Source organism: Bradyrhizobium sp. AC87j1, assembly GCF_002936975.1.
GTDB lineage: Bacteria > Pseudomonadota > Alphaproteobacteria > Rhizobiales > Xanthobacteraceae > Bradyrhizobium > Bradyrhizobium shewense.
Genome location: NZ_PTFE01000039.1, coordinates 1 through 57,671, shown reverse-complemented (window position 1 = coordinate 57,671; position 57,671 = coordinate 1). Strand labels below are relative to the sequence as shown.

The window sequence follows — 57,671 nt, the reverse complement described above, 5'->3', positions numbered from 1 at the left end:
GCCAAATTCATCGGCAGTTCGCCGGTGCGCCAGCGATAGAGGATGTCGACCAGGCAGTGGTCCGACTTCGAGACCAGCAGCATCACCTTGCGATGCGCAGCCCGGTCGCGCATCTGCCAGTCCATGCCGAAACGCTCGGCGATCGCGGCAAAGCCGGTCTGGAGTGCCGACAGTTCCACGGCTAGATCGGCCGCGGTGAACACCACGCGCATGAAGAACTTCTTGGTCTCGATGTCGTCGAACTGCTGAGCATCGAGAATGTTTTGTCCGTTGTGGGCGAGAAACGTCGACACGGCCGAGACGATGCCGGGACGATCCGGACAGGACAGGGTCAGGACATATTGATGATCGGGCATGTTGATGAACAGGCTTGGCTCTTGATGAAGGTTTGGGCAAATGATGCGGAACGACCCGCGATTTGCGCCCTGCTCTATCACCGACTTCCCCTTGCGCCAATCCCAAGACTTGCTTCGACAAAGACTTGCTTCGACAAAGACTTGCTTCGACCTGAAGCGCGGAGTCAGGATGAACGGACGATTGCTTTAACTGACCGGAGTACGCCCATGGCCGAGCGCTTGAACGGCTACCGCATCCTGATCCTGGAAACGCGCGAGGAGGCGCAGTTCTCGAAGCTTCTGGCCGAGCAAGGCGCCGAGGTCGTGCAATGCCCGATGTTTACCATCCAGGATGCACCGGACCCTGCTCCGGTCGAGGCCTGGATCCGCCGCGCCATCGACAAGCCCCTTGACGACCTTGTGCTGATGACCGGCGAAGGCCTTCGGCGGATCATGAAGCTCGCGCGGGCGCGTGGGCTCGACGGCGCGTTTGTCGCGGCTCTCGCCGGATCGCGAAAATTCACCCGCGGACCGAAGCCCGGCAAGGCGCTGCGTGAGATCGGCCTCGAGGCGCAGCAGACCACGGAGAAGCCGACCACCGAGGGCGTGATCGAGATGCTGGGCAGGCTGGACCTGAAAGGCCGGCGCCTTGGCCTTCAACTCTATCCCGACAAGGACCATAGCGCGCTGATCGGCGCCCTTGCCGCGCAAGGCGCCGAGGTCGATGCCGTGTTGCCCTATGCCTACGATTCCAAGGCAGCGGATGCCAACATCGTCACCGCCATCGACGACATGGCCGCGGGGCGGATCGATGCCGTCGCGCTCACCAATCTCGGCCAGGTCCGCCGCCTAATCGAGGCCGCGAAGGCGCATGGCAGCGAGGCGAAGCTGCGCGCCGGCTTCGACCGGATGCTGATTGCGTCGGTGGGCCCGGCGGTCTCGGGCGAGCTTACTGCCCATGGACTGCGGACGGACGTCTCGCCGGCCGATGAAGCCTATTTCATGCGGCCGCTGATCTCGGCGATGGCAGCCGCGCTCGCGGAGAAGCTGCCCCGGCAAGAGACGTAAGGGTCCTACCCGGGCACGACACGATACACGCTGGCATTTCCTTCAACGCCGCGAAGAGGAGCTTCAAACACTGCGATTGCATGCCCGGAAAGGAGATCGCTCACTCCCGGCGCCGAATACAGCGCCTCCGAGATACAAATCTCGCCCGCGTCCGCCAGCGACTGCACACGCGCGGCAACATTTACGGTCTGGCCGAAATAATCCAGATTGTCGTTCAGGGTCACGGCGATGGAGGGGCCGCAATGGGCTCCAATCTTCAGGATGATGCTCGGCTCGCCGTGGTCGGAATTGTAGCGTTCGATTTCCCCCAGTATGTGGAGCGCCGCCGAAACCGCGTCCGTCGGGCGAGAGAAGACCGCCATGACTGCATCGCCGATCGTCTTGACGATGGCCCCGGAATGTTCCTGAACGGTCGCACCGAGCAAGGCAAAATGTTCGCGGACCAGCGCATAGGCATTGAGATCGCCGAGCCGTTCGTACATGGCGGTCGAACCTTTGAGATCCGTGAACAGCAGGGTCACCTGCCGGATTCCCAGGCCCTCCCTTTCGTCCACGCGTTCTGACCGGAACAGGCGGCGAAACGTCTGTCTCGCGAGCAACATCCCGCCGGACATGTAGGGCTCGAAATCAAGCGGCGGCTTGATCGCTTGAGCCAGAACGTCAGGCGGCCAGTTGATCAGGAGCAGGGAGCCTCGCGTGGATCCGCGGTTCTCCGCCTCGACAATGACGGGGCCGGGCGGCACGGCGGCCAGCGAGGGGGAAAAGCGCTGCCCATCGTATCCAACTCGCAAGATTGTCGGCGAGGTTGTCGGCTCGCCGGCCACCGCAACGACGAACGCAGCCTGGGTTTGAATATTGACCCCCGCCAGAGCGCCGGGACCGAGTTCGCAACGAATGGTCGTGGCGGAGCCTGGCGGCAAGAACGAAAGGCCGCGAACGAACGCATGCAAATAGTCGAGAAATCGGATTTGTTGGCCAGGTATCCGCGCGTCATTCAGAAATCGAAGCTTCCAATGGAAATCCTCGACCGAGAGGGAGGCAGGATCGTGAAACGGAAGCCGCCGAAGCTGGGGCGACACCGTAAACGTGACCTCTATGAAGTCGTCGAGATCGGTTTCACCAGTGACGTCGCACAAACCACAAACATAGTGGGTCTTGAGCGTGCGCAAGGCGCCGAAGCTATCGAGCACCATGCCGGATTGGGGACAAACAACATCCCAGCTCATCTCGAATAGCCCGCTTCTCGTCGCATAGAGAAACAGGTCAATGCTTTCCGGCTCTGCAATGGCGTGGTCGCGCGCGAATGCCAGCGGATTGACGCGGTAGAGCGATAGATCGTCACCGCTCCTGATGAGCGTTTCGAATTTGGAGATCACGCGGGGGCTCCAGGATCGGGCCCGCTCGATCTCGGTCATCTTGCTTTCGAGGAGCCTTTCCTGAATGTCGGTCATCGTGCGCTCGGATTAAGTGCGCTCGGATCAATCGTTCGTCACGCGCGAAGCGTGGCCGGGAAAACGGCGGCACCACCTCGAGCGCACCGGCTCGTGCCTGCTGCGGTCAAGGGCACCACGCCAACCGCGCGACGATGTTTAGCCCGCCACCTGCGAGGCCGCCGACATCAGCTCACCCGGGCTCGGCATCCCGAACATGCGCTGGCCGCCTTCCGGAACTTCTGTAAAGGCCCAGCGCACGACCCCTTCCCGATCGAGCAGGAACTGGCCGAATAGCTGGCCCTGGCCGGTTGCAGCCATGCGCTGATCGGCCTCCATCATCTCGTAGCCATCCTTGTTGTTGAGCTGCTCGGCGGCTGCCAAACGATTCATCGGCCCGGGCAATTCTCCGGGAATGTCAACTTGCATGCTCATGACCACATCCATGCCCACCTTGCGCGGCCACTCGGTTTCCTTCTCGGTGAACTCGAGATTGGGCAGGCCGAACGCGCGGTGCGAGACCCGCTCGGGATCGGAGGCGGCAAGCAGATTGGGCAACGGGTGATAACGGAAGTAGAGCCGAGCGCGCTCGATCGGCGTATTGACGACCGTCAGACTTTCGACGCCCTTGTCGCGCAGGGCCGCGTCAAGCTGCGCCTGGGCCGCGATATGGCGGCGGCAGAACGGGCAGTGCAGGCCTCGAAACAGGCCGACCAATATCGGACTTTGCCCGCGAAAATCCTCGAGCGCGATCTTCCCTTCGCGGGTGATGGCATCCAGCACGATGTTCGGTGCGCGATCGCCCGGTTGCAGCGGTCCATCGACATGACGTTCTGACATGGTTGAACTCCTTCACATGACCTAGTCAAGAAATGGCAGTACAATCAGTCCGGCGGGATCAAGCCCGTGCCTGGTGCAGACGTCATCGGCCAGCGCGAAATACCGCTCGGCCTCGGGCATGTCGCCGCGATCAAGGTTCAGCGTCGCGAGACCATCATAGCACGGAAAAAGCTGCTGCGGCTCGCCGGTTTCGCTGGCGACCTTGATGGCCTCATTGTAGCAGCGGGCGGCCTGATCGGGCCGGAAATGGCATTGGTGGATTTGCCCGAGCACGATCAGGGGCACGGGGAGATGCTCGCGCTGATCGAGCGCACGGTCGATCTCGATTGCCTTTTCGGCAGCCGGCACACCTTCGTCGGTGCATCTGTCCGTGAAGGTGCAACAGGCAACGGCAAAATTGGCAAGAAGACGCGCCTGGAACCCGAGATCGCCAATACGATGCGCGACATCCAGTCCGCGCCGACAGACCTCCATGGCTTGCGCCGGGTCGACGATCGTGTAGAGCACGCTGAGATTGGTGTAGCCGCGGCAGGCCACATTGAGAAGGCCGGCGGCTTCGGCTGCCGCGACACTTTGCTCCACTTCGCGCACCGCATCCTGGTGTCGTCCAAGCCGTGCCAGTGCAACCGCCTTGGTATTGAGAGCCTCGGCAATGGCGCGGGCCGCATCGAGTCCGGCCTGCTCGTCCGCGTCCGCCGGGACGGATCGGGCGTAGCCAATCGCCTCGTCCGCCCATGTCGCGGCGGCCACGTGATCGCCCATGCGAAACGCGAGACGGCCGCGCTCCTGCAAGAGGTGCGCCCGTTCGATCGGCGCATCGGTCTCTCCAAGCAGGTCAGCCGCCTCGGCATAATGCCTCTCTGCGTTGATCCGCTTGCCGGTGTCCCACAACAACCTGCCAAGCTTGCGAAGGATTCGCGCTTCGCCAATGCGGTCCTCTGCGGCGCGGTGCCCCTCCAGCGCGCTCTGGTAGTGCTCCTCGGCCGTGTTGCGGCGGCCCGCCGCGGCGCAGAGGTCCGCGATCCGCTCGTACAGAACCAGGCGCTCCGGCTCGCGCTCGGCGCCGGTCAACAACATGGCGAGGGCCTGCTGGTAGAGACGGATGGCATCGTCATTGGCATAGGTCGCGCGAGCGCGATCGCCGGCCGCGCGCAGATGGCGCGCGCCTTTCGACTTGCGCGCGCTCAGGCTGAAATGATGGCCGAGCAGGATGAGGTCCTCGAGCCGTTCGGGCTCGCTGCCATAAAGCCGCTCCAGCGCGGCACCAATCCGTCCATGGAGCTCGATCCGCCGCTGCAACAGCAGGTTTTGATAGATCACATCCTGCAGCATGGTCTGCGTGAAACGGTAGGATCGCAGCGAGATCGAGTTTGCGCCCGCAACCTCCTCGACAATCTCGGCGTCGCACAGAAGTTCGAGGCCCACTTCGACCGGCCCGGTTGCTGTCGCCCCGAGCAGAGCCGCGTCGAAGCGCGGGCCGATCACCGCGGCCTCCTGGGCCAGCCGGCGCACCTCATGCGGCAGCCGGTCCAGCCGCGCCAGCAACAGCGCCTGAATGCTTGCCGGGATGTCGGCGGCGGCCTCATCCGACTTTATCCGCCACTGCGAGCCGTCACGCTCCAAGGCGCCGGCCTCGATGAGACCGCGGATGATTTCCTCGAGGAAAAGCGGATTGCCGCTCGCGCGCTCCAGGATTCGACTGAACAGATTTCCCGGCGGCTCGCGCCAACCGTGACTGAAATAAGCCGCGAGCAGGTTTTGTCCGTCGGCGTCACCGAGCGGAAGCAATCGAAGGGTCGTGTGGCTGATCCGGCCCGAACCGAACTGATCCAGCTCCAGCATTGGCCGATGCGTGAACAACAGCATCAACCGCGTGCGCTCCAGCCGGTCCATCAGGAACCGCAGCGCCTCAAGGGAGACGGCATCGGCCCAGTGCAGATCCTCGACGATGATCAGAAGCGGTGACAAGGCCAGGCGCCGTTCGAAGACGGTCCGGATCGCAAAGAATATCTGCCGCCGGAGCTGTTCGGGCTCGACGTGCTGCAATGCGGCGTCCGGGCCGCCGAGGCCAAGGACATGGACATAGAGCGGCATCAGCCGCTCTGCCTCTTCGGCCGGAAGGCCAAGCTCCGACAGAGCCTCAGCCAGCCTGGCCTCAGCCGCCGCCGCGCTGGCCTTCTGCGCGATGCCATAGGCGCTGCGCAGCACCGCGGCGAGCGTGCCGTAGGATTGTTCGCCGAGGGGCGAGCAGGCGGCCTGCCGGATCGCCACACCTGCGAAGCGCTCCTCATCGCGGATGCGGGCAACGAATTCGTTCACCAGGCGCGTTTTGCCGATGCCCGCCTCGCCGACCAGCCGCACCAGTTGCGCCGCACCGCCGCACGCGCGATCGAGGCTGCCGATCATGCGGGCAAGTTCGACGTCGCGGCCGATCAGCGGCGCACTGAGGCCCAGCGTGTCGAGGCCTCGCGCCGCACGCGGCGTGTCGAGCGGTCCCTTGAGACGATGGACCAGGACACTGCCCATCTTGCCCTTGAGCGAGACCTCTCCGAGCGATTCATACGAGAACGCATGCCGGGTCAGGCGGTAGGTCAAGGGCCCGACCAGCACTTCGTCCGGCGGCGCCATCGACTGCAATCGCTGCGCGGTATTCACCGTGTCGCCGGTTACCGAATAGGACTTGGCAACGCCCACACCCAGTCCGCCCGCAACCACGTGCCCGGTATTGATGCCGATGTGGAGCAGCAGCGGTGCACCGGCATAGACCTTCGCACGCTCGCTGAGCTGCTCCGTCCGCTTGATCATGTCGAGTGCAGCGCGGACCGCCCGCTCCGGATCGTCCTCGTGCGCTGCTGGCGCGCCGAACAGCGCCAGCAGCGCATCGCCGATGAATTTGTCCACGAAGCCGCCAAAGCTTTGCACCGCTTCCGTCAGCTCCTCGAACAATTCGTTCTGAAGGGCCTGCATGACCTCGGGGTCGAGGCGCTCGCTCATCGCGGTGAAGCCGCTGAGATCGGCAAACAGCACGGTAATGGTGCGGCGGTTGGCTTCGCTGTCCATCCTGTCCGGCTGCGGTCGAAAAGCCTGGTGAGGGTCGACCGCCGGCGCCAGCGGCGATGACGACGCTCTGACCGGTGCTGGCGGCCGGCTCGGCTGCGCCTGTCCCCCGGCTTTGGGGACCTCACTGACGAGGGCGCCGCATTTCGGGCAATACGTGAAATCCGGTGCGCACGCATAGCCGCAGCCAGGGCACGCGTTCGGTTGCTTCGTGCCGCACTTCGGGCAGAAAGCAAAGCCGCTCTGAACCTCGGAACCGCAGCAAGAGCAGTTCATGGGTCAAGCCCCCGCGGAAGCCGCGATGACGCGGTCTACTGGGACTGTCGGATGGGCCCAGCGACCTGGCAAGCATGGGCTCCTCGTGCAGGAAGAGCAAGCGGTGGTTGGTTAACGGCCGCGAGCGCGGCTTCACTCATCCCCGCAACCAGCCGGTTCAGCGCGCGGCGGCGCGCTGAACCGCTAGATGGCGCCGGCCCCCACCAGCACGAAGGGCGCCCAAGTTGCGGGCTGCGCGCTCTCGCCGCCCTTGGTGATCAGTGCCGAGATCGAGCGACGCAGCGCCTCTGCTCGGCCGATATCGGGATGCGTCTTCATCGCGTCGATCGTGCCGGTGGTGATGGCGACCGCGGCGTCGGAGTTCACCGCCCAGTGCGACACCAGCAGCGCGCGCGTGCCGGCATAGAAGAAGGCCCGCGCAAGACCGGAGAAGGCCTCCGAATTGGCGGCCTGCCCGCCAGCGGTGTTGCAGGCCGACAGGATCACCCAATCGGCATCGAGCTTGAGGCCGGAAATCTCCGACGACGAGAGATAGCCGTCATCGGTGGACGTCGGCGCCGCCGGCGGGCTGAGGATCAGTCCGGGCTCGATCGATCCACGCACCTGCCCCGCAAGCGCGCCATGGGTCGCAAAATGCAGGATGCGGTATTTCGCGAGATCGCCGCTCTGGCCGAGCGCCTTCATCCTGGTCTCGGAGGCGTCGCCGGCGAGGACGACGTCGCCCTTGATGGGCGCGAAGGTGCTGGCCACCGCGCACAGTTCGAGCGCAGTTTCCGGCAGCGGCATCTGCCGCCTGAGCTGCACGATGTCCGCAGTGCCGCCCGACAGCGCGTCCACGGCGCGCAAGCTCCGTTGTGCGACCTGGGTCGCCTGCGTCGGAATAGCGGCGCAGGTCCGAATCTGGCGCGCCAGCTTGGCACGCGCCACCGCGACATCGCTGCGGCCATCGCCGTCGAGCATGGGATTGCCGACGCCGAGAAACGGTTTCGACGCCGCGCTCTTGCGTGCGACCTGCCGCAATGCCTTGAGGCTGGAGACTGAAGGCAGCACTGTGGTGGCAAATCGCTTGACCAGCCAGGGTGCCTTCGTGAGGTCCCCACCTGCCGGGGGCCTGTCGGTCAGCAAGACCTGAAAGGGCAGCGTCGCCAGCGGGCCTGACGGCACCAGGATCAGCTCCTTGCCGTCGATGTCGCGCGCGACAGGCCCGAGCAGCGCCTGGTAGAGCGCAAAGGCGCGCTCCTGGTCGAACGGCAATGGCTCGTCCGCCCCAAGCGGGGTCTTGCGGCCGAGCTTCTGCGGACATGTGGTCGCCTTGTCCAGCCATGCATCCGTATCCAGACCGCAGCGCAAGGCGCCGACGGCCTCAGCGAGTTGCTTTTCGCCGAGATCCGCCGAATGCCAGCGCACGTCCGAGCGCGTCACGGTCCAGACGAAGGTGGCGCGTGACGTCGTCGTGAACAGCAACATCGCCTCGTTGGGACGAAGCTGCTTCTGGGCATCCTCGATTGCAATCGGCGCCTTAGTGACGAGCGCTGCGTAGTCCGGAAACTGCGCAGCGATCGTGCGATCCAATTCCCGGATTTGACCTGAGATGGCCGAGGCTCGGGCACGAAGCGCCTGCTCCGCCGCCGGGTTGCGCGCAGCATCCGCCTGCGAGATCGCCGCCACGAGCATCTTGTCGGTCGCGACGGCTTGCGCGCCGAGATCCTGCCGCTCACGGACGCGCGCGGCGAGATCCCCGCTACCATCGGCGATGCGGGCCGACATACCGGCAATCGCCCGCGCAGCCTGCTCGTCACCGATCCATTGCGCCGCCTCGAACGCCTGCGATCGCAAGGCGCCGGCCTGCCCCGCATTGGCGCTCGCGAGGTTATAGGCGGCTACGATCAGTCCGGGATGGGGATTGGTCTCTTCATGGACCTTCACATCGCCGCGGCTCTCCTGCTCGGCGGCGCGGCGGCCGTTCTGGATCGCGACCGCGCGCGCGAACGCGTCGCGGGCCTGCTGCCAATCCTTCAAATCGATATAATGGGCGCCGAGATTGGCGAAGCTGTTGGCAACATCCGGATGCTGCTCGCCGAGAGCGCGCAGGCGGATATCCAGCGCGCGCTTCAGCAGCGGCTCGGCCTCCTGCGGCCGGCCGGTGCTGTCCAGAATGACGGCCAGATTGTTGAGACTGTTGGCGACCAGCGGGTGAGAATTCCCGAGCGCGGCCTCGCGTATCGCAAGCGACCGGCGCGCGAACGGTTCGGCCTCGGCGTAACGATCGGCCTCGCTCATCAGCGTCACCAGATTGTCGAGCGCGATCGCGACATCCAGATGCGCCGGACCGAGCGCCTTCTCACGGATCGCCAGCGACTTGCGGAACAGCTGCTCCGCCTCCTGCTTGCGATTGAGATGGGCCCAGGCCTCCGCAAGGTTGTTCAATGCCGTCGCCACGTTCGGATGCGCTATCCCGACGCCCTTCTCCTGAATCGCGAGTGCGCGGGTCAGCAGCCCCTCGGCCTCGGCGTCCCGGCCCTCGCGCCAGAACACCAGGGCCAGATTGTTGAGGCTCGCGGCGACATCGGGATGATCAGGTCCGAGCGCCTTCTCCCTGATGGCCAAAGTCCGCCGGGCCAATTGCTCGGCCTCCGGAAGCCGTCCCTGCGCGCGCCGGAGCTCGCCGAGATTATTGAGGGTCGCCGTCAGATAGATGCTGTCCGGGCCATGCTGCTTCTCCTGCAGCACAAGCGCTTCGGCAAAATTCGCCTCGGCCTGCTGCAACCGGCCTTGCGCGCGATTGACCTCCGCGATGTTGTTCAAGGTCACCGGGATCATGATGTCCGCCTGACCCGACGACTTCCGGAACACCGCGAGCGCTTTATTGAACAGGTCGAGCGCCTCGGTCTCCTTTAACTGGCGGTGACGGAGATTGCCGAGCTGCATCCGCGCCAGCGCCGTGGTGAGATGGTCAGGGCCCAGCACGCTCTCGTCGATGGCGATCGCGCGCGACATGTCGCGTTCGGCATCGCCGAGCCGGTTCTGGCCGAGCTCGATCTGGCCCAGCGTGGCGAGCACGGCTGCGACATCGGGATGATTGGGACCAAGGCTCTTCTCGCGAATGACGAGGGCCCGCCTCAACACGCTTTCGGCCTCAGCGGTCTCGCCTTTCGTCTGGAGCGCCTGACCCAGCACGACCAGCGTGGTCGCGGTCAGGGGCGATTGTCGCCCCGTGCTTTTCTCGGCCTCAACGACGAGCTTCCTGGCAAAGCCGACCGCCTCGCCATAGCGGCCCTCCTTCGCCAGCGCCGTAATGCGCTGCATCAGCGCCAACAAGTCTTGCGACCCCGCCTGCCCCGGCGAGACCATGACGCTTACGAGAAGTACAAAACAAAAAGACTGCGCGGCAAACCTCGGCCACCGTACCCACATGCTGCGATCGCTCCGATTCCCCGCGCCCGCGACCTGTTGGGCCACAGCAAGATGAAGACACTATGACCGCCTCCTGCGTCCATGGACGAACCGATCGCAGAAACCAGGGGAAGACATTCGCACGGACCGGTCACGCGCCTGCAGCGGACGTGCTGATGCAGCCATGCATGGCAGCATGCGGCCGGTCCGATTGACACGAGCGTCGCCAACGCTACGTTGCTGATCGGAAAGAAGAAACAACAAGGCAAGGGATTCGCCGTGACACGCGTCATCGCGTCTTGAGCGCAGCCGCGCGGCCGTCGGCGCTCGCGCCATTCCGCATCCGCAACTATCGCTTCCAGTGGCCGTCCGACCTGCTCACATCCTGGGCGTTCGAGGTCGAGACGCTGGTGCTGGGCTGGTACATCCTGGTCGAGACCGGCTCGGTGCTGCTGCTCACCGTGCTTGCCTCGCTCCAATTCGTCGGGACCTTGGTCGCGCCGGTGTTCGGCATGATCGGCGACCGCATGGGTCATCGCGATCTGCTGGTCGCGATGCGTCTTGCCTATACGGTACTCTCTTCGACCATCATGGTTCTGGCGCTGACCGGTCATCTGTCGCCGCTGAGCGTCATGATCATCGTCGCGGTCATGGGCCTGATTCGCCCCTCGGATCTCGGCGTCCGCGGCGCGCTGCTCGCCGAGATCATGCCGGCCGAGCAGCTGGTCGGTGCCATCAGCGTTGCGCGCACGACCCAGGACAGCGCCCGCATCACCGGAGCGTTGACAGGCGCTGGGCTGTTCGCCGTCCTCGGCATTGGCCTCGTTTACGTGGCGATTGCCTGTCTCTACTTCGTGGCCGCGCTTCTCATGCTGTGTCTGATCCGGCCCAAGAGGACCGTCATCACGAGCGATCTTCCGGCAAACAGTCATGCGGTGTCGCGGCTGCTGGGAGACCTCAAGGAAGGGATCGTCTACGCCTGGAGTGGCCCGGGAATGCGTGCGGCGCTGTGTGTCGCCTTCCTGGCCAATCTCACCGCATTTCCCTTCACTGGCGGATTGCTGCCCTACATCGCCCGGGAGATCTTTCATACCGACCAGACCGGCCTCGGTTACCTCTCGGCGAGCTTCGCGGTCGGCTCGCTGATCGGCTCCATCACGCTGAGCCTCGTCAGCGGCGTGCGCATTGCCCGGCTTCTGATCGGCGCGACGCTGGCCTGGTACGCCATGCTGCTGATATTCGTCGAGATCAGGACCATGCCGGTGGCGATGGCCTGCCTCATGCTCGCCGGCATCGCCCAGAGCATGTCGATGATCTCGGCGGCCGTGATCCTGATGCGCACCGCAAGCGCACACCTTCGCGGCCGCGTGATGGGCGTGCGCATGATGGTGATCTACGGCCTGCCGATCGGATTGCTCGCGGCCGGCAGCCTGATCGACATCATTGGTTATTCCGCGACAGGCTCGCTCTATGCCGCCGCCGGCTTCATCGCGATGCTGGCGATCGCGATCCGCTGGCGCGCCGACCTCTGGCCGGTCCATGCACCCGCGAATGCGCGATGACCGCGCCTAATCGCCATACCCGCGCAGCCGCTCGATATCGAGGATGGTGACGCCGCCATATTCGAGCCGCAGTAGTCCCTCCTTCTCCAGCCGGTTCAGCGCGCGGTTGGCGTTCTGGCGGGACATGCCGGAGAGCGCACCGATCTCCTCCTGGGTGATCTCCAGATGAGCGGTCGATTCCGGATAGAGGATCGGATTGAACAGTGAGGCGATGCTGCGGGCGAGGCGCGCGGTGGCATCCAGGGTGCGGTTGACCTCGAGCATGCCGATGAACTGGCCGAGCCGTTCGTTGAGCTGACGCACCAGAAAGCGGTTGAAGCCGACGCTGTTCTCGAACAGCCACATGAAGGCGCTGCGTTCCATCAGCGCGACGCGGCTGTCGCGCAGCGCGACCACGTCATAGCGGCGCGGCTCGTTCTTGAGCACACTGCCCTCGCCGAACCAAGCGCCCGCCGTCAGCCCGGCGAGGCTGGTCTCCTTGCCGTCCCTGGAGACCCCGCCCATGCGGGCAAGGCCGCCCACCATGCCGGCCCAATAGGCAAAAATATCACCGCGCATGAACACGGTCTCGCCGGTGCCGTAGGACCGCTCCGTGATTCCGGCGCGCGCGACCTCGATCTCCGCTTGCGTGAGCTCGCGCGACCAGGCGGCGACGCGCTTCAGTTGATCTTCTGAAATCATGATCTCGCGGCCAGCCGCACCGTTTCGTCACTCCGTCTTCTGCTGCATTGCAGCATGATGATTCCAACCGCCATCCGACGAAAGATGAAGGCCGCCGCCGCCCGACAAACTTTGTCGCAGAATTGTCAGCCGCGAGACATTTCAAAATAGCGCTTTCCCCTATTGAGGACCACCTCGGACGATGCGGCTTTTGATCCCTGACGGGAACGAGAGTGGCGCGGGTCCGGTCGAGACCATCTGCTGCATGGCCTCACCGGCACCACCGTACTAGGATCGCTGGGCAGGAACGGACGAAGAGCGCCACTAAAAAGCGCCATCACCGGGAGGGTTTCGTTTGGTGGCTACCAGTCTTGAAGTACGCGACGTGTCCCTGCGATTCGGCGGCGTCCGGGCGCTGACCGACGTCGGCTTCTCCATCAGGGAGGGCGAGCTGTTCTCGATCATCGGCCCTAACGGCGCCGGCAAGACCTCGATCGTGAACTGTATTTCCGGCCGCTACAAGCCGACCGAAGGCCAGCTGTTCTACCAGGGCCGCGACATCACCGCCCTGACGCCGAACGCCCGGGCCTCGCTCGGCATCGGCCGCACCTTCCAGAACCTGGCGCTGTTCCACCACATGAGCGTGCTCGACAACATCATGGTCGGGCGCCATCACCTCCTGAAGAACAATTTCCTCACAGGCTCGCTGTACTGGCTCACCGGCGCGCGCAAGGAGGAGCTCGAGCACCGCCGCAAGGTCGAGGAGATCATCGACTTCCTCGACCTCCAGTCGGTGCGAAAGGCCACCGCCGGCACCCTCTCCTACGGCTTGCGCAAGCGCGTGGAGCTCGCCCGTGCCATGGCGCTGGAGCCGCGTCTGATTCTCCTCGACGAGCCGATGGCCGGCATGAACTTCGAGGAGAAGGAGGACATGGCCCGCTACATCGTCGATCTCAACGAGGAATTCGGGATGACGGTGGTGATGATCGAGCACGACATGGGCGTGGTGATGGACATCTCCCACCGCGTCATGGTGCTGGATTTCGGCAAGAAGATCGCCGAAGGCGATCCGGCGACGGTGCTCGCCGATCCCCACGTCAGGCGGGCCTATCTTGGCGAAGAAGACGAGGTGCTGGTCGATCCTGATGATGCTGCACCCGCCCAGGAGAGCGCGGCATGATGGATTACGCAGGCCGCGTCGCGCAGGCCGACACCTATCCGAAGATGCTCCGGCTCAACGCGAAGGAGCACGGCAACGAGATCGCATTGCGCGAGAAGGATCTCGGGCTCTGGCGGCTGTTCACCTGGAGCGACTACCAGACCCGCGTGCGCGACTTTGCGCTCGGTCTTCTCGAAATGGGCCTCGGCCGCGGCGACGTCATCGGCATCATCGGCGACAACCGGCCGGACTGGGTGGCGGCGGAAGTGGCGACGCACGCCATCGGCGGCCTCAGCCTCGGACTTTATCGCGACGTGCTGGACGAGGAGGCCTCCTATCTCCTCAACTATGGCGAGGCGCAGCTCGTCTTCGCCGAGGACGAGGAGCAGGTCGACAAGCTGCTCACCCTCGCCGACCGCGCGCCGAAGCTGAAGCACATCATCTATTCCGATCCGCGCGGGATGCGGAAATACGACGACCCTAGGCTGATGTCGGCGGAGAGATTTGCCGAGCTCGGCCGGGCTCGTGCCGCGCGGGAGCCGGAGCTCTACGACAGGCTGGTCGATGCCACCAAGGGCGAGGACGTCGCGATCCTTTGCACGACGTCTGGCACCACGTCCCATCCCAAGCTCGCGATGCTCGCCGCCGGACGCGTGCTCGGCCACTGCGCGACCTATCTTGCCTTCGACCCCAAGGGCCCAGACGACGAATACGTCTCGGTGCTGCCGCTGCCGTGGATCATGGAGCAGGTCTACGTGCTCGGCAAAGGCCTGCTCTGCCGGATGAAGATCAACTTCGTCGAAGAGCCCGACACGATGATGAACGATCTGCGCGAGATCGCGCCGACATTCGTGCTCTTTGCCCCCCGCGTCTGGGAATCCATCGCCGCCGATGTCCGCGCCAAGGTGATGGACGCGACGCCTCTCAAGCAGCGCCTGTTCGACGTCGGCATGAAGAGCGGCCTCGCCGCGCTCGAACACGGCAAGCGCTCGGGCCTTGCCGACGCCATCCTGTTCCGCGCGCTGCGCGACCGCCTCGGTTTCACCCGGCTGCGCTCGGCCGCGACCGGCGGCGCGGCGCTCGGGCCCGAGACCTTCAAGTTCTTCCAGGCCATGGGCGTGCCGCTGCGCACGCTGTACGGCCAGACCGAGCTGCTGGGGGCCTATACGCTGCATCCCGAGGGCAAGGTCGATCCCGACACCACGGGCGTGCCTATGTCCGACGAAGTCGAGATCCGCATCGACAATGCCGACGTCCACGGCGTCGGCGAGATCGTGGTGCGGCATCCCAACATGTTCCTCGGCTACTACAAGAATCCCGAGGCCAGCATCGCCGACATCAAGGACGGCTGGATGTTGTCGGGCGACGCCGGCTATTTCAACGCGAACCAGCAGCTCGTCGTCATCGACCGTATCAAGGATCTCGCCGAGACCTCGCGCGGCGAGCGCTTCTCGCCGCAGTTCATCGAGAACAAGCTGAAGTTCTCGCCCTATATCGCCGAAGCCGTGGTGCTCGGGGCCGGCCGCGATGCGCTCGCGGCGATGATCTGCATCCGCTACTCCATCATCTCGAAATGGGCGGAGAAAAATCGCCTCTCCTTCACGACCTACAGCGATCTCGCCTCGCGGCCGGAGGTCTATACGCTGCTTCAGAAGGAGGTCGAGACCGTCAACGCCACGCTGCCGCCGGCCCAGCGCATCTCGCGCTTCCTGCTGCTCTACAAGGAGCTCGACGCCGACGACGGCGAGCTCACCCGCACAAGAAAGGTGCGCCGCAGCGTCATCAACGAGAAATACGAGGGCATCATCGATGCCATCTACCGCGGCGATGCCGACATCCCCGTCGACACCGTGATCCGCTTCCAGGACGGCACCACCCAGCGCGTGCGGACGACACTGCGCGTGGTGGAACTCGGCGGACATGGGCACATGGCGGAGGCTGCGGAGTGAAACAAATGGTCGTCATGCTCGGGCTTGACCCGCGCATCCATCCTCTTCCGAACAATCTTCCTTCCGCATCGATGGATTGCCGGGTCAAGCCCGGCAATGACGAGCTGGGTCAACCGACATGAACACCGCCTTCCTTATCCAGCTCCTGGTCAACGGTCTCGTGGTCGGCACGCTCTACGGCGTGGTCGCGATGTCGTTCGTGCTGATCTACAAGGCGACGCAGGTCGTCAACTTCGCGCAAGGTGAATTGCTGCTGGTCGGCGCCTGGGTGTGCTGGGCTCTGCTCGCCAAATATCAGGTGCCGTTCTGGATCGGCATGCCGATGACGCTCGTGTTCATGTTCGTGTTCGGCATCGCGGTCCAGGTGCTAATCCTGCGGCCGATGATCGGCGAGCCCATCATTTCCGTGATCATGGTGACGATCGGCCTCTCCACCGTGCTCCAGGCAACGCTGAAATGGATGTTCGGCGTCAATCCGCAGCCGTTCCCGCGCGTGTTCGAGAGCCAGTCGGTCAGCTTGCTAGGCTTACAGATCCAGACCGTCTATGTCATGAGCCTGGTGGTCTCCGTCGCCATGATGATCGGCATGGCCTGGTTCTTCCGCGCCTCCAAATACGGCCTTGCGATGCGCGCCACCGCGTTCAACCAGCAGGTCGCGCAATCGCTCGGCATTTCCGTGAAAAGCGTGTTCGCGATGGCCTGGGCGATCTCGGCGACGGTGTCGGCGGTCGCGGGTGTCGTCGTTGCGGTCGTGAACGGCGTGTCCTCGGGCCTTGCCGCCTACGGCATCAAGGTGTTTCCGGCGGCGATCCTCGGCGGACTCGACTCCGTCGGCGGCGCCGTGCTCGGCGGCATCATCATCGGCCTGCTCGAGAACGTCGCACAATATATCGACAGCGAGTACCTGCACTGGGGCAATCTCTACGAGATCGCACCGTTCTACGTCCTCATCATCGTGCTGATGATCAAGCCCTACGGGCTGTTCGGCACCCACGACATCGAGCGGATCTGACCCATGGCCGGCCCTGCCCTCATTCCTGCTGGTGATTTCCGCACCTCTTATGCGGCCGACACCACGATCTTCCCGACCACGACCAGCCGCAACTTCACCATCGCAGGCGTGCTGTTGCTATGCCTCGCGCCGCAATTCTTCAGCGGATACTGGCTCAGCATCCTGATCCAGATCGGCATCTTCTCGATCGCGGCACTCGGGCTCAACATCCTGGTCGGCTTCACCGGCCAGATCTCGATCGGCCATGCCGCCTTCTTCCTGCTCGGCGCTTTCACCTCGGCTTACATCTCCAACAATGCGCCGATCCCGGTGTTCTTCGCGATCCCGCTCGCCGGAATCGTCACCGCGCTGGTCGGCCTGATCTTCGGCATCCCAGCGGCGCGGCTGAAGGGGCTCTATCTCGTCATCGCGACGCTGGCCGCGCAGTATATCCTGCTCGACTTCTTCTCCCGCGCCGAATGGTTCACCGGCGGCTCGGTGCCGGCGAGCGCCAACCCGTTCTCGATCTTCGGCTACACGCTGCGCGGCGACAAACAGTATTTCTACGTCGTGCTGGCCTATGTGCTGCTCAGCTACATCCTCGTCACCAATTTGATGCGCACCCGCGACGGCCGTGCGCTGGTGGCGATCCGCGACCATTATCTCTCGGCCGAGATCATGGGCATCAACCTCACCAAATATCGTACGCTGTCGTTCGGGCTCGCCGCCTTCTTCGCCGGCATCGCCGGCGCGCTCTACGCGCACTACCAGCTCGTGGTGTCGCAGGAAGGCTTCGGCATCGAGCGCTCGATCCTGTTCCTGGCCATGATCATCATCGGCGGTACCGGCTCGATCATGGGCACGTTGATGGGCACCGCCTTCGTGGTGCTGCTGCCCGAAGGGATGGAGTTCATCAGCCATTATTTGAAGGGCGGCGCGATCGACAAGGCGCTGTCGCTCAACACCAACATCACCTTCCTGCGCGAAATCGCGATCGGGGTGATCATCATCGCCTTCCTGATGTTCGAACCCGACGGGCTCGCGCATCGCTGGCGGCAGATCAAGGCGTATTGGAAACTCTACCCGTTCTCGCATTGAGCGCGGGCAACTTCACTTAAACAATAAACAGGAGGAACCGACCCATGACGATGAAATCGCTTTTGAGCACCGCATCGCTCGCCGTCGCGATCGCCGCATTCTCGGCCGGCGCACAGGCGCAGATCGCGATCGGGCACCTCGCCGACTATTCCGGCGGCACCTCCGACGTCGGCACGCCCTATGGCCAGGCCGTCGCCGACACCTTCGCCTGGGTCAACAAGAACGGCGGCGTCGGCGGCAAGCAGCTCAACGTCGACACCAACGACTATGGCTACCAGGTGCCGCGCGCGATCGCGCTCTACAAGAAGTGGTCGGCGCCGGACAGCAAGGTCGCCGCGATCATGGGTTGGGGCACCGCCGACACCGAGGCGCTGACCGGCTTCCTCGCCCAGGACAAGATCCCCGACATGTCCGGCTCGTATGCTGCCGCCCTCACCGATCCCGAAGGCGTCAGCGGCAAGGCCAAGCCCGCTCCTTACAATTTCTTCTACGGCCCGAGCTATTCGGACTCGCTGCGTGCGATGCTGATGTGGGCGGCCGAGGACTGGAAGGCCAAAGGCAAGTCCGGCAAGCCGAAATTCGTGCACATGGGCGCCAACCATCCCTATCCGAACGCGCCGAAGGCCGCCGGTGAAGCGATGGCGCAGGAGCTCGGCTTCGAGGTGCTGCCGCCGCTGGTGTTCGCGCTCGCGCCGGGCGACTACAGCGCTCAGTGCCTGAGCCTGAAATCCTCGGGCGCCAACTACGCCTATCTCGGCAACACCGCCGCCTCCAACATCTCGGTGATGAAGGCCTGCAAGACCGCCGGCGTCGAGATCCAGTTCATGGGCAATGTCTGGGGCATGGACGAGAACGCCGCCAAGACGGCCGGAGATGCCGCCAACGGCGTGATCTTCCCCTTGCGCACCGCGGTGAGCTGGGGCGGCGACGCGCCCGGCATGAAGACGCTGATGGAGATCTCGAAGATGTCCGACGCCAGCGGCAAGGTCTACCGTCCCGTGCACTACGTCGCGGCGGTCTGCTCGGCGCTGTACATGAAGGAGGCGATCGACTGGGCTGCCAAGAACGGCGGCGCCACCGGAGACAACGTCGCCAAGGGCTTCTACCAGAAGAAGGATTGGGTGCCGGCCGGCATGGAAGGCGTCTGCAATCCCTCGACCTGGACCGACAAGGACCATCGCGGCACGCTGAAGGTCGATCTCTATCGCACCAAGGTCTCGGGTGCGACCGACGGCGACCTCAACGATCTCATGGCCAAGGGCACGATCAAGCTCGAGAAGGTCAAGACCGTCGAGCTGCCGCGCAAGCCGGAATTGCTGGGCTGGTGAGCCCGGCGCTCACCCCACGACAACTGTCATCCCCCGCGAAGGCGGGGGATCCAGTACGCCGCGGCTTCTCGATGAATCGCCAGCGCCTCTGGAATACTGGGTCACCGCCTTCGCGGGTGACGACAGCGGAGAATGAAGACGCATGTCCCAAACCATTGAAGCAACCCGCTCAACTCCCACCGCCGTGGCTCCCGCCGCCCTCCTCGCCGTGCGGAACATCGAAGTGGTCTATGACGACGTCATCCTGGTGCTGCGCGGCCTCAGCCTCGACGTACCCAAGGGCGCCATCGTGGCGCTGCTGGGCGCCAACGGCGCCGGCAAATCGACGACGCTGAAGGCGATCTCGGGGCTGCTCAAGACCGAGGACGGCGAGGTCACACGCGGCGAAATCGTGTTCGAGAATGAGCGGATCAACGGCATTGACCCCGACAAGATCGTCCGCCGCGGCATCTTCCAGGTGATGGAGGGCCGGCGCATCGTCGCCGACATGACCTCGCTGGAGAACCTCAAGCTCGGCGCCTTCACCCGCAGGGACCGCGAGGTCGATGCCGATCTCGACATGGTGTTCAACTATTTCCCGCGCCTGAAGGAACGCACCGGCCTTGCCGGCTATCTCTCCGGCGGCGAGCAGCAGATGCTCGCGATCGGCCGCGCGCTGATGGCGCGCCCGAAGATGATCCTGATGGACGAGCCGTCGATGGGCCTGTCGCCGCTGCTGGTGAAAGAGGTGTTCTCCATCATCCAGAAGATCAACCGCGACCTCGGCGTCACCATCCTCCTGGTCGAGCAGAACGCCCGCGCCGCGCTGTCGGTGGCGAGCCACGGCTACATCATGGAGCAGGGCAAGGTCGTGCTCGACGGCACCGCCGACGAATTGCGCGACAACGAGGACGTCAAGGAATTCTACCTCGGCGGCGCTGGCGACCAGCGCAAGAGCTTCAAGAACCTCAAGAGCTTCAAGCGGCGCAAGCGCTGGCTCTGAACTTTTAGGGTTCGAGCACCTGCTCCGCTTCCGTGACCGCGCAGAGAACATGATAGAACGACGACGCAGGAATGGTGTCGATGAGCGACTTGCCGTCGCGATCGAACTGGTCGTACCAGCCGCCCCTCACGGGATGGCTGAGATAATGCCGTTCGAGCCGCACCAGCGCCGCACGCGCTTCGTCCGCCGCGCCCGCTTCGCCGGATTCGGCCTGCGCGATCCACGCCTTCGCGATCTCGGTCTGCGGCCACAGCCGGCGCGTGCTGCGGCGGATATTGCCGATGTCGTCGCCCTCGTCGACCAGGCAGCCCGTGGCCTCGTCACGATAGCGCATCGAGGTCGCAAGCAACTCGGCACGGCGCTGACCGGTCGGGCATCCCGTGATGCGCTCGAACCCCTTCAGCAGCCAGACCCATTCCGCCTGGTGGCCCGGCTCGACGCTGACCGGCTCGATCTTCGACCAGTCCTCTTCGAAATACTCGCCGAGCGCACACTTCCGCTTGTCGTAGAGATTGGCCAGGAACAGCGCGAAGAACTCGCCCGCACGGTTCTGGAACGACAGGTCGTGGGTCGCGTCGAAACACGCGATCATCGCCTCGAACAGGTGCATGTGCGGGTTCTGCCGGCGCGGCAGCGAAACCGGAAGGCCTTCGTGCACGCCTCCATGCGGCGAGCGGAGATGGCCGTCGAGGAAAGCCAGCAGCGCGTCGATCTCGGCACGAACCTGCGCATCCTGGTCGAGCGCGTAGACGGTCGCGAGCGCAAACAGGATGAAAGCGTGATCGTAGGCATCGCGCCGGCCGTCCAGCACCGCGCCGTCCGGCGTCAGCCAGTGCACGTAGCCGGGCTTGCCGTCGGGCGCTTTGGCTTTGCCGAGCAGATGCTCCAGCCCCTTCAGCGCGATGGCGCGGCCCTCAGGGTACCAGCCCATTTGCGCGGCCTTGGCGTAGCAGTAGATCTGGCGGGCCTGCACGAACACGCGCCGTGGCGCGGCCGCATCCGCAGCTCCGTCGCGGTGCAGCCGGTCGATGAATCCGCCTGCGGCAGGATCCCAGCCGACGGTCGACCACAGCGGCAGCGTCTCCTCGATCATGCGGCGCTTCAGGCGCGCGACGACGTCCGTCGCCTCCTCTGCCGCAATGATTCCTTCGTCCGCCATCGCGTCCTCTCCAGGCCTCACCAATGGCCGTCTGATACCCACGCCAGCGGCGGCGCGCAACGGATGCCAACACGGAAAGAACAGCCATGACCGCGCACTACGATGCCCGCGAGACGCGCGAACAAGCCGCCCGCGAGGCCGATCTGTTCTCCCACCTGCCGGAGGTGCTGCGAGCCGCGATGGCCGCCCCGGCCTATGCCGAGCGGCTGAGAGGTCTCGATCCCGCCGCCGTGACCTCCCGGGAGGCGCTGGCGGGCCTGCCGGTATTGCGCAAGTCGGAACTGCCCGCCCTGCACAAGGCCTCGGCGCCCTTCGGAGGCTTCGTGGCGGCGGCGCCGGGGTCGTTTGCCCGCCTCTTCACCTCCCCAGGGCCCATTTTCGAACCGGAGGGGCGGCAGGCCGATCCCTGGCGCGGCGCAAGGGCGCTGTTCGCGGCCGGGTTCCGACCCGATGACATCGTCCTCAACACCTTCAGCTACCATCTCACCCCCGGCGGCTTCATTTTCGATGCCTCAGCGCGGGCGCTCGGCTGCGCCGTGATCCCGGCAGGGCCCGGCAACACCGAACAGCAATTCGAGCTGATCGAGGCCTACCGCCCGGTCGGCTACAGCGGCACGCCGGACTTCCTGAAGATATTGCTCGATGCCGCAGCGAGTTCGGGACGGGACGTCTCCTCGATCAAGCGCGCACTGGTTTCTGGCGCGGCGTTCCCGCCCTCGCTGCAGGCTGAGATCAAGGCGCGCGGCATCGATGCCTACCAGGCCTTCGGCACCGCCGATCTCGGCCTGATCGCGTTCGAGACCGAGGCGCGCGAGGGCATGGTCGTGAACGAGGATCTGATCATGGAGATCGTCAAGCCCGGCACCGGCGATCCCGTTGCGCCGGGCGACGTCGGCGAGATCGTGGTGACGTCGCTCGATCCGCACCATCCCTGGATCCGGCTCGCCCTGGGCGACCTCACCGCAGCGCTGCCGGGCCTGAGCAAGTGCGGCCGCACCAACATGCGCATCAAGGGCTGGATGGGCCGCGCCGACCAGACCACCAAGGTCAAGGGCATGTTCATCCGTCCCGAACAGATCGCCGAGATCGGCAAGCGTCATTCTGCGCTCGGAAGACTGCGCCTCGTCGTCACACGGCAGGGCGAGACCGACGCAATGACGCTGAAAGCGGAAACGGCGGCCACGAGTGACGCCCTGCGCGAGGAGATTGCGACCAGCTTGCGCGCCGTGACGAAACTCGGCGGAAGCGTCGAGTTCGTCAGTCCCGGCGTGCTGCCGAACGACGGCAAAGTGATCGCGGACGAACGCTAGTCTCAACTCGACTTCGAGAGCCGATAGTTACCGAGGTACAAGACGTCCAGCCCCGAGCAGAAATAGGTATGCAGCGCCTCCAGCGGTGCGTTCACCGTCGGCTGCTCGTTGATGTTGAGGCTGGTGTTGATCAGGACCGGCAACGCGGTCGCTTTCGCGAACTCGCCGATGAGGCGGCTGTAGAGCGGGTTGCTGTCCGCATGGACGCTCTGGATGCGCGCGGTGTTGTCGACGTGGACCACCGCCGGCATGGTCTCGGCGACTTTCTCGTTGACGGGGAACGTCACCACCATGAAGGGCGCATCGAACGTGTCCTCGAAATACTCGGCCTGGCGTTCGTACAGCACGGACGGACAGAACGGGCGGAATTCCTCGCGATATTTGATGGTGAGGTTGATGCGGTCCTTCATTCCCGCATGCCTGGGATCGGCGAGGATCGACCGGTTGCCGAGCGCCCGCGGACCGTACTCCATCCGCCCCTGGAACCAGCCCACCGTCTTCTGCTCGGTCAAATCGGTGACGCAGCGCGACACGGGATCGTCGAGCAGCTCGAACCGCGCGCCGATCTTGTCCAGCATCTCCCGGATCGTGTCGTTGGAATATTCCGGTCCCCAGTAAGCGTGGGTCAGCGGTGCGATGGCGTGGCCCGCCTCCGCGCATTTCATCATCGCGGCGCCGAGCGCCACGCCGGCGTCATGCGGCACCGGCGGAACGTAGAGACGCTTGACGGACGGCTCGGCCGCGATCTCCATGTTCATCTTGCAATTCAGCCCGACGCCGCCGGCGATGCAGACATCACCGCAGCCGGTCTCGGCAATCGCTGTGCGGATCACCTCGGTGGTGACGATCTCGAGCTGCTTCTGGCCGCTTGCGGCGATGTTGGTCAACCGCTGATCGAGCGGCTGACCGCGCAGCCGTCGCGGTCCCAGAATCTCCTCCATCTTCTCGGTGAAGATGCGCTCCTGCCGTGTCGAGAAATCGCTGGTGAAGATCTCGGCGTCGCGCCTGCGCTTGTCGAGCTCGGGATCGAGCTCGTAATTGATGCCGTTCGGATGCAACAGCTTGGCGAACTTGTCGAGATAGTCCGGGCTGCCGTAGGACGACAGACCCATGACCTTGTACTCGTCATTGGTCATCTGATAACCGAGATACTGCGTCAGCATCCCGTAATAGAGCCCGAGACTGTTGTTGCGGCCGAACCGCGTCAGCACGCGGAAGTCGTTGCCGCGCGCATGGGCGACGAGGCCGGAGCTGGAATCGCCCGAGAAGTCGAAGCAGGCCACGGTCGCCTCCGAGAAACCGGAGCCGTAGAACGAGCTCGCGGCATGACAGAGGTGATGGTCGTAGAGTTCGATCTTCGGGCTGTGGCCGAACTGATACTTGAAATACTCGGTGAGACGCTGCGTATAGTTGGTGTAGGTCTTCAGCGGCGAGCAGATCCAGTCGACGTCGCGCATGGTGATGCCGGCCTGCTTCAGGCAGAAGCCGATCGCCCCGCGCGGCAGCTCGCCGCGCGCATGTTTGGCCAGCGTGAAGCGCTCCTCCTCGGCAGCAGCGATCAGCTCCCCGTCGCGCAGCAAAACCGCTGCACCGTCGTGATGCCCGTGCTTGATCCCCGAGCTGATTCCGATCACATACATGTCGCGTGGACCCCTCGGGAGCCTTCTATAGAAACCGCGGCCAATGTAAATCGGCCCCGGCCCGACCGAAGCGCTTGACGCCGGCCATTTTGGCCCGATGCCGCCGGGCGCAGGAACCTTGCATCGCCCCTGCCGCTCCCGTATTACCAACCCTGCTGCGATATGGCCTGGAATTGGCCCTTCCTGGACCCCGAAACGTGCTTGAACGAACTCTCGTCACCATCGCCGAGACCGAGACCATTGAGGAAGCCTTCCGGCGCCTGAATGCGAACATGCTCGGCATCCTGTTTGCACAGGACGCGAGCGGACGAATCGTCGGCGCCGTGACCGACGGCGACATCCGCAGGCGCATGCTGACCGGCACCACGATCCAGGACCGGGTTGCGACCTGCATCAATCGCAACTTCGTCTCGGCGAGGGCCGGCGGTCCGCGCGAGCAGATCCTCAAATTGCTCGATCAGCGCGTGCACGTGGTGCCGATCCTCGATGGCGAAGGCCGGCTCGTCGACGTGTTCAGCCGAGAGCTGTTCAACCTGTCCGAAGAGAGCGAGGTGTTCGCTCGCGCCCGCTCGCCGGTGCGGATCAGCTTCTCCGGCGGCGGCACCGACTTGACGCACTATTTTGTAGAAAATGACGGCGGCGCGGTCATCAACGCCACGATCAAGATGTATGCTCATGCGACGCTGCGGCGCCGGAGCGATTCCAGCATCCGGATCTATTCGCATGATTTCCGCAGCACGATCGAGGCCGACAATCTCGCAGAGCTCGGAACCGACGGGAATCTTGCACTGGTCAAGTCCGTCGTGCGCCTGATCAAGCCGACTTACGGATTCGAGCTCGAAGTCTCCGCCGACTTCCCGGTCGGCTCAGGCCTCGGCGGCTCGGCGGTGGTCACATCCGCCATCATCGGCTGCTTCAACGAATTCCGCGGCGACCAGTGGGACCGCCACGAGATCGCGGAGATGGCGTTCCAGGCCGAGCGGCTGATGCTCAACATCCCCGGCGGCTGGCAGGACCAGTACGCCACCGTGTTCGGCGGCTTCAATCACATGGAGTTCTTCTCCGACCAAAACACCATCGTGCCGCTTCGTCTCGACCCCAACATCATCGCCGAGCTCGAGGAGAGCCTGGTGCTCTGCTACACCGGCTCGGGCCGCGATTCCGGCGCCATCCACCGCGACCAGAAGGCACAGCACGAGACCAGTGACGCTGTCGCTGCGGCCGCCAAGCAGAAGGAAGTGACGCGCGACATCCGGCGGCATCTCCTGCGTGGCCAGCTCCTGGAATGCGGCCGGCTGATCGACGAGGCCTGGCACGCCAAGCGGAAGTTCAGCTCGAAGATCTCGTCGGACGCGATCGATTCGATCTACGATTTCGCCAAGCAGCACGGCGCGGTCGGCGGCAAGCTGCTGGGCGCCGGCGGCGGCGGTTACTTCATGTTCTTCGTACGTCCGTTCGAGCGCTACCAGCTCATCGCCGCGCTGGAACAACAGGGGCATAGCTGTTCGCGCATCATGTTCGAAGAGAACGGGCTGCGAACGTGGAAGTCGCGTTTTCCCGCGCGATTTGCCTGACGGATATGAGACGAGAATGTTGATGACATCGCCCAAACAGCCTGCTCCGGTCCGCATCGGCAACCGTCTTCTGGCCGATGGCGAGCCCTGCTACGTCATTGCCGAGATCGGCAACAACCACAATGGCGACTTCGACCGCGCCATTGCGCTGGTCGATGCCGCGGTCGCGGCCGGTGCCGATTGCGCCAAATTCCAGATGCGCAAGCTCGACGAGGTCTATCGTGCGTCGAGCCTGTCCGGAAAGGACGACGACCTCGCGGTCGAGTACACGCTCGATCTGTTGCGCCGCTTCGAGCTTCCGACGGCGCAGCAGAAGAGGATCGCCGAATATTGCGCGGCCAAGGGCATCCAGTATCTCTGCACGCCCTGGGACGCGAGTAGTGTCGCCGTGCTCGAAGGTTTCGGCGTGCAGGCCTACAAGGTCGCCTCGGCCGACCTCACCAACCTGCCGCTGCTCGCGCGCCTCGCCGCCACCGGCAAGGCGCTGATCGTCTCGACCGGCATGAGCACCTCGGACGAGATCAAGGCCGCGGCGAAATTCCTCGACGAGCGCAACGCCGGCTACGTGCTCCTGCATTGCCAGAGCACCTATCCGGCCGCGCTCCACAACATCCATCTGCGTTTCATGGAAACGCTGCGCGAGATTCATCCGGTCGTCGGCTATTCCGGCCACGAGCGCGGCGTTGCCGTCTCGACGGCGGCTGTCGCGCTCGGCGCAGTCGTCATCGAACGTCACATTACGCTCGACCGCGAGATGGAAGGTCCGGACCATGCCGCGAGCCTGGAGCCGGAGGAATTCAAGTCGCTGGTCTCGGGCATCCGCGAGGTGGAGGCGGCGCGCGGCGAAAAGCGGGCCGAGCGCGCGCTGAGCCAGGGTGAATTGATCAACCGCGAAAACCTCGCCAAGAGCCTGGTGGCCGCGCGCGACCTTTCGGCCGGCACCGTGATCTCCGAAGCCGACATCGCGGTGAAGAGCCCGGGACAGGGCCTGTCGCCGCTGAAGATGCCGGCGCTGCTCGGCCGCAAGCTGACGCGGACGATGGCGGCCGACGACTATTTCTTCCAGAGTGACCTCGACGAAGGCGCCGCAAAAGCACGACGCTACCGCTTCGACCGCCCCTGGGGCGTGCCGGTGCGCTATCATGACACCGAGCGCTTCCTGGAGATCTGCCAGCCCGACATCATCGAATTCCATCTCAGCTACAGCGACATGGAGCGCGATCCCGCGGCGTATCTGTCCGGCACATATGATCTCGGCTTCGTCGTGCATGCGCCAGAGCTGTTTGCCGGCTCCAAGCTGATGGACCTGGCAACGCCTGACGAGGCGCTGCGGCGCTATTCGCTGGAGCAGACCCAGGCGGTAATCGACATCACCCGCGGCCTGAAGAAGTACTTCCCCAAGACCAAGCGCCCGCCCATCGTCGCCAATATCGGCGGCTTCACCATGGACGAGCCGCTGCCGCCGGAGGAGAAGGCCGAGCGCTACCGCATCTTCGCGCAGAGCTTGACCGAGCTCGACATGGACGGCGTCGAGCTGACGCCGCAAACCATGGCGCCATTCCCCTGGCATTTCGGCGGCCAGCGCCACCAGAACATTTTTATCTTCCCGGACGAGTCCGCCGCGTTCTGCGCCAAGCATGATCTGCGCATGTGCGTCGACATCTCGCACACGAAACTCGCCGCCAATCATTTCGGCTTCGACTTCGCGCAAGGCCTCGCCCAGCTCGGGCCGCACACCGCGCATCTGCATTTCGGCGACGCCAAGGGGCTCGACGGCGAGGGTCTTCAGATCGGCGAAGGCGAGATCGATTTCGACGACATCGGACAGGTGCTGCGCAAGCACGCGCCGGGCGCTTCCTTCATTCCGGAAATCTGGCAAGGCCACAAGAACATGGGCGAAGGCTTCTGGACCGCGCTCGAGCGCCTCGAGGGACACATCTGATGGCGCGCAAGACGCTGGCCGTGATCGCCGCACGCGGCGGCTCGAAGGGCATCCCGCACAAGAACCTGCTCGATCTCTGCGGCAAGCCGCTGATCGCCTGGACGGTCGAACAGGCGCGCGCCGCACGCGGCGTCGATGTGGTAGCCGTGTCTTCGGACAGCGACCAGATCCTCGCCGCGGCTGAAGCCGCCGGCGCGGTCGGCGTGCGGCGCCCCGACGACATTTCCGGCGACCTCGCCTCCTCCGAATCCGCCTGGCTTCATGCGCTCGATGCGACCGATGCGCGGATGGGACGGTTCGAGCGGATCGTCGCGCTCCAGGCGACCTCCCCGATCCGCGAACCCGGGGACATCGAGAACGCGCTTGCGAACTTCGATCGCGACCATCTCGACAGTCTGCTCTCGGTCTGCGAGGTCGAGGACTATTTCAACTGGCGGATCGGCCAAAGCGGACCGGAGCCCATCAACTACGATTATCGCAACCGGCGCATGCGGCAGCAGATCGAGAAGCGTTATCTGGAGAACGGCTCGTTCTACGTCCTGATCCCCTCCCTCCTGCGCGAGCAGAATAACCGGCTCGGCGGCAAGATCGGCTTCCACGTGATGGAGCGTCACAAGATGTTCCAGATCGACCGTCCCGAGGACGTCAAGCTTTGTGCCGCCATCATGCGCAGTTACGGCTATGCCTGATCTCAGCGCCTTCTCGCTCAAGGACAAGATCGCGGTGGTGACCGGCGCCTCGCGCGGCATTGGCGCGGCCATCGCGACCGGCCTGCAGGATGCCGGCGCTGCGGTGTTCGGCCTCAGCCGTTCCGGGACCGCGCCGCAAGGTGTGACCGCGATTGCCTGCGATCTCTCCGACGACAAGGCGATCGAAAGCGCGTTCCGCACGATCGCGGCGCAAGGCCGTGTCGACGCACTGGTCAACGCCGCCGGCATCAGCCTTCCCCCGCAAAGCACCGAGAGCGAGCTCGCGCGCTTCCGTGCTACGGTCGCGACCGACCTCACCGGCGTCTACGCCACCATCCTCGCCGCCTATCCCCTCTTGAAGAAGGCGGGATCGGCTGCGATCGTCAACGTCACCAGCATCAATTCGATCCGAGGCTTTCCCGGCAATCCGGGCTACGTGGCGGCGAAGGCGGGGCTTGCCGGGCTGACGCGCGCGCTCGCCGGCGACTATGCGCCCGACGGCATCCGCGTCAACGCGCTTGCGCCGGGCTATGTCGCGACCGAGATGACCGCGAAGAGTTATGCCGATCCTGTCATGCACGAAGAGAGGCGCCGTCACACCATGCTTGGCCGCTGGGGACAGCCCATCGACATGGTGGGCGCCGCCGTCTTCCTGGCGTCGGAAGCCTCAGCCTATGTGACCGGTCAGGAGATCTTCGTCGACGGCGGCTGGATCGCCAAGGGTCTCGCCATCAGTTCGGATAGCAAATCGTGACCACAACGCTGCAACGCATCGGCCTCATGCAGGGACGGCTGTCGGCTCTGGTCGACGGCAAGATCCAGGCGTTCCCCTGGGACGAGTGGCGGGACGAGTTTCCACGCGCGAAGGAGCTCGGCCTGACGCGGATGGAATGGACCATCGATCAGGAACGGCTGCGCGAGAACCCGCTGACGACCGAGCCGGGACAGCAGGAGATTCTGGCGCTGTCGCGCGAGAACGGCGTGCGCATCCCGAGCCTGACCGGCGACTGCTTCATGCAGGCACCGTTCTGGAAGGTCGATGCCGTCGTGCGCGACGCACTCGTCGCCGACCTCGATCTCCTGATCGCCGCCTGCAGCCGCATCGGCATCGAATTCGTCGTGATCCCGCTGGTCGACAACGGCAAGATCGAGCGCGAGAACGAGAGCGATACGTTGAAGCGCGTGCTGCTCGCGCGCTCCGAGCAGCTTGCGAAACGGAACGTCAAGATCGTCTTCGAATCCGATCTGCCGCCCGGCGAGCTCGCCCGTTTCATGGAGGCGTTTCCGCCGGACGTGTTCGGCATCAACTATGACAGCGGCAACAGCGCCTCGCTCGGCTATGACAGCGACGAAGAGATCGCCGCCTACGCGCCGCGCATTCTCAATGTGCACGTGAAGGACCGCATTCGCGGCGGCACCACCGTGCCGCTCGGCACCGGCAACGCGGACCTCGCCAAGACGATCCGCCTGATCGAGCGCTCCGGCTACAAGGGCCAATACATCCTGCAAACCGCACGCGCGGCCGACGGCGACCATGCCGGCGTGCTGGCGAAATATCGCGATATGACGGTTCGCTGGATCGAGGACGCCGTGCGATGAAGCTCGAGCTGAACGATCGTGTCGCGCTCGTCACCGGCGCCAGCCGCGGGATCGGGCTTGCGATCGCGACGACGCTCGCGGCAGAAGGCGCAAAAGTCGCGCTCGCCGCGCGCGGTTCCGAGGCGCTCAACGCGGCGCGCGCGGCGATCGGAGGCAGCGCGTCGGTCCATGTCGCGGACGTCACTGACCCTGCCGCTGCGAAGGCACTGGTCGCGGGCGTCGAGAAGCAGTGGGGCCGGCTCGACATCCTCGTCTGCAATGTCGGTAGCGGCGCCTCCGTGCAGCCTGGCAAGGAAACCGCGGCAGAATGGTCGCGGGTGATGGACCTCAATCTGTTCGCCGCGACCAACATGATCGAGGTCGCCCGGCCGCTGATGGCGGCCGGCAGCGGCGACCGGGCGATCGTCTGCATCTCTTCGATCGCCGGCATGGCAGCGCTTGGCGCTCCCGTGACCTATTACGGAGCGAAGGCGGCCCTTAACGCGACCGTGCGCGGTCTCGCGCGACCGCTGGCGCTGGAAGGCATCCGCATCAATGCGGTCGCCCCCGGGAACATCCTGAGCGCAGACGGCACATGGGCGCGCAAGATCGCGGAAAACAGGCAGGCGGTCGACGACATGCTCGAGCGCGAGGTGGCGTTGCGCCGGCTCGGCACGCCCGAGGAAATCGCCGACGTCGTGACCTTCCTGGCTTCGCCCCGCGCCGCCTTCATCACAGGCAGCGTGATGGTGGCCGACGGCGGCCAGCTCAGAAGCTGAACAGGAGCCTTCGATGGCAACCCCCTCCTCCCGCTACGACCTGACCGGACGGACCGCGCTCGTGACCGGTGCCGGCGGCCTGCTGGGCAAGCAGCATGTCGCGGCACTCACTGAATCCGGCGCGCGCGTGATCGTCACCGACGTCGGCCTGGCGCAGGCCGAGGCCGCCGTCACGGCGTTGAAGCAGGCAACGCCTTCAGCCGATCTGATCGCGCTCGAGATCAACGTCACCTCGCTCGATTCGGTGCGGGCCGCAAACGAGCAGCTTGCAGGCCGCGGCGTCACCGTCGACATCCTCGTCAACAACGCCGCGATCGATCCGAAGGTGACTTCGAGCCCGGGCGTCATGCACTCCTCGCGCTTCGAGGCGTTTCCGGTGCCGCAATGGCAAACCGAAATTGCCGTCGGCCTGACCGGCGCGATGCTGTGCGCGCAGGTGTTCGGCGGCGAGATGGCCAAACGGGGCCGCGGCGTGATCCTCAACATCGCCTCCGATCTCGGCGTGATCGCGCCGGACCAGCGGCTCTACCGCCAGCCGCAGGTGACGCGCGAAGAAGAACAGCCGGTGAAGCCCGTGACTTATTCGGTGATCAAGCATGGCTTGATCGGGCTGACGAAATATCTGGCGACCTATTGGGCCGATCACGGCGTGCGCGTGAACGCGATCTCACCGGGGGGCGTCTTCAACAACCAGGACCCAGCCTTCGTTGAACGACTGACGCGCCTGATCCCGATGGGCCGCATGGCCGATGTCGACGAATACCGCGCGGCAGTGCAGTTCCTCTGCTCGGACGCCTCGAGCTACATGACCGGGCAGAATCTCGTCATGGATGGCGGGCGGAGCGTCTGGTAGCGCACGCGGTGCCGGCATGAGGATGGCAAGACCGCGCTCGCCGCCGCTTCAGCCGTAATCCCAAAGCAGCACCGGCCTCAGCCGCTACCGAGTTGCGCCTCGCTCTTGCCTTCCAGCAATTTCCCGAGCCCTTCGCTGGCCACGAAGACGAGCCCTGCAAGCCCAGGTATGATGAGCCGCGTCTCGGAGAAATCCGCTATGAAAAAGACGAGCCCCACATGGACCAAGCAAGCCGAACCGACCACGGCGATCGTCCGGGTGAGGGCAAACGTCCTCACGATCGCGATCGCGAGCACAGGACTGGCGATCGCCACCACGAGCTTCATGGTTAGAAGATTGCCGACCAATTTGCTGAAGTCGCCATTGGTGACCAGGAATGACCTGTAATCCGTTCCGGGATGCATCCAGATCAGCGTCTTCGGTACGGCCAGCGAGATGCCGACCAGCAATCCGAACACGACCCATTCTTTCAGTATGGGCCATCGCCGCTCGAAAGCTGCGAGGGCCAGCAGCGAGAACGCCGAAGCGAACACGACATCGGTCCGCCCGAAACTGATGATCAGCGCAGAAACGATCGCGGCGGGATATCGCCGCGAGGTCAGCAGAAAGAGCTGCCAGAACAGGCCACCCGCGATGAAGACGGGACCCATGCGTCCCGGATACATCGCGGTCTGCGTGTAGAATGCAAAGGTCAGCAAGCAGAGCCACGATGCAGTCGGCGAGAGAAGCAACGTCGCCAGCGCGAACACTGCAAGAAACGACAGGGAATCGAACAAATAGTTGGCGATGATGTGGGTGTGAAACGTCGAGCCGCCGTGGGTGCGATCGTCGCCGAATATCTGGACGTAGGCCTCGGTGATCTTGGCGAGCAACGGCCGCATGACGCCCTCGACAGCGTCCATATGGGCAAACTCGCGCTCGTGATCGAGACTGAACTGCATCTGCTCACGCAGCAGGTTGGCTTCGTGCGCGGTGATGGACAGCGCAAGGCAGCAACTGACGAGCAGTCCCAGCGCGACAGGATTGAAGAAGCTCCGTCTCACCTTGAACAGGAGCAGCAGCGGAACGAGCGCGACGGCCACGTAGAAGGCTATCCCGGCGTACCGCAGCAGGCCCGGGAGATACCTGTCAGAGATATTCACCCAATACCAGGTGATGACCAGAACGTTCGAGACCACCCAGAACCCGAGCACCAGGCCGAGGGATGGGGTCTTCATGTGATCGTCAAACTTCAGCAAGCGGCCAAGACCGCCGGACCATGACAGCATTGCCCCGTGCTCCGACACTCGATTTCCCTGATCAATGCTGCAGAATGCCGGCGAGGTTCATGTGCGCGGGCCGCGAGTGCTCGATGCCCAGCAACGTCCGCCGATTGTCGTTCGTGCGTTGCAAGTGCAGGCTCGCGAGCGTCATTCCGGTGCAAGTGGTAACCGTGGTCCCGCGGCCGCCGAACGGCTTGAGAAAGTCGAACACCCGACTGCCGAACATGTCGACGACCGACACCTCTCGCGCACCGAGCGGCGGGATCTCGCCGAAATCGCCCTCGATCTGCTCGCCGTCCTCGCGGATCAGCTTCGACGTCGGCCGCGCCGCATGAGCATACTCTGGATCGGAGGAGTGATTGATCAGCATCACGCTGCTGACGATGTCGCTGGTCGCAATGATCTTCGGATTGATCCCGGTGAACCCGACATGCGCCTTGAGCCTGCCCTCGTTCAAGGGCCGGGCAAACGCGCCGGTGCGGTAGATCGCGACGTTGTCCTGATCGACATAGGTCATCGAATAGCTGGCAGGCGAGGAACGGAAGCCGTCCATCCGCCCGCGCGACATCACGGCGATGACCAGATAATCGTGCTGTGGCAGCTTGAGCGAGGCGAAAAGGCGCGACAGCTCGATCTCGACGGAGGCGCCCGGCGCGTAGTCTTCCGGAAACTCGTAGGTCGCCCGGTAGTCGCCGTCGCGCGACAGGATGTGCAGCTTGAACCTGAGCTTCTTGCTGAAGCCCGAGGCGACCAGGCTGGCGAGCTCGGGAACGAGATCCTTGACCGTTTCGCGAAAATTCTTGCGCAGGCTGCCGGCGACGAGGCTGCGGAGATACTTGATGTCGACCGGACGATACCAGGCAGGGATCGAAAAACCCATGCGCGACTCGACACCCGCGAAAGTCGGGAACATGAATCTGGGCTCGTAGGGCTTCCAGGGGCTGGACGAGAAACGTGTCACGGGCGCGCCCCTAAAAATGATGCAAGCTGAACTTGCCGTTGGCAAATTCATAATAGCTGAACGGACTGGCGATGTTGGTGCCCTTGAATTCCAGGGCGAAACCCTCGGCCGCACCGATCAGCCGTTCAGCCTCGGGGAAAAGGTCCAGCGTGCTGATGCGGATGGCGCCCATCGGCGCGATCTCCGGTATCTCACGCTGGCCCAATGCCGTGCCGTCCAAGGCCATGAGCCGTGCCGTCCCAACCGAGACGCCTTCGGAGGCCATGCAGGAGTTCACGAGCACCACGCCGGACTCCTTCAGGAATCGCGTGAGATAGGATTGCATCCAGGCTGAGGTCGGGAACGGCGCTGCCGCGACCGGTTCGCGCTCGTGCGACAACGTTATCGCACCGTGCTGCGAGAAATATTGTGCGTAATAGCCGGTCGTCACCTTACGTCCGGGACGAAGCTTGGTCTCGTGCTTCGGGACCAGCGCCATCGCGACCGTTCCTGAAACACGCGGACACAGCTCCGAAGTCTGCAATTGCAGTTGTCCGTTGACGCCAAGTTCCCTGTGGAAATATCCAGCCGGCTTGCCCGCTCCGTCGAAGAGCCAGACGTGAGCATCCACCTCCGGATGATCCTTCATGAAAACCGAGAAGTAGTTGAATGCGCAGACTTCCGTCGTGACGGTCTCGTCGTTGCGCAGATAGAGCACGGCGGGCGGATAGCCCCTTGCGACGGCCTCGCCAATCAGCAATTCACCGGGCATTCTACAAAACTCGGCGGGAGGGCAAGGGATCGGCACAGACCGAACCGGCCGGCGGCTTTGGACAAATCATACGCGATGTTCTTGCCCGCATGCTAAAACGTCGACGCGATTTCAGGGCCTGTTTACGCTGAGCCGACAGGAGAATCAACCGGGAACGGCGTCGCATCGAGCGGCTGCAAAGAGACGGCGCGAGCACCGTCGTCACGCTCGAGATCAGCCAGTCTTTGCGGCCGCGTGGCAGTGGACAAGGCGTGGCAGCCAGACAAGATGACACTCCGCTTCCGGTACAGGTGCCCGCGATCCTGCCTGCCCTGGAATCCTTGCATTGCCGCTGCGCCTCCCGTATGACCGAATCCGGCTATGTGACCTGGTACCCGCCTGAAAACAGGCCGGAACATCGGCCTTTCCTGGATCCACACCGTGCTTCAGCGACTGCTCCTCAGCATCACTCCAATCACGGCGCCCATTCCGCCGGGGAAACGCTGACGTGCGCTGGCAAACAAAGGCGCGGGCGTTCTCGGTGCTGTCGAATATCCCCTGGGGCGAAGGCCTGCACTACGCCCTGCAGCGCTACGTCACACGCCGGCTGCCGCGACCCGAAAAGCAGGTCAGATCCATCTACACCCTGGCGCAGCGGCTGCTGGCCGTTCACGAGAAGTACAGCTTGCGGCCGCTGCAGGATTCGACTTGCTTCGAGTTCGGCGCCGGACGCGATCTGATCGTTCCGTTGGCTTTCAGCGCTCACGGGGCCCGGCGCTTCATCACGGTCGACATCGAGCGCCTGGCCAAGCTGGAGCTGATCCGCTCCAACGCCGCCATCGTTTCTCGACTGAGCGGCACTGACCACGCCGACATAAATTCCCTGGAGGACCTCGAACCTTCGTGGAGGATCGACTATCGCGCACCGGCCGATGCCCGGACGACGGGCCTGCCCGCCGCGTCGATCGACTGCGCTGTCTCCGTCGAAACGCTCGAGCACATTCCCAAGCGCGACATCGCGGCAATCTTGAAGGAACTGCGACGCATCATGCGTCCTGACGGACTGGTCCTCATGCAAATCGACTATGGCGACCATTTCAAAGGCTTCGATCCATCCATCAGTTCATTCAACTTCCTGACATATTCCGAGGCGGATTGGGCGCCTTTCCAGTCGCGCTTCCAATACGTCAATCGCCTGCGCCACAGCGAATATCTGCAGCTGTTCAGGGAGGCGGGGTTTCAACTGCTCAGCGACCAACCTGACCGCCGGCCGCCGGAGCGGCATATCCTGGAACGACTGGCGCCATGCTTCAAAGGCTTCTCCGAAGAGGATCTTTTTACGCTCGGCTCGCTGATCGTTGGCCGCCCGGCCGATCTATCGATAGGACACTGAAGATCGCCATTTCCCGGTTGCTTTGCCGAAGCCCATTGTAGAGACCTCGCGATGTGGACGACCACATTTGTCCTGACGCTTCTGTTCTTCCTGATGCAGCTCGGGACCGGATTTTCGATTCTGACCATTGCGTCAACGAAAATCATCGAGGTGTGCCGGCTCACGAAAGCTCAGTTCGTCGTTCTCGGATTTACGGTTGGCGCCTCTACAACGGGCATCCTGCTCGGACTACTCTCGCTATTCGTAAACGATATGTGGCTTCAGTTCGCCGCGATGCTTGCCGTCTCCGGCTTCGGCCTTGCCTGGTCATGGCCGAACTGGCGCCCGAACTCCGGCGATATACGCGCCGCCGCTACTTGGTGCATCCTGGCGCTGCCGATTGCGCTCCTGACATGGTGGTGGTCCTTCGGCGCATTTTCCAGCTTTCCTTACGGGGACATCGGCGCGGATGTTCACTGGATGAAGACCGCGCAAGAGTACGCCGACAGTGGAGTCATCAATCCCTACGCGGCCCAATCCTATGTCGATCTTCGTTCAGCACTGGCAGGCTCCCTCGCTGGAACGCTCGGCCTGGATCTTCTGAGATTCAGCTGGACCTATCGCTTCTTCTCGATCCTGTTCTTCTTGTTGGCGTCCTATGCCTTCGTGCAGGGCGTCTATTCCACGTCCCCGCGAAAATGGATCGCCTTCTTCTTCGCCGCGATCGGCAACGCTGTCGTGTTGATGACAAACGGCAGCCTGGCTGTCGCCAGCAGCGTCGTGTTTCTCGGCGTGCTGATGAGCAATTCGAAGCGGACCGCAACCGAACTGTCGACGCGATCTGTTTTGCTGCTGGCGGTTATCGCCGGCGCGACGCTTTTGCTCGCGTTCGCATTCAACAACAACACGCTTGTACTTGCGTTGCTTATGGCCGGGCTACTCGTGGTCAGGATCCTGAGCAACACCGGAAAATATGCAGGGCTTGTCTTTCTTGGCTGGATCTGGCCGGCAACGCTGCTGCTTGCACATCGCGGCTCCTTCCTGTTCGTTCCAACCGTCCTGGCCAGTTGGCTTCTGTATCTTGCCATCGTGCGGATGATCTCCGCGTGGCCGTCCGTCAGCATCGCGACCCTGCGATTTTTGTCCTTCGCGCTGCCCCTGATCATTGGCGGAATTGTCGTCTGCGTTGCGGGAATGCGCTTCGGCTACATTCCGCAGATGAGCGCCAACGACACGTTCTCCTCGATTACCGGCCTGATCCTGGGCAGACGGATCGAAGGTGGCGAAGAGCTGTTCCTGGGCTCTGGACCACAGGTCGCCACGATCGAGCTTGGCCGGGCGATGGGCCCGCTTTTCACCATCTGCATCACAGTGGGCGTTGCATGGTGGTCGATGACCCGGCCTGTCTTTCGTGGTCCCTCGGGGACGATCGGACCTCAAAGCGAAGGCTTCGCGACACTCGTGTGGTCCTGGATTGCCGGCTGCGGCCTGATGCTCGCCGTACTCTCGGGCTTCCCCTTCCTGTACCGCATCAGCACGATCATAATGTCGCTGTTCACGATCACGGCCGCTGAGACTTTTTGTCAGCTGCTGATCGATTCCAGACCTTCCCGATATCGACGGGTCCTGATTGCGGCAACCATTACGCTGTTTGCGACTGCTCTTGTGGTTCTGGTCTACGCCTTTGCCTGGCGGACCGACCTTCCTTTTGCCCGCTACCAGGCGTTCCTACGACCGACGGAAATCGCAGGCATCGTGCTGCTCACGATACTCGCGCTGTCGACCCTCGCCCGGTCGAGACGGATCTACGTTTACGGTCTGGTGGGGGTCGTGGGATTGGGCGTGGCGGTCGACAGGATCGGTCTGTCCGGCATTGTCAGGAGCTACAGCTACGGCGCGCTTCCCGACCGCACTGCAGTCGTTTCACACTACAACGCCGACGATCTTGAAGTCGCTCGCTGGCTCCGCGACAATCTGCGAAAGGGAATCATTCTTTCGGACCCGTATACGATGGGCATCGTCCAGGCGGTCACGGGCGCGCCGGCCGCCTATCTGTTCTCCAATCTGGACACCGTGAATGAAGCGGTCGCGAAGCGGACAAAATCGGTGGTGCGCACGATGCTGCAGCCTGCCGAAGGTCGTCAGCGGCTTGAAGACACTTGCAGCCTGATCGCGCCCCTGGTGGGAGCAATCAATTCGGAGACCTTCTTCCAGATGCGAAGGGCCGATGCTCTGGGCGGAATGATGCGATCCGTCCGCACCGTAACGGCACCGCTTCCGGAAACGGCGCTGCCGTCTTCCGACCCAGACACCCCGTTGAGCCCGGAACTCACGGGTGAAGAAGCCAAATCCACGATCCAGAATATCCTGGAAGCAGGTAACAACGCCTGGAACCTGGTCGCGATCATCACGCCCCGCACGATCGCCTGGACACATCTCGCGGCCGGCCAGCGCCTCAGCTATTTTCCTCCCGTCGAGCCGATAGATCCTGCGGTCACCGATGCGTTGCGCACCAGCCCTTTTCCAGTTCTGTTTGCCAACAGGCAGGCTGCGGTCGTTCGCATTCCCTGCTCGCGCTGACATGAAGTGGACCGGACATTGATCCTGGCATGGTCGCAGATTGGCACTACGGCCCGCCAACCATGCTGTGAAAAGGGCATCTCATGCTGAGACAAGCCGCGATCCTCGTCGGTGGACTGGGCACCCGGCTGGGTGAGCGCACGAAGCTAGTTCCCAAGCCGATGCTCGACGTCGGCGGACGGCCGTTTCTCGACACGCTGATCGACGAGCTGGTGCGCTATGGCGTGTTCGATGAGATTCTCCTGCTCGCGGGCCACAAGGCGGAGATGGTCGAGACGCACTACGCCGCGGCCGTCCGGGGGCGGACGCGAATCGTCGTGTCGCGCGAGACCGAGCCGCTCGGCACCGGCGGCGCGCTCGTGCATGCGCGCGATCTGCTGCACGATCGTTTCCTGCTGCTCAACGGGGATTCCCTGTTCGACTTCAACCTGCTCGATCTGATCGCCCGCGCGCATGACGGGCGCGTGCACATGGCATTGCGCGACGGCGTCGTCGGCGATCGCTACGGGCGCGTCGTGCTCGATGGCGACTTGGTGCGTGACTTCATCGCCCCGGGTGCGGGTGCGACGGGACCGGTCAATGCCGGCATCTACGTGATCGACAAGTCCGTTCTCGACGACATCGCGACGCTTCCCGCTTCGCTCGAGCAGGAGATATTCCCCGGACTTGCGAAGTCCGGCGCGCTGCGTGGCACGGCCTATCGCGGTTACTTCATCGACATCGGCATTCCCGATGATTTCGCGCGCGCCGATCGCGAATTACGCCAGCAGCTGCGGCGGCCAGCCGTGTTCTTCGATCGCGACGGCGTGCTCAACCACGATTCTGGATACACGTTCGAGACGCACAAGCTTGAATGGATCGAGGGGGCACGCGAGGCCGTGAAAGCCGTCAACGATGCCGGCTATTTTGCCTTCGTCATCACCAATCAATCCGGCGTCGCACGCGGCTATTATGAGGAGCATCACGTGGTCACGCTGCACCGCTGGATGGCGGACCAGATGGCAGAGGTCGGCGCACATATCGATGCATTCGAATACTGCCCTGATCACCCCAACGGAACCGTCGCGCGCTATTGCCGCATGAGCGACCGCCGCAAGCCGGCGCCCGGCATGATCACCGACCTCGTCAGGCGCTTCCCCGTCGACATGACACGCAGCATGGTGATCGGGGACAAGGAAAGCGACATGGAAGCCGCACAGGCGGCGGGCGTTGCGGGTCACCTGTTTGAAGGCGGAAATCTGGAGACGTTCGTAAAGCAGCGCCTGAGTCCGGTGGGCGAGGCTTAGGCACGCCACGAAAAACTGCTGCATCCCCGGGCATTTGGCAGCCCCCAAGCGCTGCTCTGTTGCGCGCAACCGCCAGTGTGCTATAGCGCCATCTTGTTGCGAATACTGACTTAATCGCCTTTTGGGGTCCGGCATGGCAGATCTGAGGGACGCCCGCGTCCTCGTTACCGGCAGCGACGGCTTCATCGGCTCGCACGTCGTCGAGGAGCTGGTAAAGGCCGGCGCCCGCGTCAAGGCGATCGTGTATTACAACTCCTTCAACTCCTGGGGCTGGCTCGACACGATACCGGCCGACGACATGAAGTCCGTCGACGTGATCGCCGGCGACATCCGCGATCCCCATTTCATGATCGCGGCCGCGAGCGGCTGCACCGACGTGCTGCACCTGGCGGCGCTGATCGCCATCCCCTTCTCGTATGTCGCGCCCGACTCCTATGTCGAGACCAACGTGCGCGGCACCGTGAACGTGCTGCAGGCCGCGCGCATGGCCGGGGTACGGCGCTTCGTTCAGACCTCGACCAGCGAGGTCTACGGCACCGCGCAGACGGTTCCGATCAAGGAGAGCCACCCGCTGGTCGGGCAGTCTCCCTACTCAGCCTCGAAAATCGCCTCCGACCAGATGGCGCTGTCATTCCAGGCTTCGTTCGACATGCCCGTCGTGGTGATCCGCCCGTTCAACACCTTTGGTCCGCGGCAATCGGCGCGCGCAGTGATCCCGACCGTTATCAGCCAGATCGCGACCGGCAAGCGCAAGATCCGCCTCGGCGCCGTCAGCCCGACGCGCGATTTCTCGTTCGTCACCGATACCGCGCGCGGTCTGATCGCGGGCCTTACGGCACCTGCGGAGCAAGTCGTCGGCCAGACCATCAATCTCGGCAGCGGTTTCGAAATTTCGGTCGGCGCGACCGCGCAGATGATCGCAGACGTCATGGGGACGGCGATCGAAATCGAGACCGACGAAGCGCGGCTGCGTCCCGCCAACAGCGAGGTTGAGCGGCTCTGGGCCGACAATTCCAAGGCACGCCAGCAGCTCGGCTGGAGTCCGGAATTCGGCGGCATCGAGGGTATGCGCCGGGGCATGGTCAAGACGGTGAACTGGTTCACCAATCCTGCAAATCTGAGCCGCTACAAGGCGGACGTGTACAATGTCTGAGGCGGTGGTGGACAGTCACGTGACGAGGACAGGCTTTGACCAAAAGACGATCGTCGATGCCGTGCGACGCGCGGTGGGAACGCCGAACGGCGTTCTCGGCCTGCACGAGCCGGTGTTCGCCGGCAACGAGATCGCCTATCTCGAAGAATGCATCAAGAGCACCTTCGTCTCCTCGGTCGGTCCCTTCGTCGATCGGTTCGAGCGCATGCTCGAGGAGGTCACCGGCGCCAAGCGCGCGGTCGCCGTCGTCAATGGCACGGCCGCGCTGCATGCCTGCTTCATCCTCGCCGGTGTCGAGCCCGGCGACGAGGTGATATCGCCGGCGCTGACCTTCATCGCGACGACGAACGCGATCGCCTATTGCGGCGCGACGCCGCATTTCGTCGACAGCTCGCTGGAGACGCTCGGCATGGACGCGCGCGCGCTCGCGGTGCGACTGGATGCGATCGCACAGAAGACTGCCACCGGCACCATCAACCGCCAGACCGGCCGCCGCATCGCCGCGATCGCCCCGATGCACACCTTCGGCCACCCGGTCGAGCTTGACGAGATTGCCGCGATCGCCCGCGACTGGGGCATCGCGCTGGTCGAAGACGCCGCGGAATCGCTGGGATCGACCTACAAAGGTCACGCGGTCGGATCGCAGGCACGCCTTGCAGCACTCAGCTTCAACGGCAACAAGATCGTCACCACCGGCGGCGGCGGCGCCATCCTGACCAATGACGAGGAGCTGGGCCGCCGCGCCAAGCACCTGACGACGACGGCCAAGCTGCCGCACAAATGGGCCTTCATCCACGACGAGATCGGCTTCAATTACCGCCTGCCGAACTTGAACGCGGCGCTCGGCTGCGCCCAGCTCGAGCAGCTCGACGGCTTCCTGGCGAGCAAGCGCAAGTTAGCCACGGCCTATCAGCGCGCCTTTGCGGATGTTGCCGGCGTCCGTTTCTCGCGCGAGCCAAAGGACACCACGAGCAATTACTGGCTGAATGCGATCCTGCTCGACGAGGAAAATGCAGGCCGCCGCGACGACGTCCTCGCCGCGCTCAACGACGCCGGCTTCGGCGCGCGCCCGGCCTGGACCTTGATGCACAAGCTGCCGATGTTCGCGCAAAACCCCCGCGGCGATCTTTCCACCGCCGAGTCCATCGAACGCCGGCTGATCAACCTGCCCAGCAGCGCCAGCATCAGGTCTCCCGATGAATAGTGGCGCGCGAAAGATCTGCTTCGTCACCGGCAGCCGCGCCGATTTCGGGCTGCTAGTCTGGCCGATGCGCGCGATCCGGGAAACGCCGGGCCTGACACTTCAACTCGTCGCCACCGGCATGCATTTTGCGCCGGAGTTCGGCTACACCTTCAACGCAATCCGCGACGAGGGGTTTGAGGTCGACGAGCGCGTCGAAACGCTACTGAGCAGCGACACCGGCGCCGGCGTTGCGAAATCGGTCGGCCTCGGCGTCATCGGCTTTGCCGATACCTTCACCCGGCTACAGCCGGATCTCGTCGTCGTGCTCGGCGACCGCTTCGAGATGTTCGCAGCCGCGCAGGCCGCGATGTTCATGCGGCTGCCAATGGCGCATCTGTTCGGCGGAGACGTCACCGAAGGCGCGATCGACGAATCCACGCGCCACGCCATCAGCAAGATGTCGCATCTGCATTTCACCAGTAATCAGGGCTCGACGCAGCGGTTGACGCAGCTCGGCGAGCACCCGTCGCGTATCCATACCATCGGCTCGGTCGGCATCGACGCCATCAAGCATCTCGATCTGATGAATCGCGACGACATCGGCGGCGCGATCGGGATGCCGCTCGGCGAACGCAATGCGCTCATCACGTTTCACCCCGTCACGGTCGAAGCCGGGCGCTCGGTGGCTGAACTGGATGAATTGTTCGCTGCCCTGTCGACGCTCGATCCCGCCTTTCGTTTCGTGTTCACGCTCGCCAACGCCGACGCCGAGGGCCGCGCCCTGAACGCCAGGATCGAGGCTTTCGCGGCCAGCCGGCCGAACACGATCGCGGTCGCCTCGCTCGGGCAGCTTCGCTATCTCAGCTTGATGAGCCAGGTGGATTTGGTCATCGGAAATTCCTCGAGCGGCGTACTCGAAGCGCCCTCCTTCGGCGTTCCCACCGTCGATATCGGCGACCGTCAGAAGGGACGCGAGCGCGCGGCCTCGGTATTTCACGCAGCGCCCGAGCGCGGCGCAATTGCCGCTGCCATCGCGGCAGGGCTTCAGCGCGGCCGTCAAGCCACCGTCAACCCTTACGGCGACGGCGAATCGAGCCGGCGATTTGCCGAAATCGTCGCCGGCGTCCCGGATTTCAGGCAGCTTCTGGTCAAGGGCTTTTACGAGCTTCGGCCAGGTGGGGCGCAGGCATGACAACGCACACGCTGATCATCGCAGAAGCCGGCGTCAATCACGACGGAAGCCTGGAGACGGCGCTGGCGCTGGTCGATGCCGCCGCGGACGCCGGCGCCGACATCGTCAAATTCCAGACCTTCAATGCGAAGGCATTGGCGGGCAGCGCGGCAAAGAAGGCCGACTATCAGCAACGTACGACGGATGCTGACGAAAGTCAGCTTGCCATGCTGGAGCGGCTCGAGTTGCCGCGTGCCGCGCATCACACGTTGATCGAACGCGCCAGGGAACGCGGCATCGAATTCCTGTCGACGCCGTTCGACGACGCTTCACTCGCCTTCCTGCTGTCGCTGAAACTGCCGCGCATCAAGATCGGATCGGGCGATCTCACCAACGCGCCGCTGCTGCATGCGGCCGCGAAGGCCGGCGCGTCCTTGATTCTGTCGACCGGCATGGCAACGCTCGGCGAGATCGAGGAGGCGCTGGGCGTGCTTGCGCATGGCTACGGCCCATCTGGCGGGCCACCCGGCATTGCCGCCTTCCGCGCGACGTGGCGCGATCCGGCAGCGCGGACGGCGCTCGCACAGCATGTGAGCCTGCTCCATTGCACGACCGAATATCCCTGCCCCATCGGCGACGTGAACCTTGCTGCAATGGCGACGATGCGGTCCGCTTTCCAGCTTCCGGTCGGCTACTCCGATCACACCGACGATTTCGAGGTTTCGGTGGCCGCCGTCGCGCTCGGCGCGACGGTCATCGAAAAGCACCTGACGCTCGACCGCAAGGCGCAAGGCCCCGATCACGCGGCCTCACTGGAGCCTGACGATTTCAAGCGCATGGTCGTGGCCATCCGCAACGTCGAACGCGCTCTCGGCGACGGCGTGAAGACGCCCAAGGACTCCGAGATCAGGAACGTCCCTGTGGCGCGTAAGAGCATCGTTGCGGCGCGCGCTCTGAAGGCCGGCGAGACCATCGGCCCCGCCGACATCACCGCAAAGCGTCCGGGCGCAGGCCGGCCGCCGATCGACTACTGGTCGCTGGTCGGAACGGCCGCGCCCCGCGCGCTCGAGCCGGACGATCCGCTTTAGCCCCGCGGCTTTGCCGGAATGCCGCGAAGGACGGATCCTGGCGGGCATGGAGCCGTAACCACCGATCCCATCGCAACCAGCGTGTCGTTGCCAATCGCGATGTGGTCCCTGACCCGGCTGCCGAGACCGACGAAGCAGTTCTCTCCGATCTTCGCGCCTCCGCCGACCACGGTTCCCGGCGACAGATGCGTGCAGTCGCCGATCCGCACGTCATGCTCGACGACAACAGCGGAATTGATGATGCAGTGATCGCCGATCCGGCTTCGCGCATTGACGATCGCGCCCGGCATGATGACGGTACCTGCGCCGATCGTGGCTGATGGCGACACGATCGCGCGCGGATGAATCACGGACGCCCAGCGCTTGACCTGCATGCGGCCGATCATCTGCCGGCGTGCGGGCCCCGCCTGCATCGATCCGATTCCCACCACGAAGGCCGCATCCGGATACTCTGGCGCGGCCTCGTCGGTTCCGAGATAGCTGACGTCGGCGAGCGTTCCGGGCTGCCGATCGAGGAAGCCGACGACCTTGAACTGGCCGGACAGCAGCGCCGCCTCGTAGACCATGACGGCATGCTCGCCGCCGCCGATGATGATGAGATCGTCCATCCCGATTCCCTTGCGCGGGGCAATCTTACCGGGGGTACCCCGGGTCTTCAAACCGTTGATTCGGGCCGCGAAATGCTTGGGTTAACAGGGCTGTTCAGAGGATGTCGTTGGGGTTGACGCCGCCTCTCGCAGCCGCGATATAGCAGGCTCAGCCGTGGGCCGCCCCCCAATATCTGGCGTATACGAGGCAGATTGCCATGAAATCCTGGCGTAAGGCCGTCGTTGGAACGCAGGCGAGCGTGGGCGAGGCCATTGCTGCCATCGAGAGCGGAAGCATTCAGATTGCGCTCGTGCTGGACGACCAGAACCGCCTGCTTGGCGTGGTCACCGACGGTGACGTGAGGCGCGGCCTGCTGCGCGGCATCCCGCTCACCGGGCTTGCGACCGACATCATGAACCGCGCGCCGGTGTCGGCTCCAGCGACGCTGCCGCGCGAGGATCGCCTGCAGCTGATGCGGCAGAAGTCGATCAAGCAGCTTCCGCTTGTCGACGAGGGCGGCCATCTGGTCGTGGTCGAGACGCTCGATGAGCTGCTCGAACCGGCTCACTATCCGAACCCTGTCCTGATCATGGCGGGCGGCCTCGGCGAACGCCTGGGCGCGCTGACCCGCGACCTGCCGAAGCCGATGCTCAATGTCGGCGGCCGACCGCTGCTCGAGACGATCGTCCGCAACGTCGTGCAGCAGGGTTTTGGCAACATCTTCATCTCGGTCAACTACAAGGCCCAGACGATCAAGGACTACTTTGGCGATGGCGCCGCCTTCGGCGCCAATATCCAGTACGTCCACGAAACGGAACGGCTGGGGACTGCAGGCGCGCTCGGGCTCTTCGGGGCGCCGCCGGCTCTGCCCATGATCGTCACCAACGGCGACATCCTCACCACGATCAACTACGGCGCGCTTCTCGACTTCCACAACGGAACTCCGGCGGAAGCGACGATGGCCGTGCGCGAGCACAAGGTGCACGTGCCCTACGGCGTGGTGTCCACGTCGGACGGTTTTCTCGATGCCATCCGCGAGAAGCCGACTGAGAGCTGGTTCGTCAGTGCCGGCATCTATGTGATCGGCCAGTCCGTCTTCAGCCATGTCACGCCCGGCGTCAGCATCGACATGCCGACCGTGCTGGAACGCGTGATCGCCGGCAAGGGTCGGGTCGCGGTCTATCCCATTCGCGAATACTGGCTCGATATCGGCCGCCTGGAGGATTTCGAGCAGGCCCATGCGGAGTTTCACGAGGTCTTCCCGTGACCTCCACAAAAGCCGTCGTGGTTGGCCTCGGCTCGATCGGCACAAGGCATGCGCGCATCCTGCGCGAGCTTGGCCTAGGGGTCGCGACCGTCAGCCGCCGCGAAGGCGGCGACTACGGATCGATCGCGCAGGCCGTCGCGGGCGCGCATCCGGACTACGTGGTGATCGCCACCGAGACCGCGCGCCATGCGGACAATCTGAATGAGCTCGCGCAGACCGGCTTCCACGGCAACGTGCTTGTCGAAAAGCCGCTCTTCGCAACACCGGCAGCGCCCCCAAAATATCCGTTCGCCCGTGTCAGCGTTGGATACAATCTGCGCTTCCACCCGGTCATGACGGCGCTTGCCGAAACATTAAGCGGCCGCGACGTGATCACGGTCGCCGCCTATGTCGGCCAGGACATCAGGGACTGGCGGCCCGGCCGCGATCACCGTGCGACCGCATCCGCCACAGCCGATGCCGGAGGCGGCGTGTTGCGGGATCTCAGCCACGAACTGGACTATTTGCTCTGGCTGTTCGGCCCGTGGCATCGCGTCGCAGCGCTTGGTGGCGCGTCCGGCGCGCGCGACATCGACGTCGACGACCACCTCGACCTGCTGCTCGATATGCAGCGGGCGCCATCGGTCCACGTCCACATGGACTATCTCGATCGGCAGGGCATCCGCCGCATTCGCGTCAATGTCGACGACGACACCATCGAAGCCGATCTCGTCGGCAGCCGCCTTGCGATCAACGGCAAGGCAACGGAGATCGCAAGCGACCGCGACCAGAGCTATCGCGACATGCATGTCGCGGCGATGCGTGGCGCGAGCCCGGCTTGCTCGCTGCCCGAGGCGCTCGGGGTCGTGCATCTGATCGACGCCAGCGAGCGTGCTCTGCGCACCAAGACCTGGATATCGCCATGAGCGCCCTCTGCACCATCTGCGCGCGGGGCGGCTCGAAAGGGGTCGTCGGGAAGAATGCGCGCGATCTCCTGGGCAGGCCCGTGCTCGCCTGGAGCATCGCGCAGGCGCGCGAGACCGGCCTGTTCGATGCGATCGCCTTTAGTAGCGATTCGGACGCGCTACTCGAGGCAGCCCTGAAGGCCGGCGCCGACATCGCGGTCAAACGTCCGGACGAGATGGCGACCGATACCGCACCGAAGCTGCCGGCGATCCGCCACTGTCTCGAGCAGGCCATCGCGCAAACGGGCCGGACGCCGGAAATCTTCGTCGATCTCGACGTCACCTCGCCGCTCAGGCTGGCCTCCGACATCACCGGTGCGGTCGCGCTGCTGCGCGAGAGCGGCACACGCAATGTCATTACCGGTGCACCGGCGCGACGCTCGCCCTATTTCAACCTGGTCGAGCAGCGCACCGATGGCAGCGTCGGCCTCTCTAAAACCGCCGATCCTCCGATCACGCGCCGGCAGGATGCGCCGCGCTGCTTCGACATGAACGCGTCGATCTATGTCTGGCGCGTCGCGTCCTTCCTGGAGCAGCCCGCGGTGTTCTATCCGGATACGCGCCTGTTCGAAATGCCGGAAGAACGCTCGATCGACATCGATTCCGATCTCGATTTTGTCCTGGTGGAACTGCTACTGCGCCAACGACGGCCGGCCTGAGGAGCCTCAAGCGATGACCACGAGCTTCAAGGCTCTGTTCGATCTGACCGGCCGAACCGCCGTCGTCACCGGGGGATGCGGCATCCTTGGACGTCGCTTCGCCGAGGGCCTTGCCGAGTTTGGCGCCAACGTCGCGATCGTCGATCTCGATCAGGCCGCGACCGATGCTGCGGCAGCCGACGTCGCCTCGCGCCATGCCGTGGGCGCAAAAGGATATGGCTGCGACATTACCGAGCCGAGTTCCGTCCGCAACACGGCCGAGGCGATCGAAGCGGAACTCGGGCCGGTCTCGATCCTGCTCAACAACGCCGCGAGCAAGACCCGCGACGTCGATGCCTTCTTTGCACCCGTCGAGAAGTTTTCGCTGGACACCTGGCGGGAGATCATGGCGGTCAATCTCGACGGCATGTTCAACATCGCGCAGGTGTTCGGCGGCCGAATGGCCGAGCGTGGCTACGGCGCTATCGTGCAGACCGCCTCGATCTACGGCCTGATGGCGCCCGACCAGCGCATCTACGAAGGCTCCGAATATCTTGGTCGCGCCATCAACACGCCCGCGGTCTACACCGCGTCCAAAGCCGGCGTCATCGGCCTGACCAAGCACCTGGCGACCTACTGGGCGGCGAAGGGCGTTCGCGTCAACACCCTCACCCCGGGCGGGGTGGAGAGCGGGCAGAACGACACCTTCAAGGCGCGCTATGGGGCCCGTATCCCGCTCGGTCGCATGGCTCGCGCGGACGAGATGGTGGGGACGATGCTGTTCCTGGTGTCGGATGCTGCGTCCTACGTGACTGGCCAGAACATCGCCGTCGACGGCGGTCTGAGCGCCTGGTAGCGAAACATCGATGATCAAGCGCCTGATCCAGAATACGGTGATTTCGGCGCTTGCCTTCGGCGTGGCCGCCTTGCTGGGCCTTGCGGTGATTCCACTGATCATCGGGACCTGGGGGGTGACCGAGTTCGGCCTCATCGTCATCTCGCGGCTGCTGCTTCCAAGCGGCATGATGGCGGTGCTCGACCTCGGCCTGTCCGAAGTCGCCACCCAGGTCGTCGCGCGCGCGAGAGAGCACCGCAATTGGACGCAGGCCAGCCGTCAGATCGCGTTCTTGGGGGTGGTCTCCATCGCTCTCACCTTGATCCTGAGCGCCACCATTTGGTTCGCGACGCCGCTGTTCGTCATCGTGATGAAGGTTGACGCCGTCCATGTGGAGACGTTCACCCGGATCATGCACTACACGGCCCTCGCGAATCTGATCTTCGTTCCGGCACTGGTGTGGGAAGGGACCGTCAAAGGCTTCGAGCGCTACAATCTGCTCCGCGTTGCGGAGGTCACGTCAACGGCGGCCTATGTCGGCCTGACATTCGCAGCCTCGTGGGCGGCGGCAGGGTTTGAAGTGGTCGCCTACATCTATCTCGCCACGCTGGTGGCCCGCGCCGTCGTCATTGGAATTGCCGCGTTCGTCGCCCTCAGGCACAAGCATGTGCGATTGCTGCCATGGACCCCGGACATCCGGCAGGACATTCTGCACCGCTGCCTGCTGCTGCTGCAGGGCAAACTGATGGGCGGCATTTCCGGACCGCTTCAGCCGTTCCTGATCGGATTGCTGTTCGGGCCCAAGGCGGTCGGCACCTACGACGCATTGGTGCGATTGTCGCGGGTTTCCAAAGTCGTTGTCAGCCTTCTGACATCCGCCTTGCTTCCCGTTGCCAGCCGCCTCGACGAGCGCGGCAGCGCGACGTCGTTCCAGCGCCTCGGCGACCTCGGCCTCGTCATGATGCCGATGTTCGTGGTGCCGCCGCTTGCCGCGACCGCGATCTTCTCGCCGGAGATCATGAACATCTGGATCGGTCCCCTCCTTGCGCCTTACGCGTTCTGGATGGGCCTGAGCTTCCTGGTTCCGATCTGTAGCCAATATGTGGCGATCGGCAGCCTGATCTTCCTGACGCGGCCGGAGGTGCAGTCCAGACTCAACAGGCTGATAGCCGTTCAGCTTCTGATCTGGGCGGCAGTCTCTGCCGCGACGTTGCACCTGTTCGCGGAACGCGCCCTGATCCTCGGCCAGGTCATCGGCAGTATCCTCATCCTGCCCTTGCAGCTGGGAGAGTTGCGCGGTGCACTCGAACTCGACCGCAATCGCTTCGCGAAAGTGATCGGAACCCAGTTCGCAATCCTGGTCCTGGCAAGCATTTTTCTAGCAACAATTGCAGGTTACATTCGGTTCGACAGCGTGCTAAAGCTCGCGCTCGGTTCCATGGTTTTCTGTCTGATTACCTGGACGCTTCAATACTTCCTCGTGCTCGAAAAGCGGCACCGGACTGTATTTCCAGCCGTCGGACAGCTGATGGGACTGACATCCAAAAGCAGTTGAATGAACATCCACGCGACAGACACGAAAGCCGTCATCTCAGGTTTCGCTCCGGCCTCGTTGTCGGACAAGGCGACGACTTATGCGCTGGATGCGGCAAGGAGCATCGGGCGTTTCGCGATGCGTCGCGTCAAACGCACGGCCGACGTCGTTGATTCCGAGTACAACCTATCGCATTGGCAGCGAACGCTGTCGGAAAAGGCCTGGACGAAGGCCGCAGGCATCGGCGAATTCCTGATCCCGAAGAATCCCGCGCGGGGTCTTCGCAAGGTCGACAACCAGATCTGCAGGGTCGCGGCCGACGACTATTATCGCTATCGCGCCAGGGCCCTCGGCGAGCTGCTCGCGCGGCACACGGGCGGCGCCACGGAGATCGTCGAGCTCGGCGCGGGCTGCGGCATCAACCTGCTGTCGCTTCACCTCAATCATCCCGACTGGCGGCTGCGCGGGTTCGACATCGCGCCGAACGGCATCGCCGCGGGCCGCGAGATCGCGGCGCATTATGGCCTGTCGGACCGGATATCGCTCGACAGGATCGACCTGACCGACGGCAACGACCCGAACTACGCGGCGATCAGGGACCAGGTCGTTTTCACTTATTTCTGCATCGAGCAAATTCCCTACGACGTGCGCAAGGTGGTGGACAACATCATTGCTGCGCGGCCGAAACGCGTCATCAACATCGAGCCGACGACGGAGCTGCTGAATCTCGCAAGTCCGCGAGATATCGTCAGCTTCCTGTACATCCGCTCGGTCGACTACCAAACGCAGCTGTTCTCGACGCTCGACGATTACGAACGACAGGGCCGCGTCCGCATCTTGGCGCGCGAACGCATGCCGTTCGCGCCGACGATCCACAATGATGGTTTTTTGTATTGCTGGGAGCCCACATGACAACCGTCGACACGACGGCTGATCGGCCTGCCCCGAAGAAGGCGAAGATCAGCCAGTTCCGCCGCCTGCTGTGGCACGTCAACCGCACCGATCTCGGATGGGTGCTGAAGGCGGCTCTGACCAGCCTGCAGTTGCCGGCCCGCGCCAAACGTGTCGCGCTGCTGAAGCAGCTTCCAACGAAGCCCGAATGGGCCGAGGCGAGCCGCAAGCTCGATGAGGACGGCTACGTCGACGTGTCCGCGATCGTCGATCGCAGCCTCGCGGAAGCCGTCGCATCGTTCGCCGACGGCAAGGTGAACCGCCTCCAGGAGCTGGTCGGCCGGCAGAAGGAAGGGCACAAATCGTTCTGGGTCAGCCTGCTGGACGAGGATCTCGTCAACGGCGCCTTTGCCACCGACCATCCGTTCGTGCGCTGCGCCTTGCAGCCTGCTGCGCTGCGCATCATCGGCGACTTCATGCACGACCTGCCGCAATTGTCGGACGTGGTGCTGACGTTGTCGCAACCGACACCGAACCAGGCGTTGAGCTTCTCCCAGCTGTGGCATCTCGACCACGACGACAAACGCGTCTGCAAACTCTTCATCTACCTGACCGATGTGCAAAACACCGCCGACGGTCCGTTCACCTTCATTCCGGCCGGGCCGTCGAAGGCGTTCCGCAACTCTCTCAAGAGCCACATGAGCGATGCGCAGGTGTTCGCCAAGACCGGTCCCGACGCGGTCAAGGAAATGATCGCGCCCCGCCTGTCGTCCTTCATCGTCAACACGGCGCGCTGCCTGCACATGGGAAGCCGGATCCAGTCGGATCACAGCCGCCTGCTGTACACGGCAACCTACATCCAGCAGCCGCGCATCTTTCCCGAACCGCCGGCGCGTTTCCGCTCGATCGGCGACCTGACGGACCTCGAGCGCACCGTGATGCGGCTCTGACGCGGACCTGCCGGGAGCTCACATCTTGCGCATAGGCCTGGTGGTCGATCACCCCAAGCGTGACCTGCCGGGGGCAGTCATGCTTGGTTATCAACTCGCGCGGCGCGGCGCCTCTGTCGCGCTGGTGCCGATGTACGAGCAGGCCGTCGATGTCCCTCGGCTCGGGCTGGACGCACTCGTCGTCAACTACGCGCGTCCCGTCAACCTAGACCTGATGCGCAGCTTCGCCAGGGCCGGCCTCGCGCTGTACGTGCTCGATACCGAAGGCGGCGTGCTCGCGGAAAAGGGCGGCAACTCGCCGCCGGCGATGGCCGCCCACATCAAGGGCAGCGGCTACGCCGACATCCTGGCGGGCTATTTCTTCTGGGGCAGCCGGCTGCACGACGCCTTCCTGGCCGCCGGAACCATGAAGCCGGAGCAGCTTCACCTCACCGGATGTCCGCGCTTCGACTTTGCAGCCCCACGTTGGCGCGCGTTGCTCGACGGCGAGCCGCGCGGCTATCTGCTCGTCAACGCCAATTTTCCGCTGGTCAATTCGCGCTTCACCGGCAAGCCGGGTGGTGAGCGCGAGGCGATGGTGCGGGCCGGTTGGGATGGCGCCTATGTCGATCGTTTCATCGCGGACCTGAAGCAGGTCTTCACCAACTATCTCGCCGAGCTCGACCGGCTCGCTGCAGCGCGGCCCGACCGCAACATTCTCGTGCGGCCGCACCCCTTCGAGAGCGAGGACGTCTATCGCAACGCCCTCTCGCGCCATGCCAACGTCCTGATTGACGGCACCGGCAGCGTGCTCGACCGCATCCGCAACGCCGCCGCAGTGATCCATCTCAATTGCGGAACGGCCGTCGAATCGGTGTTGCTCGGAAAGCTGCCGCTCCAGCTCGAATATCTGAACACGCCGGTCACCGCCGGCCATGCCGCACTGCCCGCGCGCGTGAGTCGCCCGGTCGCTTCGTTCGACGAACTGCTTGGCGCGATCGATCACATCGAGCGCGAGACCGAGACTTTCGACTTCGCCCGCGTTCACGCCGCCGATATCGAGGCCTTCTTCCATCTCAATGACGGAAAAGCCGCCGAACGTGTCGCCGAAGTCCTGACCAGCGTAGCGGGCTCACGCCGGCCTTACGTCTCGCTGCTCGCGACTGTGAAGGGAACGCGCGCCAAGCCGAGCCTTGGCCAGATCGTCAAAGGTGCCGCAAGCGCCGCGCTCGGCTCGGCCGTCACTGAGCGGCTGCGCAGCCAGTTCAATCCCGCCCGGCGCGACAAGCGAATCGCACCGCCCTTCGTCCAGACCCTGCTACAGCGCATCGCCGCTCACGATCAGGCGAGCCCGTCTCAACTTACGGCAAGACGCGCACAATGCGCGACGACGGGCTTGCCGCTCGCAAGTATTGCGATCGAACACGCCCAATAGAGCCATGGCCACACCTGCAAAGACCATTCTCATCACCACGCTTGCCGAATACCAGACCCGGTTCTGGATTCCGGTCGCGCAGCGGTTGCGCGCGGCAGGCCATGATGTCGAGTTGCTCGCCTTCGACGATCGCAGCGCGGAGATGTCGACGACTGAAGGCGTTCCGGTCACGAACATGTATCGCGAGGGCCTCAAGGCCGGCCCCGCGCCCGACGACCGCAAAGCGTTCGACGCGCGCGTTGCGGCCTACGGGCTCGACGGGACCAACTTCCTGTTCAGCCATGAGCGTTTCACTTTCGGCATCCGCGACACCGCGGCACTGCGCCGGCGCTTCATGATCTATGCCAATGCAATGGAGACAGTGCTCGACCGGCTCGAGAAGCAAGGCAAGCGCGTCGAACTGGTGCAGGAGCTCGGCGGCTTCCTTTCGGTGATCGCGAGCTTCTACGCCGCCAGGCGCCGCGACATCCGCAACTGGTTCATCGAACCCTCGTTCTTTCGTGGCCGGATGTACTTCACGCCCGACGCACTCGGTGCACCCGACGTGATGCCGACGCCGACGGACGCTGTCTCATCAGAAGTGCGCGCCTATCTGGACGATACGCTGACGCAACGCGCGATCGTCATCCCCAAGAAGGATCAGCACCATTATTCGGCGGCCTTCAAGAAGGTCGTCAATCTGCGCAACGCGCGCCGCCTCGCCGAAAAGCTGTGGGACCAGTTCGCGCTCGGCAAGCACCAGGAGTTCGGGCACAATCTGCGCCACGCCCGGGTACACGCCGCGATGGCGCTCAACGCGACGCGGCTGCGCAAGCTCTATAAGCCGATCCCCGAGGCGCCCTTCGTCTACTATCCGTTCCACGTTCCCGCCGACATGGCGCTGACGTTGCGCTCCCCGGACTATCTCGACCAGGTCGCGACCGTCGACTTCCTGCTGCGCACCATCCCGGATTCGCATGTGCTCGTGGTGAAGGAGCATCCCGCCCAGATCGGAGCGATCTCGGCCGATCGCCTGTTCGAACTGGCGCGCAGGTTCGACAATTTCGTGCTGCTGCCACCGCAGACCAACAATTACACCGTGCTCAACCGCGCCGATGCCGTCATCTCCGTCAACAGCAAATCGGGGGCCGAGGCGCTGCTGCTCGGCAAGCCGGTCGTGGTGATGGGCGATGCGTTCTACCGCTCCTGCCCGCTGGTCTATGCGGTCGATCGTCTGGCCGATGTGCCCGCACGCCTGCGCGAGGCACTCTCCACCGGGCCGTTCGATCCGGCCAAAGGCGCCCCCTATTTCGAGTCCGCCTGGCGCCGGTCTTATCCGGGCGAGCTCTATATCAGCGATCCCAAGTTGCTCGACATTTTTGCGGCCTCGTTGCGCGCGGCCATCGCCGAGCCGGCCGGCGCGAACTAAACGGACCCATCATGCCGCTCGTCTCGATCATCACACCGTCCTGGAATGTCGAAGGCCTGATCGAGGAGACGATCCGCTCGGTGCAGAGCCAGACCTTCGCCGATTGGGAACTCCTGATCGCAGACGACTGCTCGACCGACAGCACGCCGGCGATCATCGCTGACATCAGCGAGCGTGACCCGCGCGTCAAGCTGATCCGGATGCCGAAGAACGGCGGCCCGGCGCTTGCGCGCCAAGCGTCGATCGACGCCGCGCATGGCCGCTATCTCGCCTTCCTCGACAGCGACGATCTGTGGCTGCCCGAGAAGCTCGAGCGGCAGCTCGCCTTCGCGAAGGCGAAGCAGGCCGCCCTCAGCTATACCGCCTTCCGCCGCATCAACGAGGCCAACACCGTCACCGGACGGCTGATCGAGGTGCCGGCCTCGCTCACCTATGGCCAGCTCCTGGAAAACACCGCGATCGCGACGCTGACCGCGATGGTCGACCGCGAGATCGCAGGTCCCATCGCGATGAAGAACGAGGGCTACGACGATTTCTGTCTGTGGCTCTCGATCCTCAAGCGCGGCCACACCGCCTACGGCCTCAACGAGGACCTCGCGCGCTATCGCGTCAGGGGCTCCTCGGTCTCCAGCCGTCCGGCGCGCTCGGCCAAATGGGTTTGGCAGATCTACCGCAACGTCGAGCAACTCTCGCTGATCAGATCGGCCTGGTGTTTTGCCCATTGGAGTACGCGGGCCTGGCTGAAACGGCGGGAGTTCTAGTGACGCCGGCGGCATGGCACGCAGCCAAATTGCAACAGCCGGAATTGAACATTGCGACCTCGACGGGTTGTCTCTAATCTGCCCCGGATCGGAGGGGGCTTTGCGTGTACAATCAAGGTGTTATGTCACTGGCAGCGCGTCCCCACGCCGATCGCCGGGCCTGGATTGGCTGGACGCTCTGCAGCCTGTTTCCTGCAATTTTTCTGTTGTGTCTGTTTGCGCTGACATCGCTCAGCGCGCCGGAACATGACGACTTCTGCTTTGCGGAACTGTACGCGCGCCATGGCTTCGTCCACACTGTGTCGCTCTTCTATCATACGCAGTCGGGTCGGATCCTGGCGCTGTGGCTGACCCAGGTGCCGCCGGCGATCTCGGCCGCAACAGGTGTCAGCTTGCTGTCGGCCTATTCACTGATGATGGCTGCGAGCGCGGCGCTGTTTCTGGCCGGCACGGCCCTCGCCATGGTCCGTGCATGGCCCCGCACCGCCGCCCTCCAGTTGGTTTTCCTCACGCTCGCATTCGCGAGCGCCGTGGTCAGCGCGGCGCCGAGCGTGCGCGATCTGCTCTATTGGCTCTCGGCCGTGACCTGTTACGTCCCGCCCGCGTTGATCACCATCCTGATCCTCGGGGAGTGCGTTCGGACGCTTGACGGGGAAGCCGGCTTCTCGTGGACGCTCAGCCTCGCGATGGCCCTGGGCGGTTTCGTCGCTGCACTGGGCAACGAATTTACCGGAGCATGGCTGCTGCTGATTGTCTCGGCGTCACTGGGCGCACGGTATCTCTTCGGCCAGCAGCGTCAGATCGTGCATCACATCCTGATCGCGACCACCATCGCGATCGGATGGATCATCGTTGTCTCCGCCAGCGGCAACAGCTCGCGCATGGAGCAGCTCCCGAACGGCGGGCATGTGACATGGTCATTTCTTCAAGCGCTGATCGATTCGCTCGCCGGTCTCGGCCGCTTCCTTCGAGAGCCCGCCGTGGTCGCCTGGCTCGCCGCTGTCGGCCTCATTGCGTTGGCCGAGCCGCAAGCCACGCAACCAGCGCCGCAAAAGGGCAAGATGCTGGCTCTCGGTACGATCGCGATCTGCCTGGCGTGCTGTTACTTCGAATATTTCGCTCATCGATATGCGACGGGGATGCGGCTCATCGAGCGGGCGCAGAACCAGGCGCTCATCCTGCTGCTGTTTGGATCGACGCTAGGCCTCAGGCTGCTCGTCGGCGCCTACAGCCAGCAATTGCGCGAACGGCTTGCGGCGGGCGCGTTTCGTGGCCTGCTCGGTCCGGTCGGGATGCCCGCGAGCCTGGCGCTGCTCACGATCGTCTCGCTCAGCCTGAGCTCAACGGCGTTCCAGTTGCGCGCGCAATGGCAGGGCCTGTATCCGTACTGGCAGGAGAGCGCCGAACGGCATGCCCTCCTGACCACGAGCCCCGAGCCGGTTGTCGTGGTTCGCCGGCACAAATGGACGCCATCCCTGCTGATGACCGCCGACGTGACGGCGGACGCCGACAGATTGCCGAACGACTGCATCGCCAGATATTACCACAAATCCGCCGTCTACGGCGCCGACACGCCGCGATGACCATTTGCCCTGCTTCAGAGATGCGAACGTGAAAACAATCAGCGTCATCACACCCTGCTACAATGAAGAACTCAACGTCAGGGATTGCTACGAGGCGATCCGGAAGATCTTCGACGGCGAGCTCCAGGGCTATCAGCGCGAGCACATCTTCTGCGACAACGCCTCCGACGATCGCACCATGGAGATCCTGCGTGAGATCGCCGCACAGGACCCCGCGGTAAAGATCATCGTCAACGCACGCAACTTCGGGCCGCTGCGCAACACTTTCAACGGCGTGATGGCCTCGCGCGGCGACGCTGTCCTGCTGTTCATGCCGGCGGACCTTCAGGATCCGCCCGAATTGCTTCCCGAATTCGTCAAGCTGTGGGAAGCCGGCTACGAGATCGTCTATGGGATCCGCGCGATGCGCGAGGAAAGCCG

The 57,671-nt window shown here is 64.1% G+C and carries 48 protein-coding genes (1 of these 48 running past the window's edge); 36 read left to right on the top strand and 12 right to left on the bottom strand.

The features are described 5' to 3' along the window. Positions 1 to 356, bottom strand: partial view of a formyltetrahydrofolate deformylase gene (purU, locus tag CV770_RS20865; RefSeq protein WP_104463655.1) — the start only. 508 nt of this gene lie to the left of the window's left edge; the window shows 356 of its 864 coding nt (coding positions 1–356); the start codon lies at positions 354 to 356; its stop codon lies beyond the left edge, outside the window. Positions 357 to 563: 207 nt separating this feature from the next. Here purU and CV770_RS20860 point away from each other — a divergent pair, with 207 nt between their 5' ends. Continuing rightward, positions 564 to 1,403 carry a uroporphyrinogen-III synthase gene (locus CV770_RS20860; RefSeq protein ID WP_104463654.1) on the top strand — a complete coding sequence of 280 codons (840 nt, stop codon included), beginning with the start codon at positions 564 to 566 and terminating at the stop codon, positions 1,401 to 1,403. A gap of 5 nt (positions 1,404 to 1,408) precedes the next feature. Here the strand turns inward: CV770_RS20860 and CV770_RS20855 are convergent, their stop codons facing one another. From CV770_RS20855 to CV770_RS20840, 4 genes are all read right to left on the bottom strand, one after another. After that, complete coding sequence (locus CV770_RS20855; protein ID WP_104463653.1) at positions 1,409 to 2,854, bottom strand: adenylate/guanylate cyclase domain-containing protein; 1,446 nt, start codon at positions 2,852 to 2,854, stop codon at positions 1,409 to 1,411. Positions 2,855 to 2,992: 138 nt separating this feature from the next. Continuing rightward, positions 2,993 to 3,673, bottom strand: coding sequence for a redoxin domain-containing protein (locus tag CV770_RS20850; RefSeq protein WP_104463652.1), 681 nt, complete (start codon positions 3,671 to 3,673; stop codon positions 2,993 to 2,995). Positions 3,674 to 3,694: 21 nt separating this feature from the next. Further along, positions 3,695 to 7,006: an adenylate/guanylate cyclase domain-containing protein gene (locus tag CV770_RS20845; protein WP_104463651.1), complete on the bottom strand. Its 3,312-nt coding sequence runs from the start codon at positions 7,004 to 7,006 to the stop codon at positions 3,695 to 3,697. 183 nt (positions 7,007 to 7,189) lie between these two features. Continuing rightward, positions 7,190 to 10,312, bottom strand: coding sequence for a CHAT domain-containing tetratricopeptide repeat protein (locus CV770_RS20840; RefSeq protein WP_161500010.1), 3,123 nt, complete (start codon positions 10,310 to 10,312; stop codon positions 7,190 to 7,192). A 386-nt stretch (positions 10,313 to 10,698) separates the two neighbouring features. On the opposite strand from CV770_RS20840, the gene CV770_RS20835 reads away from it, so the two are divergent. Then, positions 10,699 to 11,961 (top strand): MFS transporter, encoded by a 1,263-nt coding sequence (locus tag CV770_RS20835; RefSeq protein WP_104463649.1) that lies wholly within the window; start codon positions 10,699 to 10,701, stop codon positions 11,959 to 11,961. 6 nt (positions 11,962 to 11,967) lie between these two features. Here CV770_RS20835 and CV770_RS20830 read toward each other — a convergent pair whose 3' ends face one another. Continuing rightward, positions 11,968 to 12,642 (bottom strand): Crp/Fnr family transcriptional regulator, encoded by a 675-nt coding sequence (locus tag CV770_RS20830; protein ID WP_038949013.1) that lies wholly within the window; start codon positions 12,640 to 12,642, stop codon positions 11,968 to 11,970. A 337-nt stretch (positions 12,643 to 12,979) separates the two neighbouring features. Between CV770_RS20830 and CV770_RS20825 the strand changes: the two genes are divergently transcribed. The 7 genes from CV770_RS20825 to CV770_RS20800 all read left to right on the top strand — a co-directional run bounded on the left by CV770_RS20825 (position 12,980) and on the right by CV770_RS20800 (position 20,128). Continuing rightward, entirely contained in the window at positions 12,980 to 13,801 is an 822-nt protein-coding gene (locus CV770_RS20825; RefSeq protein WP_104463664.1) for an ABC transporter ATP-binding protein, read from the top strand. Continuing rightward, the gene (locus tag CV770_RS20820; protein WP_104463648.1) at positions 13,798 to 15,729 is read left to right on the top strand and encodes a long-chain fatty acid--CoA ligase; all 1,932 of its coding nucleotides are present in this window, start codon (positions 13,798 to 13,800) and stop codon (positions 15,727 to 15,729) included. Before CV770_RS20825 ends, CV770_RS20820 begins: the two co-directional genes overlap by 4 nt. 5 nt (positions 15,730 to 15,734) lie before the next feature. Continuing rightward, a complete protein-coding gene (locus CV770_RS41690) occupies positions 15,735 to 15,851 on the top strand; it encodes an ABC transporter (RefSeq protein ID WP_146101324.1) in 117 nt (38 codons plus the stop codon). After that, complete coding sequence (locus tag CV770_RS20815) at positions 15,848 to 16,741, top strand: branched-chain amino acid ABC transporter permease (protein ID WP_091959133.1); 894 nt, start codon at positions 15,848 to 15,850, stop codon at positions 16,739 to 16,741. The genes CV770_RS41690 and CV770_RS20815 overlap by 4 nt, the downstream gene beginning before the upstream one ends. 3 nt (positions 16,742 to 16,744) lie before the next feature. Then, complete coding sequence (locus tag CV770_RS20810) at positions 16,745 to 17,818, top strand: branched-chain amino acid ABC transporter permease (protein ID WP_104463647.1); 1,074 nt, start codon at positions 16,745 to 16,747, stop codon at positions 17,816 to 17,818. Between the two features lie 44 nt (positions 17,819 to 17,862). Next, positions 17,863 to 19,146: an ABC transporter substrate-binding protein gene (locus CV770_RS20805; RefSeq protein WP_028143366.1), complete on the top strand. Its 1,284-nt coding sequence runs from the start codon at positions 17,863 to 17,865 to the stop codon at positions 19,144 to 19,146. A 142-nt stretch (positions 19,147 to 19,288) separates the two neighbouring features. After that, positions 19,289 to 20,128 carry an ABC transporter ATP-binding protein gene (locus tag CV770_RS20800; RefSeq protein WP_104463646.1) on the top strand — a complete coding sequence of 280 codons (840 nt, stop codon included), beginning with the start codon at positions 19,289 to 19,291 and terminating at the stop codon, positions 20,126 to 20,128. Positions 20,129 to 20,132: 4 nt separating this feature from the next. On the opposite strand, the gene CV770_RS20795 is transcribed toward CV770_RS20800, so the two are convergent. Next, complete coding sequence (locus tag CV770_RS20795) at positions 20,133 to 21,287, bottom strand: AGE family epimerase/isomerase (protein ID WP_201759953.1); 1,155 nt, start codon at positions 21,285 to 21,287, stop codon at positions 20,133 to 20,135. 86 nt (positions 21,288 to 21,373) lie between these two features. On the opposite strand from CV770_RS20795, the gene CV770_RS20790 reads away from it, so the two are divergent. Beyond that, on the top strand, positions 21,374 to 22,597 hold the full coding sequence (locus CV770_RS20790; protein ID WP_104463645.1) for a phenylacetate--CoA ligase family protein: 1,224 nt from the start codon (positions 21,374 to 21,376) through the stop codon (positions 22,595 to 22,597). 2 nt (positions 22,598 to 22,599) lie between these two features. Here CV770_RS20790 and CV770_RS20785 read toward each other — a convergent pair whose 3' ends face one another. Beyond that, complete coding sequence (locus CV770_RS20785; RefSeq protein WP_104463644.1) at positions 22,600 to 24,237, bottom strand: carbamoyltransferase family protein; 1,638 nt, start codon at positions 24,235 to 24,237, stop codon at positions 22,600 to 22,602. A gap of 197 nt (positions 24,238 to 24,434) precedes the next feature. Here CV770_RS20785 and CV770_RS20780 point away from each other — a divergent pair, with 197 nt between their 5' ends. The 7 genes from CV770_RS20780 to CV770_RS20750 are packed head-to-tail and all read left to right on the top strand — an operon-like array spanning position 24,435 to position 31,652. Beyond that, a complete protein-coding gene (locus tag CV770_RS20780; protein WP_104463643.1) occupies positions 24,435 to 25,811 on the top strand; it encodes a GHMP family kinase ATP-binding protein in 1,377 nt (458 codons plus the stop codon). A gap of 22 nt (positions 25,812 to 25,833) precedes the next feature. After that, entirely contained in the window at positions 25,834 to 27,753 is a 1,920-nt protein-coding gene (locus tag CV770_RS20775; protein ID WP_245453809.1) for an N-acetylneuraminate synthase family protein, read from the top strand. Next, positions 27,753 to 28,442, top strand: a complete 690-nt coding sequence (locus CV770_RS20770) for an acylneuraminate cytidylyltransferase family protein (RefSeq protein WP_104463641.1) — start codon at positions 27,753 to 27,755, stop codon at positions 28,440 to 28,442. The genes CV770_RS20775 and CV770_RS20770 overlap by 1 nt, the downstream gene beginning before the upstream one ends. Next, a complete protein-coding gene (locus tag CV770_RS20765) occupies positions 28,435 to 29,196 on the top strand; it encodes an SDR family oxidoreductase (protein WP_201759952.1) in 762 nt (253 codons plus the stop codon). The genes CV770_RS20770 and CV770_RS20765 overlap by 8 nt, the downstream gene beginning before the upstream one ends. Beyond that, the gene (locus CV770_RS20760) at positions 29,193 to 30,041 is read left to right on the top strand and encodes a sugar phosphate isomerase/epimerase family protein (RefSeq protein WP_104463639.1); all 849 of its coding nucleotides are present in this window, start codon (positions 29,193 to 29,195) and stop codon (positions 30,039 to 30,041) included. Before CV770_RS20765 ends, CV770_RS20760 begins: the two co-directional genes overlap by 4 nt. Continuing rightward, positions 30,038 to 30,799 carry an SDR family NAD(P)-dependent oxidoreductase gene (locus CV770_RS20755; RefSeq protein WP_104463638.1) on the top strand — a complete coding sequence of 254 codons (762 nt, stop codon included), beginning with the start codon at positions 30,038 to 30,040 and terminating at the stop codon, positions 30,797 to 30,799. The genes CV770_RS20760 and CV770_RS20755 overlap by 4 nt, the downstream gene beginning before the upstream one ends. Before the next feature lie 13 nt (positions 30,800 to 30,812). Beyond that, positions 30,813 to 31,652: an SDR family oxidoreductase gene (locus CV770_RS20750; protein WP_104463637.1), complete on the top strand. Its 840-nt coding sequence runs from the start codon at positions 30,813 to 30,815 to the stop codon at positions 31,650 to 31,652. Between the two features lie 77 nt (positions 31,653 to 31,729). Here CV770_RS20750 and CV770_RS20745 read toward each other — a convergent pair whose 3' ends face one another. From CV770_RS20745 to CV770_RS20735, 3 genes are all read right to left on the bottom strand, one after another. Beyond that, the gene (locus tag CV770_RS20745; protein ID WP_201759951.1) at positions 31,730 to 32,869 is read right to left on the bottom strand and encodes a hypothetical protein; all 1,140 of its coding nucleotides are present in this window, start codon (positions 32,867 to 32,869) and stop codon (positions 31,730 to 31,732) included. 82 nt (positions 32,870 to 32,951) lie between these two features. Further along, positions 32,952 to 33,827 (bottom strand): hypothetical protein, encoded by an 876-nt coding sequence (locus tag CV770_RS20740; RefSeq protein WP_161966539.1) that lies wholly within the window; start codon positions 33,825 to 33,827, stop codon positions 32,952 to 32,954. A 58-nt stretch (positions 33,828 to 33,885) separates the two neighbouring features. Then, a complete protein-coding gene (locus CV770_RS20735; protein ID WP_201759950.1) occupies positions 33,886 to 34,626 on the bottom strand; it encodes a hypothetical protein in 741 nt (246 codons plus the stop codon). Positions 34,627 to 35,113: 487 nt separating this feature from the next. On the opposite strand from CV770_RS20735, the gene CV770_RS20730 reads away from it, so the two are divergent. The 7 genes from CV770_RS20730 (at position 35,114) to neuB (ending at position 44,438) form a co-directional block, all read left to right on the top strand. Next, the gene (locus CV770_RS20730) at positions 35,114 to 35,998 is read left to right on the top strand and encodes a class I SAM-dependent methyltransferase (RefSeq protein ID WP_201759949.1); all 885 of its coding nucleotides are present in this window, start codon (positions 35,114 to 35,116) and stop codon (positions 35,996 to 35,998) included. Between the two features lie 51 nt (positions 35,999 to 36,049). Beyond that, positions 36,050 to 38,557 (top strand): hypothetical protein, encoded by a 2,508-nt coding sequence (locus tag CV770_RS42160; protein WP_104463634.1) that lies wholly within the window; start codon positions 36,050 to 36,052, stop codon positions 38,555 to 38,557. A gap of 83 nt (positions 38,558 to 38,640) precedes the next feature. After that, positions 38,641 to 39,843, top strand: coding sequence for an HAD-IIIA family hydrolase (locus CV770_RS20720; protein WP_104463633.1), 1,203 nt, complete (start codon positions 38,641 to 38,643; stop codon positions 39,841 to 39,843). 133 nt (positions 39,844 to 39,976) lie between these two features. Beyond that, positions 39,977 to 40,996 carry an NAD-dependent 4,6-dehydratase LegB gene (locus tag CV770_RS20715; protein WP_104463632.1) on the top strand — a complete coding sequence of 340 codons (1,020 nt, stop codon included), beginning with the start codon at positions 39,977 to 39,979 and terminating at the stop codon, positions 40,994 to 40,996. 19 nt (positions 40,997 to 41,015) lie between these two features. Further along, positions 41,016 to 42,200 (top strand): LegC family aminotransferase, encoded by a 1,185-nt coding sequence (locus tag CV770_RS20710; protein WP_245453808.1) that lies wholly within the window; start codon positions 41,016 to 41,018, stop codon positions 42,198 to 42,200. Then, positions 42,193 to 43,371, top strand: coding sequence for a UDP-N-acetylglucosamine 2-epimerase (neuC, locus tag CV770_RS20705; protein ID WP_104463630.1), 1,179 nt, complete (start codon positions 42,193 to 42,195; stop codon positions 43,369 to 43,371). The genes CV770_RS20710 and neuC overlap by 8 nt, the downstream gene beginning before the upstream one ends. Next, positions 43,368 to 44,438 carry an N-acetylneuraminate synthase gene (neuB, locus tag CV770_RS20700; protein WP_104463629.1) on the top strand — a complete coding sequence of 357 codons (1,071 nt, stop codon included), beginning with the start codon at positions 43,368 to 43,370 and terminating at the stop codon, positions 44,436 to 44,438. The genes neuC and neuB overlap by 4 nt, the downstream gene beginning before the upstream one ends. Here the strand turns inward: neuB and CV770_RS20695 are convergent. Beyond that, positions 44,435 to 45,046 (bottom strand): acetyltransferase, encoded by a 612-nt coding sequence (locus CV770_RS20695; RefSeq protein WP_104463628.1) that lies wholly within the window; start codon positions 45,044 to 45,046, stop codon positions 44,435 to 44,437. The genes neuB and CV770_RS20695 overlap by 4 nt on opposite strands. Before the next feature lie 197 nt (positions 45,047 to 45,243). Between CV770_RS20695 and CV770_RS20690 the strand changes: the two genes are divergently transcribed. From CV770_RS20690 to CV770_RS20635, 12 genes are all read left to right on the top strand, one after another. Continuing rightward, entirely contained in the window at positions 45,244 to 46,293 is a 1,050-nt protein-coding gene (locus CV770_RS20690) for a nucleotidyltransferase family protein (RefSeq protein ID WP_104463627.1), read from the top strand. Beyond that, on the top strand, positions 46,290 to 47,198 hold the full coding sequence (locus tag CV770_RS20685) for a Gfo/Idh/MocA family protein (RefSeq protein WP_104463626.1): 909 nt from the start codon (positions 46,290 to 46,292) through the stop codon (positions 47,196 to 47,198). The genes CV770_RS20690 and CV770_RS20685 overlap by 4 nt, the downstream gene beginning before the upstream one ends. Further along, on the top strand, positions 47,195 to 47,896 hold the full coding sequence (locus CV770_RS20680) for an acylneuraminate cytidylyltransferase family protein (protein WP_104463625.1): 702 nt from the start codon (positions 47,195 to 47,197) through the stop codon (positions 47,894 to 47,896). The genes CV770_RS20685 and CV770_RS20680 overlap by 4 nt, the downstream gene beginning before the upstream one ends. Positions 47,897 to 47,909: 13 nt before the next feature. Then, positions 47,910 to 48,731: an SDR family oxidoreductase gene (locus CV770_RS20675; protein ID WP_097668484.1), complete on the top strand. Its 822-nt coding sequence runs from the start codon at positions 47,910 to 47,912 to the stop codon at positions 48,729 to 48,731. Between the two features lie 10 nt (positions 48,732 to 48,741). Continuing rightward, positions 48,742 to 50,265 carry an MATE family efflux transporter gene (locus tag CV770_RS20670; protein ID WP_104463624.1) on the top strand — a complete coding sequence of 508 codons (1,524 nt, stop codon included), beginning with the start codon at positions 48,742 to 48,744 and terminating at the stop codon, positions 50,263 to 50,265. Continuing rightward, positions 50,266 to 51,156: a class I SAM-dependent methyltransferase gene (locus tag CV770_RS20665; protein ID WP_104463623.1), complete on the top strand. Its 891-nt coding sequence runs from the start codon at positions 50,266 to 50,268 to the stop codon at positions 51,154 to 51,156. It abuts the gene before it with no gap. Beyond that, entirely contained in the window at positions 51,153 to 52,085 is a 933-nt protein-coding gene (locus tag CV770_RS20660) for a hypothetical protein (protein WP_104463622.1), read from the top strand. Before CV770_RS20665 ends, CV770_RS20660 begins: the two co-directional genes overlap by 4 nt. Before the next feature lie 25 nt (positions 52,086 to 52,110). Then, positions 52,111 to 53,499, top strand: a complete 1,389-nt coding sequence (locus CV770_RS20655; RefSeq protein ID WP_201759948.1) for a surface carbohydrate biosynthesis protein — start codon at positions 52,111 to 52,113, stop codon at positions 53,497 to 53,499. A gap of 4 nt (positions 53,500 to 53,503) precedes the next feature. Continuing rightward, the gene (locus CV770_RS20650) at positions 53,504 to 54,907 is read left to right on the top strand and encodes a capsular polysaccharide export protein, LipB/KpsS family (RefSeq protein WP_104463620.1); all 1,404 of its coding nucleotides are present in this window, start codon (positions 53,504 to 53,506) and stop codon (positions 54,905 to 54,907) included. An 11-nt stretch (positions 54,908 to 54,918) separates the two neighbouring features. Next, positions 54,919 to 55,668 (top strand): glycosyltransferase family 2 protein, encoded by a 750-nt coding sequence (locus tag CV770_RS20645; RefSeq protein ID WP_104463619.1) that lies wholly within the window; start codon positions 54,919 to 54,921, stop codon positions 55,666 to 55,668. A gap of 122 nt (positions 55,669 to 55,790) precedes the next feature. Beyond that, positions 55,791 to 57,251, top strand: coding sequence for a DUF6056 family protein (locus CV770_RS20640; protein WP_104463618.1), 1,461 nt, complete (start codon positions 55,791 to 55,793; stop codon positions 57,249 to 57,251). A 28-nt stretch (positions 57,252 to 57,279) separates the two neighbouring features. Next, positions 57,280 to 57,671 (top strand): glycosyltransferase family 2 protein (locus CV770_RS20635; RefSeq protein WP_146101323.1); only part of this gene is annotated, 392 nt, incomplete at its 3' end.

Excerpts from the sequence above, each read along its gene's own strand:
- CV770_RS20860 (WP_104463654.1), top strand. The coding sequence starts at position 564 with ATGGCCGAGCGCTTGAACGGCTACCGCATCCTGATCCTGGAAACGCGC.
- CV770_RS20855 (WP_104463653.1), bottom strand. The coding sequence starts at position 2,854 with ATGACCGACATTCAGGAAAGGCTCCTCGAAAGCAAGATGACCGAGATC.
- CV770_RS20850 (WP_104463652.1), bottom strand. The coding sequence starts at position 3,673 with ATGTCAGAACGTCATGTCGATGGACCGCTGCAACCGGGCGATCGCGCA.
- CV770_RS20845 (WP_104463651.1), bottom strand. The coding sequence starts at position 7,006 with ATGAACTGCTCTTGCTGCGGTTCCGAGGTTCAGAGCGGCTTTGCTTTC.
- CV770_RS20840 (WP_161500010.1), bottom strand. The coding sequence starts at position 10,312 with ATGCAGCGCATTACGGCGCTGGCGAAGGAGGGCCGCTATGGCGAGGCG.
- CV770_RS20830 (WP_038949013.1), bottom strand. The coding sequence starts at position 12,642 with ATGATTTCAGAAGATCAACTGAAGCGCGTCGCCGCCTGGTCGCGCGAG.
- CV770_RS20820 (WP_104463648.1), top strand. The coding sequence starts at position 13,798 with ATGATGGATTACGCAGGCCGCGTCGCGCAGGCCGACACCTATCCGAAG.
- CV770_RS41690 (WP_146101324.1), top strand. The coding sequence starts at position 15,735 with ATGGTCGTCATGCTCGGGCTTGACCCGCGCATCCATCCTCTTCCGAAC.
- CV770_RS20815 (WP_091959133.1), top strand. The coding sequence starts at position 15,848 with ATGAACACCGCCTTCCTTATCCAGCTCCTGGTCAACGGTCTCGTGGTC.
- CV770_RS20810 (WP_104463647.1), top strand. The coding sequence starts at position 16,745 with ATGGCCGGCCCTGCCCTCATTCCTGCTGGTGATTTCCGCACCTCTTAT.
- CV770_RS20805 (WP_028143366.1), top strand. The coding sequence starts at position 17,863 with ATGACGATGAAATCGCTTTTGAGCACCGCATCGCTCGCCGTCGCGATC.
- CV770_RS20800 (WP_104463646.1), top strand. The coding sequence starts at position 19,289 with ATGTCCCAAACCATTGAAGCAACCCGCTCAACTCCCACCGCCGTGGCT.
- CV770_RS20795 (WP_201759953.1), bottom strand. The coding sequence starts at position 21,287 with ATGGCGGACGAAGGAATCATTGCGGCAGAGGAGGCGACGGACGTCGTC.
- CV770_RS20790 (WP_104463645.1), top strand. The coding sequence starts at position 21,374 with ATGACCGCGCACTACGATGCCCGCGAGACGCGCGAACAAGCCGCCCGC.
- CV770_RS20785 (WP_104463644.1), bottom strand. The coding sequence starts at position 24,237 with ATGTATGTGATCGGAATCAGCTCGGGGATCAAGCACGGGCATCACGAC.
- CV770_RS20775 (WP_245453809.1), top strand. The coding sequence starts at position 25,834 with ATGACATCGCCCAAACAGCCTGCTCCGGTCCGCATCGGCAACCGTCTT.
- CV770_RS20770 (WP_104463641.1), top strand. The coding sequence starts at position 27,753 with ATGGCGCGCAAGACGCTGGCCGTGATCGCCGCACGCGGCGGCTCGAAG.
- CV770_RS20765 (WP_201759952.1), top strand. The coding sequence starts at position 28,435 with ATGCCTGATCTCAGCGCCTTCTCGCTCAAGGACAAGATCGCGGTGGTG.
- CV770_RS20755 (WP_104463638.1), top strand. The coding sequence starts at position 30,038 with ATGAAGCTCGAGCTGAACGATCGTGTCGCGCTCGTCACCGGCGCCAGC.
- CV770_RS20750 (WP_104463637.1), top strand. The coding sequence starts at position 30,813 with ATGGCAACCCCCTCCTCCCGCTACGACCTGACCGGACGGACCGCGCTC.
- CV770_RS20745 (WP_201759951.1), bottom strand. The coding sequence starts at position 32,869 with ATGAAGACCCCATCCCTCGGCCTGGTGCTCGGGTTCTGGGTGGTCTCG.
- CV770_RS20740 (WP_161966539.1), bottom strand. The coding sequence starts at position 33,827 with ATGTTCCCGACTTTCGCGGGTGTCGAGTCGCGCATGGGTTTTTCGATC.
- CV770_RS20735 (WP_201759950.1), bottom strand. The coding sequence starts at position 34,626 with ATGCCCGGTGAATTGCTGATTGGCGAGGCCGTCGCAAGGGGCTATCCG.
- CV770_RS42160 (WP_104463634.1), top strand. The coding sequence starts at position 36,050 with ATGTGGACGACCACATTTGTCCTGACGCTTCTGTTCTTCCTGATGCAG.
- CV770_RS20720 (WP_104463633.1), top strand. The coding sequence starts at position 38,641 with ATGCTGAGACAAGCCGCGATCCTCGTCGGTGGACTGGGCACCCGGCTG.
- CV770_RS20715 (WP_104463632.1), top strand. The coding sequence starts at position 39,977 with ATGGCAGATCTGAGGGACGCCCGCGTCCTCGTTACCGGCAGCGACGGC.
- neuC (WP_104463630.1), top strand. The coding sequence starts at position 42,193 with ATGAATAGTGGCGCGCGAAAGATCTGCTTCGTCACCGGCAGCCGCGCC.
- neuB (WP_104463629.1), top strand. The coding sequence starts at position 43,368 with ATGACAACGCACACGCTGATCATCGCAGAAGCCGGCGTCAATCACGAC.
- CV770_RS20695 (WP_104463628.1), bottom strand. The coding sequence starts at position 45,046 with ATGGACGATCTCATCATCATCGGCGGCGGCGAGCATGCCGTCATGGTC.
- CV770_RS20690 (WP_104463627.1), top strand. The coding sequence starts at position 45,244 with ATGAAATCCTGGCGTAAGGCCGTCGTTGGAACGCAGGCGAGCGTGGGC.
- CV770_RS20680 (WP_104463625.1), top strand. The coding sequence starts at position 47,195 with ATGAGCGCCCTCTGCACCATCTGCGCGCGGGGCGGCTCGAAAGGGGTC.
- CV770_RS20675 (WP_097668484.1), top strand. The coding sequence starts at position 47,910 with ATGACCACGAGCTTCAAGGCTCTGTTCGATCTGACCGGCCGAACCGCC.
- CV770_RS20670 (WP_104463624.1), top strand. The coding sequence starts at position 48,742 with ATGATCAAGCGCCTGATCCAGAATACGGTGATTTCGGCGCTTGCCTTC.
- CV770_RS20665 (WP_104463623.1), top strand. The coding sequence starts at position 50,266 with ATGAACATCCACGCGACAGACACGAAAGCCGTCATCTCAGGTTTCGCT.
- CV770_RS20660 (WP_104463622.1), top strand. The coding sequence starts at position 51,153 with ATGACAACCGTCGACACGACGGCTGATCGGCCTGCCCCGAAGAAGGCG.
- CV770_RS20650 (WP_104463620.1), top strand. The coding sequence starts at position 53,504 with ATGGCCACACCTGCAAAGACCATTCTCATCACCACGCTTGCCGAATAC.
- CV770_RS20645 (WP_104463619.1), top strand. The coding sequence starts at position 54,919 with ATGCCGCTCGTCTCGATCATCACACCGTCCTGGAATGTCGAAGGCCTG.
- CV770_RS20640 (WP_104463618.1), top strand. The coding sequence starts at position 55,791 with ATGTCACTGGCAGCGCGTCCCCACGCCGATCGCCGGGCCTGGATTGGC.